Source organism: Bacillus sp. AFS041924 (assembly GCF_002577195.1).
Classification (GTDB): domain Bacteria; phylum Bacillota; class Bacilli; order Bacillales; family Bacillaceae_G; genus Gottfriedia.
Genome location: NZ_NULG01000119.1, coordinates 1 through 41,417 on the forward strand (window position 1 = coordinate 1; position 41,417 = coordinate 41,417).

The following is a 41,417-nucleotide window of genomic DNA, read 5'->3' on the forward strand; positions in this document are numbered from 1 at the left end:
CGCTTTCTATGGGGCGAGACCTGATCCTCCTCGTTCCTGCGGGGTCTCAGACTTCCCGAATTTCCCATAGGAGTCGAGCACCCTTTCGTTCCAATCAACTTCTACTATAAAAAAAGGATACAATAAAAACCTTTTTATTATCCTTTACTTTGAGTAAAAAATAAAAAGTACTAGCTATATTGAATAAAATTATTTTGTAAAGCCTTCGAGAATATTATCCATATCAGATGCTAACATTACAGATAATTTAATTCTTGCTTTTTTACTATCATAATCCTTACCTAAAATGACACCTTTATTAACTAAATCATAAGCACTTCCGTAATAATCATATGTCGGGTATACTTCGCCTTCTTCAGAACTAGTTGTGATTACTACTTTTATACCATCTTTGACTGCTTTTTCAATTTCTTCAGTCATATGTGGAGATACTTGGCCTCTTCCAACACCTTCTAGAATAATACCTTTAGCTCCATTTTCAACAGCTGCTTTTATTAAATATCCTTTTGCTTCTATATAACATTTAATAATATCAACTTGAGGTAATTCACTTGTAACTTTATATTTATCCTTTATTACTGGTTTTTGATAGATATGTACTTTATCGTTGTCAATAATACCTAAGTACCCGAAACCAAACACGTTAAAGCCTTGAATATTTGATGCATGTTCTTTTTTAACATATTTCGCAGTAAAAATACGTTCGTTAAAGACAACAACTGTGCCAACATTTCGTGCAGATTCGTCAGAAGCAGTATAAATGGCATGTCTTAAATTAATAAAAGCATCGGTACCTAATTCGCCTGGTGATCTTTGTGAGCCAGTAACAACAACTGGACGTTCATCATCAATTGTTAAATCTAAAAAATAGGCCGTTTCTTCTAAAGTATCAGTTCCATGGGTAACGACTACCCCATCGATTGTTTCATCTTGATAGTATTCTTCAATTTTATTTCTTAACATTATCCAGTGATTGAAGCCTATGTGCATACTTGGAACTTGGAAAAAAGAATCAACAATAATATTTATGTCTTTTGGTAAGTCAAGCATTTCGGCAATTTCTTGACCTGATAATGCCCCAGAATCTAACTTCCCTGATTCTGCATTTGGTTTACTTGCAATTGTTCCACCTGTTGTAATTAAAACGACTTTTTTCATATCAGCACCTCATTTCACATGAAATTATATCATTTTAAAATTATTTAAGTAAACTTAAAACGGTTGATGAAAAATCTTTATAGAAAAAAACGTAGCATAGCTACGTTTTTAGTGTGTATACAAAGTCCCATAAATTTGATTTTCAGACTGANNATTGCAAGCGCTTGTCTTTCGAGGCACTGGTGAGGAGCGGAGTTACCCTTTACGGTAATGAGCACCGCAGACAGACGAAGTAACGAAGAAAGCGAGCGTTTGACGGGCAGTCTGAAGTCAGGGAAGTAATCAATTTTGATAAAGTATATTGCCAGATTCATTCACACTACCTCGGACTCGTTATATCAGCTGGCAAGAAGTAAAGTTTTTGCTACAAAGCTATTATTTACAGATGTGAGAAGCGATTAAGTCGCCATGAAAACGACCATTTTCTATAAAAATTTCGTTTGCATTGTTTCCCGCAGCAATTACACCTGCTATATAAATGCCTTCTATATTTGTTTCCATCGTTTCTGGATTAAATAACGGTCTTCCAGTTTCATCGTCAACCTTTACGTCCATACTTTTAATTAATGAATGATCTGGATGGTAGCCTGTCATAGCATAAACAAAATCATTTTCAATCTCAATTATTTGCCCTTCTTTTTCATATACTACTGTTGATTCTTTTATTTCTAAAACATTTGAATTAAATTCCATTTTTATTGTCTCAGAGCGGACCAGCGCTTCAAATTCGGGTAAAACCCAAGGTTTTATACTTGGTGAATAAGAGTTGCCTCTATAAAGTACAGTTACATTTGCTCCACACTTTTCTAATTCTAGTGCCGCATCAACACTTGAGTTTTTACCACCAATAACAACTACTTTCTGATTAAAATGCTTATGCCCTTCAAAAAAGTAATGCGAAACTTTATTAAGTTGTTCGCCAGGTGTTAATAAATAGTTTGGTTGATCGTAATATCCTGTAGCTACTATAACAGCTTTTGCCTCATAACGTTTTTCTTCACCGTTTATTGTAACTGTTTCTATAATAAATTCACTTTTCTTTGTAACAGCTTTTACCTCTTCAAAAGCATTAATTTTTATGTTATTTCTTTTAACAACATCACGATAATAAGCTAGTGCTTGGTGTTTTTTTGGTTTTCTACCTTCAATAATAAATGGAATATTTCCTACTTCCAGTTTTTCACTCGTACTAAAAAATGTTTGATGTGTAGGGAAGCGACTGAGGGTATGAACTATATTTCCTTTTTCAATAATTAATGCAGATATCCCTTTATTTTTTAGAGCTAGATAAGCTGCAATACCACAAGGTCCTCCTCCAATAATCAGAACTTCAACTTTTTCCATTTGAAACATCTCCAATAAACTCAGTCTTAGTTATATTTACTATTTCTATTTTACGTAAAAAATTCATTTTGTCTAATAATAGGTAAACAAAAAAACAAGATGGAAAAACACCATCTTGTTTTTTACTTTGAATATAAACTTATACCCAGCCTCTGAATCGGCTAGCTTCAGCCATTTTACGCGCTCCTACCATATAAGCTGCAAGTCGCATATTTACTTTTCTATTTATACTTGTTTCATAAATATTATCAAATGAGCGTACCATAACTTTTTCTAATCTTGCTTCTACTTCTTCTTCAGTCCAGTAGTAACCTTGGTTATTTTGTACCCATTCAAAGTAAGAAACAGTAACACCACCAGCACTTGCTAATACGTCTGGAACTAATAAAATGCCGCGCTCAGTTAATATTTTTGTCGCTTCAAGTGTTGTTGGTCCATTAGCAGCTTCAACTACGATAGATGCTTTAATATTATGAGCATTATCTTTTGTAATTTGATTTTCAATCGCTGCTGGAACTAAAATATCACAATCTAATTCTAATAATTCTTTATTTGAAATTGTATTATTAAATAGTTTAGTAATTGTACCAAAGCTATCTCTACGATCTAATAAGTAATCTATATCTAAGCCATTTGGATCATGAAGTGCACCATAAGCATCGGAAATACCAATAACTTTCGCACCAGCATCATGCATAAATTTCGCTAAGAAGCTACCTGCATTACCAAATCCTTGGATAACAACGCGTGCACCTTCTAAGTTTATACCTTTACGCTTTGCTGCTTCACGAATTACAATCGTAACACCTTTAGCAGTAGCTGTTTCACGACCGTGAGATCCACCTAATACTAATGGCTTACCAGTAATAAAACCAGGCGAGTTAAATTCATCTATCCTAGAATATTCATCCATCATCCAAGCCATAATTTGAGAGTTTGTAAATACGTCTGGAGCTGGAATATCTTTAGTAGGTCCTACGATTTGGCTAATTGCACGAACATAACCGCGGCTAAGTCTTTCTAACTCACGGAATGACATATCACGTGGATCACAAATGATTCCACCTTTACCTCCACCATATGGTAAATCTACAATTCCACATTTTAAGCTCATCCAGATTGAAAGTGCTTTCACTTCATTTTCTGTTACATTTGGATGGAAACGGATACCACCTTTAGTTGGTCCAACTGCATCATTATGTTGAGCTCTGTAACCAGTGAAAATTTTCACTTGTCCATCATCCATGCGAACTGGAATTTTTACTGTCATCATACGAACTGGTTCTTTTAAAAGTTCATACATTTCATTTGAATATCCTAATTTTTCTAACGCTTCTTTAATTACTACTTGTGTAGGCGCTAGTACATCTAATTGTTCTTCAGTGTTGCTATTTTTCTCTGTAGATTTCTCGGCAACCATTGTAAACCCCCTAGAAATTTGAACTATGAAAAGTTTCATTCATTCTGAATTTAGTATACAACTTTCCATCCCATTTTTAAAGTTATAAACACATAGAAAACAAAATATAATATCTGTTTAATGTAAGCGTTTTCTAAGGTCATTATACTCCTATTTACAAAGTTTGAAAAGGAAAGAATATGAAGAAATACAAGATATTCATAAAAAATTTACAAAAGTAAAACCTCTCGTAATAAATTACTGAGAGGCTTTATTTTTAACGAAATAAAAATGCAGTTGTTCAATAGCATTTTCTGAGATAAGTTCTTTACCATACTCAATTATACGATAAATTGTTCTCGTGGAAGGATTTCCATATTCAGCTAAAATCGCATAAAATGTTTCACGGTCTAGTCTTCCTATTTCATTCTCCTCAAATTTTAAATAAAATGTATTTTCAAAGGAGAATAATCTTCCACCAATAGCATTACATGAAACTAACTTTTCAGAAAGTAGGATTAGATCATCTAAAGTAGAAAACTCGTACAATATATGTTCACTTTCATCAAGGATTACTTCCATCGATATAAAATCGTCTTGAAATTCATCTTCCTCTTCTTCAATTTCATCAGATTTGGTTACAATGACAACCATACCTTGAGCTTGAAGAGAGAAAACTTCAACGGATACTTTTCCATCTACTTCGAAACCTAGTTCTACGCTAGCTTCATGCATCATATCTTGAAAAAGCTGTTGAACTTTTGGTGCATTGTACCATAAGTCTTCTTTTGTCAGACCACGTTCAGATAAATCATCAGATGTAAGAAAAACTTTTATTTTATTGTAGTTCAACCGTTCCAACCTCATGAACTAGCCTCCTTGCTGCATTTACCATAGTACAGTTTATGTTTTTATGTAATTTTGGTGATTCTAAAGTCAAAATTCATTTATAATTAAAATTCTGCTTTAACCACTCATCCCAATTTGATTGCTGACTCCCTATATAGAATTTCTGTATCGAATCCATTATAGGACTATCACAAGTTGAAACTGCGTGTCCACCAATACCGATAACGATATCAGGCTTTATTTTCTTAATTGTTATAGCTAGATCAATTGTTTTCTTTAAATTTTCTTTTAAAGTACATGACATGATAAATCCAGCTGGGTTCACTTCATTAATTACTTGATCAACTTCATCAGAATCGATTGAAGCCCCTAAATAAATAACTTGAAAACCAATTCTACGTAAATAAATCGTAAATATTAATAAACCTAATTCGTGCCTTTCCTCAGGTCCACATACTGCGATTAACTTTGGCAAATGTTTATTGTTTGGTAAATTTTGATAAACCATCCCTAATCTTGTTCTTAAAAAAGAAGTTGCAAAATGTTCGTGTGCACTAGTAATTTCACCGTTACGACATTTATCACCAATTAAAATGAAAACCTTTGAAAGGATTTTAAACAATACTTTATCTACAGAAAATAGACTAAAAGCCTCATTCACATAATTGTGGGCTTCACTTTCTTCAAAAGATAATAATGAAGAAACAATTCGATTCACTAAAGCATCAGATTGAAGATTTTCTGTAAGTGACCTGTCATTTGATGTTTTATGCCCTTTTGCTTCATATAAATTAATTGCTTGTCCAATCGTAAATCCTTCATTAACTTTCTGAACAAGCCATTTTAAAATATATACATGCTCCTCTGTATAAAGTCGATGTCCCGCATCATTTCGGACAGGGCTAATGATGTTATATCTTCTTTCCCAAGCTCTTAATGTTCCTGGTAAAATCCCAACAATGTTAGAAATTGCTTTAATATTGTATTTTCCTATTTGGGCCAATTTTCTTTCCTCCTGCATGTAAACAAGAAACACTTATTTCATAACTTCAAAATTTAAGACAGTTACTGTATCTTGTTTACGAATTCCTTTATTGTTTTGTAGCTCCAAATATACCGTTTTCTGATTTCGATTTACATTTAATTGACTTCTTTCAAACAGATAAACTTGAATACTGTTAAAATGATTAAGATTACTATCCATAACTTCAGTATAGCTTGTTAAAATACTTAAATTGTCTTCATATAGCTCCTCAAGCGCAAAGTCTAGTTGATCTCTTTTTGTTTTCACATCATCTAAACCTATAATCGAAAATTTCGTTCCATTTTCAGTTTCAAATGAAGCACTTGTATTTTCTAAAATTGTTACTTTATAATCTAGTAATAATGCATTTAAATCTCGGTAATTGCCACTATAATCAAGATCGTTCCATAAAAAATAAACGGGAGCTAAAGAAGATAAGTACTGAATGTTTTCATCTTTATATTTTTTTATTTTCTTTTTCGAATATCCACTCAAAAGGATGATTGTATTTTGATGACAAATGTTTTTAATCTCACTCAGCTTATAATGAATATCTCCGATCGTTGGAATCCAAATAATTTGAATTGATTGTAACGAATCATCAAGATGATTCAATTTAATTTTTTTATTAATAATTTCTAACTTACTTTTCCGATTAAATAGTAGAATAATTACGATTACAACTACTATTAATCCGACTAATAATAATAATTTTATTTTAATTTCCCCCTTGTTTCATAACCCCAGACAATGTAAAAATCCGATTGTTTCGTAATCTCTACCTCTTTCTTACATACCCAACTTTATTTACTTCTTTTCGTTCTATTTATAGTACTTTTTTTTATTATACAAAAACTAGTAGAAATTGAAAAATTTTAAACAACAAAAAACTTATGTCCATTCGTAATGAATGTTCATAAGTTCAAGTAGTTAAATAATAATCTTATTAATTAGTATTCTTATTTTAAGAGAAATTACCTCTGAAAAAGACATAAGCAGTTACTCATCCGTTACAGAGACAATTCTAAGGCCAATTTCTTCAAATTTACTTAAAATTTTATCTCTATGTTTAGTTGCTTCAATCTTTAATACGATTCTTCGTAATAAATGATCTTTTGAATCGAACGTTACAAGCGAAATTATATTGATTTTAAAATGGTGAAGATAATCAAGTAATCTTGCTAATTGACCCTCCTGCTCCATACTTGTCATAGAAATCCTTATTCCTGGACAATCCTTTCCAAGTACTTCTTGAAAAATCTCAATTACGTCATATCTTATTACAAGTCCAACAAAATTTCTCTCGTCATCTACTACCGCAATAGATGGATATTTTTTTAATGAGTGCATTGTATCTTCAAATGGCTCATCCGATTTTACACAAATCGTTTGGTGTGTTGCAATTTCGCCTATTTTTATTTTCGTAACGTATTCTTCCTTTGGTAGTTCACTATAGAAGCATCTTCTAAAAATCTCGGCTTGTGAAATCATACCGACATACTTATTGCCTGATAGCACAGGTACACTATCAATTTGCTTTTCCAATAAAAGTTTAATTGCACTGTCTACAGCATCGTTAGATTGAATCGTAACGACTTGATGGTTTTGAAGCATTCGATGTTTGGCTAACATTCTACTACACTCCCTTCACTCTATTTATAACATAGAAAGGGAGCGCTCAATCTAAACGAATTTGTCTAGATTTCGAATTTCAAATTCGATATCTAATTTATTTAATCTTATTTATCCATATCGACATTTAATGGAATTTTTAAAACCTGGCCTGGTGTCACTTCTATTCCTGTTAAATGATTTGCATCTTGAATAATTTCTTCACCATCACGATTACCATAATATTTCATTGAAATCGTAAATAATGTTTCTCCTCTTTTCACTTCATGATGAACCTCTTTTACTCCAACGGTTTCATTCGCATTTGTTTGAGGTTTCACTTCATTTTTTATCTCTTTTTTTATTGGAGCTTTATTTGTTGTCTCTTTATTTTCTTTCTGTTTTTTCTTCTCAGTAGTAGCAATTTCAATCTTTTCAAATTTATTTGAAGGAATAATTAAACTTCCTTTTTCAGTAAAAATCTTATCATATTTACTATGTACAAATTTAACCACTCCAAATGGGAGTAAAATAAAAATAATAACTAAAACAGTAATTAACGGATATTTAATTTTCCACCACGGTCTTCGTTGATCTTCTTTTATTTTCATCGTTTCACTTCGAGGTGGAAGATTTAACAAATCAACTGCTTTATTTTGCTCTTTTATTTTTTTATTTTTTTTCTTTCGACTTAATTCAGTAATACTACTATTCTGAAACTCATTTTTCATTCTTTGTCTTCACTTTCCAAACTTAATTTCATATACATTCCTAAAACATAATCTAGTATAAAATGTGCGATAAATACAATAATGATATTATCTGTTTTCAAATATAAATAGCCAAGGAAAAAACTTTCAATTAAGACGATGGTAAGTAAGATCGGTTTTTTCACATAACGAAAATGAACAAAAGCGAAAACAACTGAAGCGATTATTAAGCCAAATTTAGCTTGAATAAATCCTCTAAATAATAATTCCTCTGAAAGTGCAATTAGAATACAAAGTAAAGTCATTTCAGGAACGGTAAGTGACGTAAAAAATCTTTTATTAAAGCCACCATCATCCAATAATCGTTCTGGTATCGCATAATTCAATAAAATATTAAATATTACAAGTGAAAAACCAGCTCCGAATCCATATAAATATGTTTTATAACTTTTAAATAAAAGTAAATCACTAAAAAATTTATCTGTACCAATAAAAAAAGCAATACATAAAATAGCTATTCCTAAAATAATTAGTTGCGTACCATATACACTTTTCTTTAAATAATTAACGGGAATTTCTTGACGGTTTAATTCGCTTTCCATATGAATTCCTCACAGACCCAATTTATTTCTTAACTCTTGTTCCCATGAAAGTACGACAGTATTTCCATGCTTTTCTTGATCTCTTGAACAATACTTATCAAATGATATACCACATATATTACAGCAATTTATTGGTCTTTGAACTAACATTTCATCAAAAAAAGAAAGGTATTTTTCTCTATAACAAGTTGTTGAAGATAGAAAATCTATCATCGTTTTTAACTTGAAATATTTTACTTTTTTTCGCTCGCAAATTAAATCTTTGATTGATTCATATAAGTCATAATTTAATTTATTTATATTCAAAAACTCATTTTCAATCACCTTAAATTTAACCATTTCAGAATGTAAGGTGTTCCACTGGATTTCACTTAGTTGAAAAACCGCTTTCCAATTTGACACTAATGTTTCAGTCAATTTGATCAGGTTTTCCTCTTGTCTTTTTAAATACGATATAAAGGACTCTACTTGATTGACAGACAGTATTTCGTCATCAATTAATCTTATTGGTAATTCATGATCATCTTCACTTACTAGTAAAATTGCGATACTTGGCTCACCATCACGACCTGCACGTCCAATTTCTTGAAGATAATTTTCAATGTTCGACGGGTACTGAAAATGAATGACAAACCTGACGTTTGGCTTATTTATCCCCATCCCAAATGCACTAGTACAAACAATAATATCAATTTGATTTTGAATAAATTGTTGTTGAATTAATATTCTTTGTTCATGTTCCATACCACCATGATAATATGCAACTCTGCAATTCAACTTCTCTCTTATGGTATGTGAAATTTTCTCGCACGTAGAACGTGTACCACAATATACGATACCAGGACCATTTAAATTTGAAAGATAATCTGTTAATCGATTGATCTTTTCAATTTCCAAATCTACTTTTTCAATTTGAACTGCAATATTTTCTCTATTTACTGAGTTTATATATTTATGAACATGTTTTAAATGTAAAGTATCGATTATTTCTTCACGAACATTTTGACTAGCGGTAGCCGTTAAAGCTAACACTGTCGGATTATTTAATTTCTGTTTTATATCTCCTAAGGTCTTATATTCTGGCCTAAAATCATGACCCCACTGCGATATACAATGTGCCTCATCAACAACAAATAACGAGATTTTCGTAGCAGATAACTTTTGAATTAATAATGGATTTTGTAGCATTTCAGGCGAAACAAAAATAAACTTATAACTGCTTATATTTTTTAATAAATATTTTTTTTGCTCAAAACTTCTAAAGCTATTTAGTGCAATAACTCGTTTATCTCCAAATGCCTTTATTTGCTCAACTTGATCCTCCATTAGTGAAAGTAATGGGGAAACGATTAACACAATCCCAGGTAATAGTAACCCTGTTAATTGATATAATAATGACTTTCCGCCACCAGTTGGAAGCATTGCTAAGACATCCTTTGAGTTTAATAAGTCATTAATGATTTCTTTTTGGTTACTTCTAAAAGATGAATAACCGAATTTTTCGTATAAGACTTTATTTAGGTCCATGTAAATCACCCATTCTTGCAAGAGTAATACGAATTTGAAAATATGTTACCTCATGTAATAAAGCTTCTTTAATAATTTTTAATTTCCTTGTATTTAATTCATTAATCTTATTTTTGATTAAAGTAAATTGTTGTGTTGTAATAAATTGTTCAATCGGAAAATGATGATTACTTAAAACATTTTCAACAATATGATCTTCAATTGTACTAACCTTTAGATGACGGATTGCAGCTATTTCTTGTATTGTTTTACCATCATTAAATAATCTCTTAGTTTCAACTGAAGTAGTTGTAATATTTGTACTGTTCTCACCTTTAATAAATTTACTTAAAAAAGGGTAATCATTTTTATGTTCATTTAAGATAGTGATTATATGATGCAAAATATCAATCGATTTAAGATAAATTTTTTCAACACTTTCTTTATTTTCAGTAGCAATCTGCTCTAAAGTCATTCCATAAGAATTCGCTCCAGACAATCGATTAACAAATAATAATGCATCTTCATCACTTAAATTTTTTAAGATTCCATGTAATTCTTCGTAAAAATGCTTAATTATTTCATTTTTATTCCCTCTAAAATTTAAGATCTCTTTTTTTACCCACTCTTGTATATCATGTTCTTGAATAACTGCTCTAAAATATTTTAAATTCATATTCAAATGGGAAACTGTTTGAAAGAACAATGAAAATCTTTTCCAAAATATTTTTTGGATACTAGAAAACCTTAGCCCATTTAAATATTTAAATTCTTTAAATTGTAATTTTTGATTTTCTAAATAAGATTGTCCATTTTTATTTACTAAATAGATATTTTTTGTTTCAGACTGAGTAATGTACCCTTTAAACACTAACCCATTTATAATTTCTTGCATATTCTGATGTGTAAGGAAATGAAAAAGCCCGAAAAATGATGTGACATGATAAAAATGGGAATCTTGAATGATTTGTGCACTTTGTTTTCCTTTTAATAAATACATTATACCTTGGATTGTTCGTTCTCCCTTATATCGATGTATTAAAAATAAAATAATTTCTTCTAAAATTGATAATTTATACATTGTGAACCTCTCAAATAAAATTATTCCATTAATATATTTAAATATTTTTTCTAATAATAATTAGGAGTACCAAAAATATTTGTGCATTTTTTCTAAATAGTTTTTATTTCTTTTAGCTTATCATATGTATCAATAACCAAACCATTTTAAACATATTAAAATCAATATTTATTTTATTTGAGAATTCATCATTTATCGTTTTTTTCAAAACCTTGTACAATTATATTGAAAAGTTTTGGAAACCGTTTTAAAATGTTTACAGGTACATTACAAAAATAGTATCTGTAACATAAACAGGGAATAATTTGGGAGGTCAATACAATGGCAAAATATACAATCGTTGATAAAGACACTTGTATCGCATGTGGCGCTTGTGGCGCAGCTGCACCTGATATCTATGACTATGATGATGAAGGGATTGCATACGTTACTCTAGATGATAACCAAGGAATCGTTGAAATTCCAGACGTATTACTTGATGACATGATGGATGCATTTGAAGGATGCCCAACAGATTCAATCAAAGTTGCTGACGAATCATTCGATGGCGACGCTTTAAAATTCGAATAGTAAAAACTGCGACGAAATGATTTCGTCGCTTTTTTTTATTTTAACTAAATAAACTCATTAAATCCTTTTGTATATTCTATCTAACATTTCAACTTTTGTAATTTGGGAGAAAATTGAATAGTTCAAATTTTTTACCTCGCTATTCTTATAACATGAAATCTACATTCTTCTTTTACTGATTTTAGATTATATTCGTAAAAAACAAACAAAAAAGTGCCTACTAAAATTTAGCAGACACTTGAATTTATTTATACGTTATGAACATTCATTCTTTGAGTTAACCAAACCTTTAATTTAGGGTATATTACTAAGAATAAGATCATGATTAAAAGACCCTTAATTGCATTAAACGGCATAATTGATGTCACAATTACTTCATTTGGCAGTTTGAAATTCATGAAATGTGCATATGCAGGTAATAACACATAATAATTTAATAGGCTTAATAATCCAGTCATCACTACTGTACCAACGATTAATCCTAGAGTTAAACCTTTTACTGAACGATATTTCCTGAAGAAATACGACGCAGGTAAAATGTATAATACTCCAGCACTAAAATTAGCAAATTCACCTATTGGTACTCCAGTCATACTACCATTAATTACATAGTGAAGAATGTTTTTAATTAACTCTACACCAATTCCCGCTACAGGACCAAACACAATTGCCCCTATTAATGCAGGAACCTCACTAAAGTCAATTTGAAGCCATACTGGAAATGCAGGAAGTGGAAAATCCAGCATCATCAGTAGATAAGAAATACTACTTAGCATTGCTACTACTACCATTTTATTTACTTTGTTGCGTTGTTGCATGTTACCTCTCTCCTTTTTCCCGATCTTATCAAGAAAAATGAAAGGTTCGCTTACATAGCGTTATTATTTGCAAAAACTAATATAAGTTCAAATCATATAAAAATAAGAATTTAACATTATGCAAATAAAATAAAATCCCCTATTTTATAGAATAGGGGAGAATTTTCAGCACGCCAAATAAGCGTTCAAAAAGATAAATTTTTTGAACTTGCGAACCTCCATCTTCTCCCATCCAGACTATACTGTCGGCTCTAGAATCGCACTAGATCCTGCCCAAAAAACAGGCTCGCGGGCTTATAAGCAGTGCTTAATTACCGCCGGTGGGGAATTTCGCCCCGCCCCGAAGATAGATCGTATATTAAATTACAATTTAATGTTACTAAATTAAATACAGTTTGTAAATAAAAAACTACTACCAACCAGTTAGAGCATTTTTTAAGTTATCTTGACAAAAACTTACTAACGAAAAATCATTTTGATCTTTTGCAAATAACATAAGTACAATTGTCGTATAAATTGCCTTAAATTGAGCAAGTCTTTTTGAAGCGTCTGAAACTTGACCATAATGTTGATAAAATGACTCTCTCTGATCGATCGGTATTAAACTATAAATAATCGATAAATCTAATTCAAAATTCCCAATATGAGCATCACCCCAATCAATAATTCCTTCAAGTTGATTTTGCTCATTAACAATCATATTTTTAAAATGCAAATCACCATGTACTAGGACTAGAGGTGACTCGCTTTTAATTTCCACTAAGTTTTCAGTATAGTGATTAATTTTCTGTACATCGACAATCAACTTCTTCTGTATAGCTTGTTGAACATATTTTTCAAGCTGAGGCTTACGGAAATTTATATCTAACCTCCTCAGCTTATCATGCGGTAAATCAAGATCTTTCAATTCATCTAACTTGATTGAATGTAATTTTTTTAGAAATTTCGCGATTGGTTCGATCATTAATATTCTTTCATTTCTAGTCAATCGAATTGGTGGCTTTCCCGAAATAAAATTATATCCTAAAAATGGCCAAGGAAATAATTCAGATGGTTTTCCTATTATTTTAGGAACTGTTGTTGTCATTTCAAATTGATTATAGATCCTTGGAAGTAGTTTTCGTTCTACATTTAAAATTGAAACTGCAATTTCTCTTCGTGGAAATCTTAGTAAAATTTCATTGTTTAACCGAAAGACCGTATTATCAAATCCTTCTCCAATTTTTTTAATTTCTTTTATCGTAATTTCAGGGAATTGCTCTTTTAAAATTTCTTTAACCAATTCCTCTTTCATTACAATTGCTGGATCCCATATATTAGCCATTTCTTTCTCCTTACAAACAAAAATAGAACTTCACATATAAATGTACTTTACCAAAATTAATAGCAAATTACATTTATTTGGAAGTCCTAGAGCAATCATATACTTTTAATCTTAATAAATATACACTAGCGATTAGAAACCATTTTTAATTCATGAAAATTTTTATCTAAAACTACACTCTTTAATTTTTCTCGATTGCCTCCAATAAATAATAGACCAATCGTTAATACAAACATAACGATTAAAAAACATCTTCTAAGTAAATCAACCATCTTTTCCCTCCTCTGAGCAAAATGTGAACGTTGATCAGTCCTTATAATCTTCATAGCCATTGTTTGCTGACCTAATGGACTGATACACTATAAGACATTCAAATCTAGGCGCAAATCGATTCAAAATCCTTTAACTCTTTCATATGTAAAAGACAAAGAAGCCTAAAGTACCAGACCATACGAAATTGAAAACGCCATGATTTACTTTTAAGAAAGTTACACTCAAACATTCTATGATTGAAATTATATTTTTATACAAAAAAAATAGCGATTGATTAGAAAAAATTGAAACTAATCAGTCGCTATTTTCTTTTTTATTTTTTATCTGTACGAAATACGATTGAACCGCGTTCGTATTCAACATCCTTAATGTTTAATCGTGTGTTGATTACCCTAGCAAGTGCAAAGAAATAATCAGATAATCGATTCAAATATAAAAATACTGGAAGATGGATATTTTCTTGTTTCATTAATGACACGACAGTTCTTTCTGCACGTCTTGTCACCGCTCTTGCTTGATGAATGATTGCGGCAGGTTTTGATCCACCAGGTAAAATAAATCGTTGTAATGGTGGAGTCGCTTCCATATATTCATCGATTAAAGTTTCAAGATCTTGTACCATTTTCTCAGTAGTTTTAAAAGGGATGCCATCCTTTACAACAGCCAAATCTCCACCACAGTCAAATAATTCATGTTGTATTTTTTGAAGTGTATTGTAAAGATCTCTCGTATCTTCATGATCTAAATAGGTCATTGCGTACCCAACGATCGTATTTACTTCGTCTATTGTTCCGTATGACTCAACTCTTAAATCATCTTTATCAACTCGTTTACCTACTAAGCTAGTTTGACCTTTATCCCCAGTTTTTGTATAAATTTTCATGAAAAATCTCTCCTTTTTTCAATTTAAATTTAAGTTACACTACACTACTTTTATAAATAATGACCTTTTTATTTGTTTCTGGATTATCTAAAATTTGAAAAGATGTATCGTATAAGCCTCTTAATATCTCTTCATTTAAAACTTTGTCTGTTTTTCCTTGAATATAAATTTTACCTTCTTTTAAGCCTAATAATCTGTCACAATAAAGACTTGCCAAGTTTAAGTCATGAAAAACAGTAACAATCGTTTTATTCTCTTTTGTTTGTAATTCCTTTAACACGTCTAAAATTTTAATTGTATGCATTAAATCTAAATGATTACTAGGTTCATCTAAGAAAATATATGGTGTCTCCTGAGCGAAACATTGGGCAAGGAAAACTCTTTGCCTTTCACCACCGCTAATTTCATTTATGAAGCTTTTTTCCATCTTCTTAGTACCAGTCATCAACATTGCATTAGTAACTGCAGTCTCATCAGTTTTTGACCAACTAGGAAAGAAGGAAGATGTGTGAGCAAGTCGCCCAAGCTTAACTGTTTCTTTTACCTCATAAGAATATGTATAGGAATTTTGTTGAGACAATACAGCAATTTTCTTAGCTATTTGTTTATTAGACATACTAGAAATAAATTCTCCATCTAACATGACATTTCCTTTAGAAGGCTTAAAAAGTCCACAAAGAATATTTAAAAATGTTGACTTTCCACTCCCATTTGGACCGATAATTCCAAGCCATTCTCCTTGATTAATCGTATATGACAGTTCATCCAAATCAAGATGTATACCATCATATGAATATGAGATATCTTGACATTTGATCATATTTTTCCTCTATTTCTTTTCAAAGATAGTAATATAATTGCAAATATTGGAGCACCAATTAATGAAGTAATGACCCCAATTGGTAATTCTCTAGGGGCTAATACAACTCTCGATAAAATGTCAGAACCAATCAAAAATATAGCTCCATTAATCATTGATAATGGTAGTAATTTTTTATGTAATGGCCCTACAATTGTTCTAGTAAAATGTGGAACAACTAATCCTACAAATCCAATAGTTCCAGATACAGCTACTGCTGCACCAGATAAAATACTACCTGTTAACAATATTAAATATGTGGATTTCTTTACATCGATACCAATATGTTTTGCATTCGTGCTACCAAATGTCATTGCATCTAGTTGTCTATTTTGACTAAATAAAATTAAAAATGAAACAATTAAAAAAGGTAGTAAGCTCAGAGAGTACTGAATTCCTCTTCCTCCAATATTCCCCATTAACCATCCTATAACTGCTCGTAATTCATTATTCGAAAAGGTAATAAATAGTGACAACAGAGCAGAACAAAATGAACTTATAATAATTCCACCTAATATAATTGTTTCTACATTTAAAGATCGATCTAGTTTTCTAACAAATAGTAATAATAGTATGAGTGTACCAAAACCGAATAAAATACTAACAACTGGCAAAGTAAAATAAGTCACAAAAGGTAAGCTTAGTTGAAAAAACAACACAACCACAGCTCCAACAGAAGCACCTGAAGATACTCCTAATGTAAAAGGATCAGCTAATGGATTTTTTAGTATTCCCTGGAACGCTACTCCTGCTAGTGAAAGGCAAGCACCGACTAAGGCAGCCAACAATACCCTTGGAACTCGTATATTCATAACAATTGTTTGTATATCCTCTGGAACATAATCAGTTTTAAAAAAAGCATCTGAAAAGCTAGAAACAATAGAAGAAAAGGGAATCGATGTAGAACCTATCGAAACCCCTAAAATAAATAAAAAGATTAATAAAATAATTGGCATTAAAAAGATTAAATATGTATTATTTAAAAAGCTCTGGGTATACCGCCTTTGCAATTGCTTCGACTCCCTCTGCAAGTCTTGGACCTGGTCTAGATGTTGTATCTGCATTTATATCATATACACGTTGATTTTTAATTGCGTTTACAGTTTGCCAGTTTTTTCTATCCATTACAGTTTTTTCTAAATTTGGAACAAAATCTCCGTAAGTTGTTAAAATTATATCAGGATTCGCTTTAATTGCTGATTCCTCACTGTACTGCACCCAACCTTTTTGAGTTTCAGCTACGTTTTTAGCATGAATGATTGAAATCATTTCATCTAGGAACGTACCTTTACCTGCTGTGTATATTTCTGGTGGACCTGAAATTTCTAGCCAAACCTTTTGATTTGTAGATGCTTTAGCTGTTTTTTTGCTAATTTCATCTAACTTTGTTTTCATACCACTTACAACTTTTTTCGATTGCTCAGTTTTACCAGTTATTTCTCCAACTTGTAAAATTGTATCATATACATCATTAATAGTTGCTGCATTTTTAACAACAAAAACATTAATACCTGCTTGTTTTAATTGTTCTAATCCGTCAGCAGAAATCCCTAAACTTGATTCATGTGCTAATACTAAATCAGGTTTTAATGAAATAATTTTTTCAACATTATATGTCATATCGGCATTATTTCCGCCAATTTTATCAATTGATTTCACTTCTTTTGGATAGTTATCAAAATCAGTTACACCAACTACATCCTTGCCCTCACCAATAGAAAACAAGATTTCAGTATTACTAGGAATTAATGATACGATTCTTTTTGGCGCTTCTTTAATGCTAATTTCCTTTTTCGTTGCATCTTTAACTGTCATTGGAAAAGTTGCTTGTTCATTTTTACTTACATTCGAATTTTTTTGAGTCGTATCATTATTACATCCAAATAAACCTAAACATAATAACATAATGATAAAACTAGATAAAAACTTCTTCATTTGAATCCTCCTAAATTTTTGGAAAGCATAAAAAAACCCCATTCATTTTGAACGGGGCTGAAACAACAAAGATATACAAGAAGTCTTGCAACTGCTGCTTCAAATTCTTACTCCCCGAAGAATTGAACAAGGATGACTTTAGCAGGTCTACTGACTTTGCTTCAACCTACTCCGTCCTTCCCATTCTTTCGAACAGTGGATATCCGTTTCGTCCACATTACAGTTGCGGGGACAGTTCTGGCTTTTACCAGATTCCCTTTTAAGCAATACTTGCACTAAAATCATCAATATTTCATTAATTCAATCGTAAAATAAATTGGGTAAGAATTCAATAATTTTATTTAAATGTTTATAACGATCATGAATTTATTTATTTTTTCTATATAATTTAGATGCATCTGTACTAATTTAAGAGAAATATGTTTTATATGAAACAAGATTACTCTACATCTTTTTCGTTCATTCGTAAATTATGTGGTAATTTAACTTTAAATGTCGTTCCTTGTCCAACTTCACTAAAGACCTGTATTGATCCTCCATGTGCGTTTACAATATTTTTAGCGATTGATAAACCTAAACCCGTCCCACTTCTACCTCTTGTACGAGCTTTATCAGCCTTATAAAATCGTTCAAACACAAATGGTAAATCTTCATTTGAAATCCCTGCACCTGAATCGATAAATTTAAATGTAGTTGATGTTTCATCTTGAAATACTGTAACAATTATTCTTCCATTTTCATTTGTATGCCTAATAGCGTTGTCAATTAAATTAGTAAAAACCTGTTCCATTCGATCTTCATCCATATAGATATTTAAATGTGATACATTGTCAATCTCACCAAATAACTTTATATTTTTTTCTTTTGATAAGCCTTTAAATTTACGTAAAATTCTATCTACAAATTGGATAATAGGTACAAATTCTCTATTTAATTTAGTAAAGCCATTTTCCATTCTTGCTAAATCTAACAAGTCATTAACTAATCTACCCATTCTTAGTGACTCATCATAAATAATCTGCGACAATTCTTGCATTTCTTCTTTAGACTCTGCTACCCCATCAACAATTGCTTCACTATAACCTTGCAATAAAGAAATTGGTGTACGTAGTTCATGAGATACATGGGCTATAAAATCTTTTCTCATCTTCTCTAAACGCCTTTGCTCTGTAACATCACGAATAACAGCTACAACACCTCTAATATTCGTCTGATTGTAGAGAGGTGACATTAAAACTTGCCAATTGCCTTGTTCTAAATTTAATTCAATAAATTGCTTTTTCTCACTTTCGACAACTAATACAAATAAATCTAATAATTCTTTCGTTAAAACAAGGGATGAAGTTTCTTCCAACTGATCATCATTAAGCATTTCCAAAAATCGTTCGGCCGGTGGATTTGTTGTAACAATTTTACCTTCCTTATCAATCGAAATAACACCATCTACCATGCTTGTAATAATATTTGAGACCTTTTCTTTCTCTTGTTTTAAAGCATTCATATTAAAATTTAATTGTTTACTCATCTTGTTAAATGAGTAAGCAAGCTCTCCGATTTCATCACTTGAATGTATTGGTACTTTCACATTGAAGTTCCCAGAAGTCATACTGCTTACTACTTCCTTCATCTTTCTTAGAGGTGCTGTAATTTTAGATGAAAGGAAAAATGAGAAAAACGTTGTTAAGACGATCCCAATCGAAGCAGCGAGTAAGACAAAATTAGTCGTTTGGTGAATCATCACATTAACAGGTTGAAGTGTTTGGTAAATATAAACGGCGCCTTTTTTTGAGGCTCCATTCACTGGCACACCAACAATCAATTTTTCTCTTTCACTGTTTTCACCATATAATAATCTTTTACTGATTTCTTTATTTTTCGTTAAGGTTTCATTTAATATTTCGTCATTTTTTATTTCTTTAAAAGGTAGTTCCTGTATACCATATGTATTATTTGAATACCACGGGTCTTGCCCATCAATCGATATAATAACACGTGAATATCTACTAACTATATTATTTGATAAATACTCAACATTTGAGATTGATTGACCAGTTTCTATGACTTGTGCAATTTTCGTAGCATCATCTTTCATATTTTGAACTTGAAGATCAATATAAAATTTTTCAAAAAATCCTATTAAAACAAATGTCAGGAATGATAACACAAGTGAGACTAGTAAGATAATTGTCAGCCAAAGCTTTCCAACTAAACTTCTTAAAATCATTACTCCTGACCTACTTCGAATTTATAACCAACACCCCAAACGGTGACAATCATTTTCGCAGCATCCTCTGAGCTTTTACTTAATTTTTCTCGCAATCGTTTTACATGTGTGTCTACAGTACGTAAATCTCCGAAGAAATCATATTGCCAAACTGATTTTAACAAAGTTTCACGATCAAATACTTTATCAGGAGCCTTAGCTAAAAATAATAGTAGTTCGTATTCCTTTGGTGTTAAACTGATATCTTCACCTTCAACGATTACTTTATGAGCGTCATTATCAATCGTTAAATGCGGAAACACAACAATATCCTTTGCTGAAGTATTGTCTGAAGTAAACACAGGAACTGGGGATGAGCGTCTTAATAAAGCTTTTACCCGAAGTACTACTTCACGCGGACTAAATGGTTTAACGATATAGTCATCTGTTCCTACTTCAAAACCTTGAACTCGATTTGTTTCTTCACCTTTTGCGGTTAACATGATGACGGGAGTTGTTTTTGTTTTTCGTAATTCTCTACAAACCTCGATTCCATCAATTTTAGGCATCATCAAATCTAATACAATAAGAGAATATTCATTTTTTAATGCTAAATTTAAAGCATCTTCACCATTATCCGCTTCATCAATACTGTATCCATCACGTTCCAAATACATTTTTAATAATCGTCTAATACGATCTTCATCATCTGCTATTAATATTTTTATATTTTGATCCATTATTACGACCCCCTCTTCATAATTTTACAAAATAAAAATCGTATATTCTAGTATAATTTGTGAACATTTTTACATAATTCTTAGAATTTATTATTTCCATAAAATAGTGAAAAAAAACAAGAGTGTAGTGATTGGATGCAGGATTTAAATAGAAAGAGTAAAACATTAAAGCAGGAATCTTACATAACCATATAAAAAGAACAAGTAAAATTCAAATTTACTAGAATAGAAAAAAGCTCCGTATTGGAAAATTTTTCCTTTACGAAGCTTTTCATTAAGCTAATTAATTAAGCATAAGAGTGTAAACCTGCAATGATTAAGTTAACAGCAATTAAGTTAAACATAATAATTGCAAATCCAATAACAGCTAACCAAGCTGAATTTTCACCTTGCCAATTTCGTTTGAAACGAAGGTGTAGAAATACTGCATAGAATAACCATGTAATTAATGCCCAGTCTTCCTTTGGATCCCAGCTCCAGAATTTTGTCCAAGCAATTTGAGCCCAAATCATGGCAAATATTAATCCACCAAGCGTAAATACCGGAAAACCAATTGCAACAGCACGGTATCCAATTTCGTCTAATAACTCACTATCAACTTTTTGTACAAAAGGTTGTAAAAATGCGCCAATTCGTTTTCTTAAAATTAAACGAATAATTGCATATAATGCCGCGCCTGCAAAAATTGACCAAATGACTGTATTCAATTTTTTAGCGTTTACTATAGCTGGCATTTCTGCAAGTGCTTCAAATTTATCTTTTGTCGTTAATTCACCTTTATGTGGACCAACAATTGAAGGTAGATTATAGACCATTTCTTCTTGTATTTTATCTTTATTAATCCAATTATATTTTGCTTCGTAACCAGATGCAGCAAATCCAGTTGAAATAAGGATGAAACCAACAACAGTTACTAAGAAGTATAAAACTGCTTCTAGCCAAAATGTTTTCTTCGTTGATACTTTTTGATCAACATTTTTAATTAAATAAATTAGTCCCGTAATAAAACTAATCGCTAAAATAGCTTCACCTAAAGCTGCTGTAGTTACATGGATATGTAACCAATAACTTTTTAAAGATGGAACTAACGGTTTGATTTCGTGTGGAAATACTGTTGCATAAGCAATGATGATAATTGACAATGGTAATGCGAATAGACCTATTATATTTAAGCGATAAATAAAATAAATCATGATAAACGCTAAAATTAACATCATGCCAAAGAATGTAATGAACTCAAATAAATTACTTACTGGTGCGTGTCCCGCAGCAATCCATCTTGTTATAAAATAAGTAAGTTGTGATAAGAATCCAATTAATGTAACAGTAATACCAAGTGTGCCCCATCTATTAGGACCATTATCATTTGTTTTCATTGAGCCGCCAAAAAAGAAAGTAGCTATGATATAACAAATAAACGCGGTAAATAAAAAATTACTACTTAGCTCGTACATATTTTCCCCCTAATTAAACACTTTTCTCAGCTTGTTGATCAATCGGCATTTCTATTTTTGTGTCTCCAAACACTTTCTTCAATTCAAGCTTTAAACCATAATAGTTCTTATTTGTAAATGCCGCAACCCAAACTTCCCCATCTTGATTTTGAATCCAAATACGACGATGATACCAATACATACCTTGAATTACACCGATCATAAAGATTGCTCCTCCAATTCCAAGTAACCAAAGAGTTAAATCTTTACGTACAGTTAAACCAGTAGAATCTTTTGTTTCAATACCTGCAAATGACATCTTATATTTATTTTCTCCATTTGGTTCAATATTTTGCTTAATTGCGACAAATGCAACCTCACCTTTTGGTGTTTTTGGAGTAGTCATTTTAAATACAAAGGCTGGATTGTTTGGTTTTCTTGTTTTTGTATCAGGTTGACCATCAGAATTAAAATAAAAATCTGGAAAATAATTTTTAAGTTCTACTTTAAATCCATTTTTTAAGTCATATACTTCTTGAGGATTTTGTAAATCTACTTTTATTGGCCCTAGTTTTTCACCAGTTTGTTTATTTTGTAATGTAAATAAAAATGCACTAAATTCGCCAATTCGATAATCTACTTGATATAGAGCAAAATTTTGAAACTTCAAAGGTTCATTAACTTTAATACTATAATCCTTTACTTTTTTAAGTTTCGGATCTTCCCCTGGTATTAAATTCCCTTCACGCTTATATAAAGTAACATCTGCTTGATAGTTTTTTGGAATTTTGTCATTTCCAAAACGCTCAATCGCTTTTTTATAGACCTTACCTTCTTTATTTTTATCGTATGTTTCCATATGGAAATCATTTAATTTAATATAGTAGTTTTGGTTCGTACCAACAACAGGTTTTAATTCGCCTTCTTGAACCCAAAGAGCCTTATCCATATACATTCCAGGTACATAACGCATCATAACCCCAATTAGGAAGATAATTAAACCTATATGGTTTACGTACGGACCCCAACGAGAGAAACGGCCTTTTTCTCCTAAAATATTACCGTTTTCTTCACGAATCTTGTATCCTCTTTTTCGTAAATTAACTTTCGCTTTTTCTATTTCTTCTGGAAGATTCTCAACTCTACTAATCCCAAACATTTTTTGTCTTTTTAAAAAGTTTGGATGTCTTGTAACTGTTTGTTTGTTTAGAGCTTTATAAAGTGGTAAGATTCGATCTAAACTACAAATGACTAACGATATTCCTATAGATGCTACAAGTAGCATGAACCACCAAGAGTTAAATGTATTATCTAAACCAATTGCATCGTAAACCTTACCAAAGATTCCATATTCATCTTGATAATACGTTGCAGGATTCGCAGTTGGCGGTAGTAAATCTCTTTGTGGAAAAATAGTACCTAATGCTGCGGCTACTAGAGTAATAAGGATAATAACTACAGCAACTTTTACAGATGAAAAAAACGTCCATATTTTATCTATATAAGTTTGATTATTAACGATTGATCTTCTAGCAGTACCTTCATATCGCATATCTAGTAATTCTGTTTCTTTCTCATCTTGAGGTTTACCACACGATTCACATATTACAGTACCTACATGATTAAGGTGACCACATTCACATTTAAAAGTCTCCATTTTCTTTCCCCTAACTAATGTACACTCATCATTTTGGTAATATTTCTTTAATATAACTTTCAAAAGAGCTTGGTGTCATTTGGCCTGTTACAATTCTTTTTATTGTCCCATCAGGACTTACAAAAAAAGTAGTTGGTAAAGGATTAACACCATATATATTTAATATCTCTTGATCTTTATCAATTCCAACTGGAAAACTAAGTTTATAATCGCTTACAAATCTTTGTACTGAAAATTTCGATTCATCAGCGTTCAATGCAAGTAACTCTATTCCTTGCCCTTTATATTTTGAATAAATTTCATTCATAAATGGCATTTCTCTTTTACATGGTTCACACCAAGTACCCCAAAAATTAACAATTACACCTTTCCCTTTTTCACTAGAAAGAGTATATTTTTTGCCAGTATTAAGCTCCGTCATAGCAAAGTTTGGTGCATTACTTCCTTTAGTAATAATTTCATCTTCTTTAAAGAAATTTATGTAAAAAGTATAACCAATTGCACAAACCAAAACTAAAAGGATCATAGTTCGAATTAATGTTCTATTTTTCTTCATATATACAGTTCCTCCCATATGATAGAATATCATTATTTCCTATTCTTGAATAGAAATTTGACACGTTTCAAAAAAGACTAAATTTTCAATCATTTATCCTAGAATTAAAATGTTTAAGGAATAGAAAAAACTCGGTATTTACCGAGTCAGTGTGAAGACAATGGTCCTCAAATTATGATATCAAACTTAATATAAACACATTTCCTAAAATAGGTTAACCAGAAAAAGAGAATCTTTCGAAACTAGGCAAGTCATCCAAGAAAAATTGCGTTTCTATACAGTCAGATTCACCATTAGCGTGGCTTAGCTGAAGCCATTGCTCTTAATTTTTTCACTTCATGAGGTGATAATTCTCTTGCATCACCTGGAGTTAATCCAGTTAAATCTAAAAACGCATATCGCTCACGTTTTAATTTCATAACTGGTGTACCAATCGCCTCAAGCATTCTCTTAACTTGACGGTTTCTACCTTCATGAATAATTAGTCTAATAATTGCAGTATTTTTACCTTTATCAAGAGAAATCATCTTTACTTGAGCAGGAGCCGTTTTCCCATCTTCAAGCACAATTCCTCTTTCTAACTTACGTAGTTGCTCTTTAGTAGGGATCCCTTTTACTTTTGCAATATATTCTTTATCGATTTCATATTTTGGATGCTGAAGTAGATTTGAAAACTCACCATCATTTGTTAATAAAATGATACCTGATGTATCAAAATCCAATCTACCAATTGGGTAGATACGTTGTTTAATCATTGGAAAAAAGTCTGTTACAACTTTTCTACCTTTATCATCTGACACACTTGAAATTACGCCTGATGGTTTATATAAAAGGAAGTAAACTGGTTCTTCTTTATCAATCGGAATCTCTTCCACTTCAACACGATCATTACCAGATACCTTTACACCTAACTCAGTAATAACCTGACCATTTACTTTTACTTTTCCTTCTTTAATTAACTCTTCTGCTTTTCGACGAGAAGCAATACCCGCTCTAGCAATAACTTTCTGTAATCTTTCCATTCGATCATTTCACCTCTTCAACCATCATACAGATTTATACCCGTGAATACAAGTAAAGGTATAAGGTTTTTTAGGTATTGTAGTTGAAGTAAAGCAAATCTAAACTAAAAACCAATTTTTCAAATCTATGTACCATGTTTTCCTACCCATAACATATTTTCAAAAAACTATCATATAATTTACTAGATTTGCAGAAATGAGGTAAAAGAAATGAATTTAACATTAAAACACTCCTCAGCATTTGATCGTTCCAAAATTATATCACCAGGTAGTGTGCTTATTACTAAAAAAAATGAAACAATCTATATGCTTGTTTTTGAAGAGAATGAAGAGGAATTCCCATATGTACTTGTGTCATTAACTGACGCAAAGCTTGTTCAAAATTATGATATCACGCCTACTTTAGGTGATATTGAAGATTGGATTGGTGAAGTTACAATGGTGACTCAAAAAAATAAATTATCGATAACAATACAGGCAAATTACTAGTTTGCTGTTTAATCTATTAACATACCGTCAATAATATAATAAGTAAAATGAAAAAGGAGCTTACTAGTATGAATTATTCTTTTAATCCAGCAGTAAAATATAATTCAGTTGGTTCGTTTAAATTAGGCGATGTATTTTTCACTTCCGATAAACCTGCAAAAGCATACAAATTAATCTATGATTCTACAGAAACTAATTTTCCTTATATTTTATTATGCTTAGATGATGCAATTTCAATTCAAAGCTTTGATGATATTCCAACTATTGAAGATATAGAAGATAATATTGGAGAAATTAAATTTACGGTACCTAAGGAAAAATTACTTCTTGTCATTAATTAACTAACAATATCTATTAAATTTCCATAGTTTAGCAAATAAGTAACGTCATCAATTAAGGTGACGTTTTTCGTGTTGATGAAGAATAATCATGTCAGTTAATAACCAAATTTTCGTAAAGGGAGCTCAGTGATAATTTCCTGTAATAATTGACAAGTTCTTTTTTCAACAGCATGAAAAAACGTCATCAATTATAGATGACGTTTTTTGATATTAAGCAAATACGCTTTCTAACGTTTCGTCAGATTGCTCGGTCCAATATTTTAACCATTTTTTTGCGCCTTCAAGGTCGTGAAGTTTCGCTTGGCCGCATTGAAGTTCGTTTGCAGCTGGTACTTCTTCAACTTGAATTCCTAGTTCAGCTGTTTTACGTAATAATGCGATTACTTCTGAAATTGAAGGTGTGCCAGCGATAATTAAGTAAAATCCAGTTTGGCATCCCATTGGAGATAAATCAATAATTTTAAATGGGTCACCAGCAGGTACTGCTTCACGTACGTTTAATGCTAATAAGTGCTCTAAAGTGTGAATTGTAGCTGGTTGTAGTGCTTGCTTATTTGGTTGGCAAAAACGGATATCATATTTTGTAACGACTCCGTCTGTTCCAACTGCATGTGTTCCACAATGTCTTACATAAGGAGCAACAACTTTTGTGTGATCTAGTTCAAAGCTTTCAACTGATGGCATATCTATTTCCTCCTAAAGTTCTTCTCTCTATTTTTTTGTAGCCTCAACGATCCATACAAAATCATTATATTGTTCGAATTTCACATCAAACCCATTTTTTTCAAAATGAGAACGAACAACTGGAATAAAGGGATAATATTCTCTTTTTAAATCATCTCTTAAATTGATAAAATTTGCCTTTTCTGCTTTTGTAATTTCATTATTATATTCGTTTTCAGTTAAAAACATTGTATCTGCAAAAACAATTTTTCCGCCTGAATTCAATAATAAGCTATATATTTTAATAGCTTCATATTTTTCAAGATCAGTTAAATGATGAAAAACATATGAGCTAACAATTGTATCAATCGCGGACTGTGGTTTTGGAAAATCAATTAAATCTCCATCGTGAATTGTAATTGTCTCTCCTAATTTTTTTGAAGCAATCATTCTCATCTCAGGAGATGGTTCGATAGGAAATACAGTTTTCCCTGCATCCATCAGTAACTTTGTTAAATTCCCTGTACCGATTCCAAATTCAAGGACGCTTTTTCCACTTCTTTTAACGATTTCTCCAAGTATTTCATCATAACGTCGAAATGCTTCTTTATATTCTGGGTCATGGCCTTGAACAAATGAATCGTAACTTTCTGCCCATCCTGTAAAAACATCTAAAAACTCTCTACCCATTTATCTCACCTTTGATGTTTGAAATATTAATGCTTGTTCTAGGTCTTCAATTAAATCTTCAATATCTTCTAGTCCGATTGATAAACGAATTAATTCATCAGAGATTCCTGAAGCAATTCGTTTTTCTCTTGGAATCGAAGCATGCGTCATTTTTGAAGGAATACCTACAAGACTTTCAACTGCTCCTAAACTTTCAGCTAAAGTGAACCACTTTAACTTACCTACAAATTCTTCTGGATCTAGACCTTCTTTTAATTCAAAAGATAACATGCCACCAAATCCACTGCTTTGTTGTTTTGCTAGTTCATGATTTGGGTGAGTCGATAATCCAGGATAGAATACTTTATTTACATTTGGATGATTCGTTAAGAAATTGACAATTGCTTCAGTATTTCTTTCATGCTCTTCCATTCTAATTCCAAGTGTTTTAATACCACGTTGTAGGATCCAACTATCGTTTGGACCTAAAACTCCGCCAATCGAGTTTTGGTAAAATGCTAATTCTTCTGCAAGGTCATCTCTATTCGTAACAGCAAGACCTGCTACTACATCACTGTGTCCTCCAAGGTATTTAGTACCACTATGAACAACGATATCTGCACCTAATGTAAGTGGTTGTTGCCAGTATGGAGTAGCAAATGTATTATCAACAATCGTGATTAAGTCATACTCATTAGCAAGTTTAGCAATTGCTTTTATATCAGTAATTTTTAATAATGGATTACTAGGTGACTCAATAAAAATCGCTTTTGTATTTGGTGAAATAACATTTTCAACTAAAGTAATATTACTCGTATCAACAAATGTAGCCGTTACACCTAAATTTGATAATACTCTAGTCAGTAAACGGTAAGTACCTCCATATACATCATCGCCCACTACGATATGGTCACCAGTTTTGAATAAACTAAAAACAGTATGAATAGCTGCCATTCCAGATGCAAATGCAAATCCTGCCACACCGTGCTCAATGTCTTTCATTAACTCTTCAAGAGCATGTCGTGTCGGATTGCCTGTTCTGGAATATTCAAATCCTCTATGTTTACCAACAGCATCTTGCTTATACGTACTAGTTTGATAAATTGGAACACTAACCGCACCAGTTGTTTCATCTCTACTAATTCCCCCGTGTATTAACGCTGTCTTTTTCTTCATCTTTTATCCCTCACTATATATGTTTTTACTTAAGTATCTTTCACTACTATCTGGGAAAATCGTTACGATTGTACTCCCTGGTTTTGCTTTTTGGGCTTCCTTTAAACTTGCATATAACGCAGCTCCTGAGGAACTTCCAACTAAAAGTCCTTCTTTCATTGCTAGTTCTTTTACTAATCGAAATGCATCTGCATCAAGTACTGTATAAATATCATCAAATAAGTTTGTATTTACAAAAGGAGGAATGAACTCCATTCCAATTCCTTCAGTGTCATGTGATCCTGGCTCTCCACCGTTTAAAATCGATCCTTCTGGTTCAACAATAACTGTTTTTACACTTTGTAAATGATCTTTTAAATACTGAGCTGTTCCAGTAAATGTTCCTCCACTTCCAGCTCCAGCAACAAATACATCTATTTTTCCATTCAGCTGGTCAAAAAGCTCTGGTCCTAATGTTTTGTAATAGGTTCTTGGATTCGCTTCATTACTAAATTGTGAAGGTACAAATGAATTCGGTATTTCTTGTGAGAGTTCATTTGCTCTTTTAATTGCACCTGTCATTCCATCTTCAGTAGGTGTATTCACAATTTTTGCGCCTAGTGCTTTCATCAATGTTTGTTTTTCAATACTAAATTTTTGAGGAACGACAAATAGGACGTTAACACCATATTTTATCGCAGCAAGCGCTAACCCAATCCCTGTATTTCCAGCGGTTGGTTCAATTACTGTGCCGCCTTTTTCTAATTTACCTTCGTTCATTGCACTTTCTAATAATTCCATTCCAAGTCGATCTTTTACACTACCACCTGGGTTACAGAATTCTAACTTAGCAAATAGTCTTGTTCCTTTTGGTAAAGGGAATGTTGTAATTTCAAGCAATGGTGTTGATCCGATCAGCTCGTGTACTGACTTTACAACTTTCATAGTTTCAAACTCCTTTATGTCACAAAAAGGTTAGTTTCTTCCAATCCATTATATGCAACATGGGTAAAATTGAATGTTGTCTTAATACCAACTATTCTTATTGGTATTATAAGATATTAATTTTAAATGCGCAATAAAAAAGTACTTTTATCCTAAAATAAAAGTACTTTTCAATGGATTCAAATCGACTAGGTTTTAGTTAAGAAAAGAACATCGTCACAAAAATAATTGAAAAAATAATACTGATTGCATCTGCAATTAATCCTACTTTTAATGCATCACCCATTTTTCGAATGCCAACCGCTCCAAAATAGACGGTTAGAACATATAGTGTCGTATCAGTACTACCTTGCATAGTTGAAGCTAATCTTCCAATAAATGAATCGGGTCCATATGTTTTAATTAAATCTGAAGTGATCCCTAGTGCAGCCGAACCCGAAATCGGACGAATAATTGCAAGAGGAAAAACTTCAGCTGGAAAACCTAATGAACTTAATAATGGACGTAGAAGTTCTACACAAAATTCTAGTGCACCTGACGCCCTAAAGATTGAAATGGATACAAGCATCCCAACCAAGAATGGAATCAATTGTACTGCAATTGTAACGCCTTCTTTTCCACCCTCTACAAAAGATTCGTATGTCGGTACCTTCTTCCATGTTCCATGTATTAAAATCGCAGCGATAATAAATGGAATGATATAAAGAGAAATGGTATTCATATATCCCATTTATTTTCTCCCCTTTCGATTTCGCCTACTTGCAAAAAAACTATTTACAGCAAGTCCCCCAATAAATGAAACAACCTGTGCAAGTATTGTAACACCTACTATTTCAGTCGGGTTTGAAGAATGATATGACATTCTAACCCCTATGACTGTTGTAGGAATTAATGTGATCGCACTTGTATTTAAAGTTAAAAATGTAATCATGTCATCACTTGCTTCATTGCTATTTCTATTTAATACCTTTAATTGCTCCATTGCTTTTATTCCGAGTGGAGTAGCAGCATTCCCTAGACCGAATAAATTGGCCACCATATTTGACATAATATATCCAAGTGCTGGATGATTTTTAGGAATTCTCGGAAATAGGAATGATAGAAATGGTTGAAATATTTTTGAAAGTATTTTTAACAATCCAGATTCTTCTGCTATTCGCATTAGCCCTAACCAAAAAACAAGTACACTTACTAGTCCAATAATAATTGTGATTGCTTGTTTTCCCCCGTCAAAAACTGCCTTATTTACTTCGTCCATGGTGCCGTTAATCATTGCAAAAATAAAACCAATTATCGTAAGAGCAACCCAAATAATATTAACCATCTGAGTGCTCTCCCATTAAATTCAATAAAACCTGCTTACTATTTTGGATGATCTCTTTTGTAAATACTTTCACCTTACTACTACTATAAAAAATATTTCTAAATCCAATTTGTTCACCTTCTAGCTCGATAATCGCTTTACCAACAATTGCATCGTTAGCTATTTTTTTATTAGAAGGCTTTTGCATTTCAATCGTAATTCTTACTTGATCTTTCTCTTTCTTTTCTAGCGGATATGAGAAATCATTTTTCAAATAAACATGACCTTTATATTTTTGATTTGTTACTTCCTTAATTCCACCTTTGCTTAATACCTTTGTTAAAGGATAGTTACTAAAACCATATTCAAATAGTGACATATGATCTTGCCAATCTTGACCATCATTTAATGTTACAACAATTAAGTCCATTCCGTTTTTGGAAGCAGTCGATACAAGTGTTCTTCTTGCTTTTTTCGTAAATCCAGTTTTACCCCCTGTACTGTACTTGTACATAAACGTAAGTAACTTGTTTTTATTCTTCCAAACATAATCCCAGGATTCTGCCGTATTTGGTGCACGGTGTACTTTTGTTCCTGCAATTTTTGCATATTTAGGATTTTCCATAGCGTATCTAGTTAATAACGCCATATCGTAAGCAGACGAGTAATGCTCTTTTCCTTGCTGGTCTAGCCCTGAAGGATTGCTAAAATATGTATGACTCATTCCGATTTCTTTTGCTTTTTCATTCATCATATAAACAAAGCCTTCAATGCTACCTCCAACAGTCTCTGCAATTGCATTAGCTGCATCATTCCCAGACCTAAGCATTAAACCATAAACTAAATCCTCTAGTTTAATTTTTTGTCCAGGTTTTAAATAGATGGATGATCCTTCTGTTTGTACTGCTCTTGAACTAATCGTTACAGTGTTTTGCATTTTGCCTGACTCTACAGCAAGGAGAGCAGTCATAATTTTCGTAATACTAGCAATTCTTTCAGAGTCATGCATCGCTTTGCCATACAAGATACGTCCAGTTTTTTGATCCATCAAAACTGCATTTCTAGCACTAACTCCTCCAAATGCTTTAACATTATTCGTCGGAATAATAATCCCGATTAAAAATAAGCCAATGATTCCGATTACTAGCCATTTTTTCATCTTTCGCATCAACTCCACAGTTAGTCCTAATTAGTACAAGTTTACGAATTATATTATAAAAAAATGACATTTTTTATGAAAAAAGTGCTGAATTTGTTCAGCTATCCAACCTGAGCAAATCCAGCACTTCCTATTTTTTAGTCAATTAGTAAAATGGTTGCCATTTTAATTGACTAGCATAATCATATCGATATTTCACATCTGGCCAATTAACGATGTTCCAAAAATTCATAATGTATGCATCTTTATCGTACTTATATTGCAAATAATAGGCATGTTCCCAAACGTCCAAAACTAATAATGGAATTGTATCCCATTGAGTAAAGAATTGGTGTTTCTCTGTTTGAAGAATCTCCAATCGATTCGCTCTCGGAACCCAAACTAAAATCGCCCAACCGACACCTTCTACTTTTTTAGCAGCTTGTGTAAAATGCTCTTTAAAGTCTTCGTAACTTCCGAAGTCATCCTCAATTTGCTTTAAAAGAACCCCATGAGGTTGCCCTCCACCTGATTTACTTAAATTATTCCAAAATATCGTATGCAAATAATGACCTGAACCGTGAAACGCAAGCTCTCTTTCCCAATGCTTAATTAAATCATATTCCTTATTTTTTCTAGCCTTTTCTAATTCAAGCTCAGCTTTATTTAAACCATCTACATAGCTTTTGTGGTGCTTATCATGATGTAGCATCATAATTTCTTTTGTAATATAAGGCTCTAAGGCATTATAAGGGTATGGTAATGGTGGTAGCTCATGTTTACCAATCTCTACTTTCTCTTCAACCTCTATTACCCGATACGCATAGCTATCATCATATTCCTCTTCATTTAATATTGAAATTAACCGTTCCTGGATATCATCAACATCCATACTAATTTCATCTAAAAATGAATTTGGATCTACATAATGATTTGATGTCCCCATTCTGTTTAACAATAATTTAATTTTATATTCTAATAGTTCTTTTTCTTGAATATGGTCAAATCTTTCAGCTAGCAACTGTAAAACATTCGCACACCAGATTTCTACCTCCTGAAAGTAAGTGACGAGTTCAGATTGATTTAACATCATACACCTCCATCAGAGAATATAAATTTCTCTTCTACTTTCCATTGTATGACATTAAATTTATTGCTATTCCAGTATTCATTTACCGGTATTCATTTGTTTAACGCAATGAATCACTATTTTAAAATGTTAGTTTAAACTTTCTAAAACAATTTGATTTTCTGAATAAAACTCCAATTTTAATGAAATCACTTTTTCCAATTCATAAACGATCATCATTAAACTAGCTCTTGTTTCAAACTCATCTCTTGATTTTGGCAATGGCATTTTCCTAAAATCGTTCATCATATGATTAAATTCACCTAATAATTCAATACCGGTAGACTTTTCTTTTAAGTAAACTCCTGTGTCTTCAAAAAATTCTGCGACGATTTTTGAATGAGGATAATTTAACTCAACCTTCTTTAATAATGGGATGATTTGATTAGCTATGATTTCAAATTGACGTTCTCTCATTTCAAAATAATTAATATAGTACAAGTTTGTTTTTATAAAACTATTTTCAACTTGTCGATATGCTAATTTTTTTGCCGTTTGTAACAGTATTTTTGTTTCCTTAATTAAATCTGATTGTAAATCTTCATCCTTACCCTTCATTTTTAAAGCGATTCCTAGAAGCAACATTTTAAAATTTTGTTCAATTTTCTTTTGGGATTCGATCATCTTTTTCTCGATACTTGGCATATATGTATTCATTATTAAAGCAATTAAGATCCCTACGGCCAATATTTCCACTTGATTTAATAAGAAAGAAATTGATTTATCATTGCTTACATAGATTTGTAAAACAATAACGGAGCTCGGAATAATTCCTTCCTGTAACTTCAACGTGACTAATAAAGGAATTGTTAACAGAAAATAAATGACAACTGTTAGTGGAGTATAACTTAAAAATTCAAACATCATCCATCCAATTAACATCGCAATAACTGATGCTACAAATCTTTGAATTGCAACAATAAAAGATCTGCGTTTAGTATTTTGAATACTTAATAGCGTAACGACAGCAGCCGTGCTGTAATTTTGTAGATGTAGCGCTTCGGCAATTAAGAGAGAGATCCCACTTCCTATCGCTGTCTTAATTGTCCTTTGTCCAATTGAATACATTTGTTTCATTTCTAATCCTCTTCTCTTACAAAGAAATTTCAATTGTATTGTAACGTATACTTACTAATAATTTCTAGAAATATCCATTTTTTTAATTTTTTGCACAAAATGAAAAGACTAGAAATTTTCTAGTCTTTTATCTACTTTTACTATTTACATTTAATTATTTTCTAATTACTGTTTGTATTGCTGCATTAATTTTGTTGAATAATCTGTTTCATAATACTCAAGTTCTTCACGCATTTGTTGAAAAACTTTTTCTAATGATGAAAATAAGTCCTGAATTGTACCTGGCACAGCTTTATAAAAAGTAATTGCTTGATTACCTGTGTATGCTGCACGACTATTTTCGTACCAAGCATCATTTTTAGGAGAGAAGAATTCTGCGATACATCTGTGATAAATTTTATGTAATGTGTCTTCAGCTGTCGCTTTATGGAACTGCCCACTTAATATTTTCTCACAAACTTCTTTTGCATCCTCACAATAGACTGTAATTCTACGCAATGAAGAAAGTATTTTCTCTAAGTAGTTAGGATCCACTGCTGAATTTTCATGTTGAAATGACGGTAAAGAATTCTTATTTAAAAACAAATTACACTCTAGACCAACAATCCCTAATTGATTTCCAACAATTTTTAATTGATGCTCTACCATCTTATTCGACATTTTATTCCCTCCGTTAAGTTAGATCGATAGTTCAATTTTATTTGAATTTTGTTTAATACTCCTCACATATCCTACCACTTTATCAAAATCGACACCTTGCAACTCTTTTACAAATTGATCTAATTCATTAATATATATTCTTTTTCTTCCTCTATAGTCAGGATTTTTAATGATTAGAGCTAGTGCCACTACATCACGAAAATCTACTAATTCTTCACTATTAAAACTAGTTAAATTTAATTCACTTACTTCAGAAAGTTTTTCTTCAAAGAAACGTACATATAAAACAGAAGTTACAATTTTTTGACCATTATATTCATATTCAACTTCAGAACGATTAAAAAAATCTTCTGAAGTATTTGGTTGAGCCTTTACTAATTCATACCCATGACTATTATAAATTAACAATACTTTCACCCTCCAAAATATCCATAGTATTAGTTTAACATAGTACGCGGGAAGAATTGCAGAATTTTTTAACTAATCTTGTTTTTCTAATTTGCTAAAAAATAAATCTGCCTCTTCTTCAACCTCTTCCATTTTTAAATCTTGTGGAAGAGGTGGTAGTTCCTTAATGTTTTTAAGACCAAAATAATCTAAAAACTCAGATGTAGTACCATATAGAATTGCACGTCCTGTACCTTCAGCTCGTCCAACTTCTTTAATTAAATATTTTGAGACTAGAGTTTGAATTGGTTTTTCTGTTTTAACTCCACGAATGTCTTCAATTTCTGTCCTCGTAATTGGTTGTTGATAAGCAACGATCGCTAACGTTTCTAATGCTGCTTGTGATAACGAAGAATTTGAAGGACTTTCAACTAATTTTTTGAAATACTCTCCATGTTCTCTTTTTGATGTAAGTTTATATCGATTAGCTAAAATTCTAATTTGTAAGCCTCGATTAGGATTTTCGTATTCTTTTTTTAGACTTTCAATTAGTTCTAATACATCTTCTTTATTTAATTCTAAAGTCTCAGAAAGCTCAACAATTGATATTCCTTCATCGCCAGCTACAAATAAAAGGCCTTCTAGAATCCCTTTTAAATTATTTTCTTGTTCCATTACAAGTACACCTCAGCTTGCTTATCTTCAAAAACTTCACGTGATATTAGAAAAATTTCTGAAAAATTTTGTTCCTGTTCTACTACAATTTCTTTTGTTTTCATTAACTCCAAAATCGCTAAAAAAGTAACGACAATACTTTCTTTATCATTATATGGAAATAAATTTATGAAATTAGTTCTCTTTTTAATACTTTTTAAATAACTAATAATTTCATCCATTCTTTTCTCAATCGATATTTCTTCACGAACGATTTTAGTTTGAAGTGGTTCTTGAAGCTTTTTACGTTTAAATAGCTTTTGCAGTGCACCAAACATATCATAAATCGTAACATCAGATGGCATGACTATATCTTCAGGTCTAGGACCATATTCAGATAAATCAGCTGGATTTCGGGTAAAAATCATTGCACGTTCTGATTCTTTTTCCTGAAATACAATCGCAGCTTCTTTAAATTGCTTATATATAATTAATCGATTCATTAATTCTTCTCTAGGGTCTTCTTCTAGTATTGCATCCCAATCAGCTTGTTCTTCATGATTAGGTAAAATACTTTTACTTTTCATCGCAAGTAATTCAGCAGCCATCACTAAATATTCACTTGCAATATCCAATTCTAATTCTTTCATTGTATGAATATATGAAACATATTGATCTGTTATTTCAGATACAGGTATATCATAAATATCAATTTCAAATCGTTGAATTAAATGAAGTAGTAAATCTAATGGCCCTTCAAATGCATCAATTTTAACTTCATATTGCCTCACAAACTACTCACCAACTTACATTTAAAATAAAAATATACTCTATAACAGTATAAAGTATTATTTCATAAAACTATATAACAGAAAAGGATTTTTCATCGATCAAGTCACTTTGTTCCTATTTTTTTGTTTTTTCGCCTATACCATTTTCTAAAATTTTTCATAAGATATCAGTGCAAGAAGAATTATTTTTTTGGTAAGGAGGTTATTTCATGAGTAAAGGTGCTGTTTCTCCAGAGTTCGGCGGTTTCGGCCACGGCAGAGGCTTTGCTTTAATCGTAGTATTATTTATTTTATTAATCATCGTTGGATGTGCTTTCGTCTGTTAATTTAACCCCGTGAATAAACAAAACGTGAAAGTCTAGACATTAGCTCTAGGCTTTCTTCTTTTTAAATAATTCCATTTCTGTTAATATTTTAGTAATAAAGAGGTGAAAAACTTGGTCCATTACAATAAAAATGAACGATACATAAAATACTTATGTCATTTCCATTTTGATCAAGACTTTTTTGAATGTCATGAAATTCTAGAAGAACAATGGAAACTTGAACTAAACGATGATTATAAAAAAGTATGGTTAGGTTTAATTAGATTATCGGTAGTGTTATATCATTATAGAAGGAAAAACTTTACCGGTGCTAAAAAATTAATGCGACACGTCATTTCGTTTTCAAATGATTCGAGTTTATTGGAAATGGCTGGGATTGATCCAATTCGTTTTAAACAAATCATATCAGATTTACAATTGAATATTCAAAACGAAACAGATTTTCACCATTTTGAGCTCCCAATAAATGACCAAGAATTAGTTAAAGGATATCAAAATCAAAAAGAACACTATGCATCTTTTACGGAAGATTTAATGAATAAACATTCTACACGTGATCGATCAGATGTTATTTCGGAAAGATTAAAACAGTTAGAATTAAGAAAAAAAAAAATAGAAAGTAAACAAAAATAACTCAACGATATTTTTCAATTTTAAAGGAGGCTGTATGATGTTGATTTCCACTGCAGGTTGCTCGCTTTCCATGGGGCGAGACCTGAGCCTCCTCGGCACGCCTGCGGGGTCTCAGCCTTCCCGCATTTCCCATAGGAGTCGATCAACCTTTCGTTCCAATCAACTTATTCTACAAAAAAAGCCTACAACTATAGAACTTTATTAATACCATTTACTTAGAGAAATATATCATTTAATTACTCAGTATTTTTGCCAATAAATATCCTTCTAACATTAAACAGCTTGAATATTTTTAAAATATAAAAACATACCTTATTAAAAGCAAATTATCATTTAAAATAATTTCTATAACAACATCAAAAAATTATTACTTTATTCTCAAATGTTTCGTTTTATAACCGTTTTAACTATTAAACAACGTAAAAAAGGTGCTCATAAATTAAGCACCTTTTTTCTATAATACTTTTAAACTAACATGACAATGTTCAATAAATGAAGCTATTTCTTGCGTTGTTACGATTGTATAGTCTGTATACTGAGATCTTATAGCTTCGTAAAGTGAAGTTGCAATACCTTGGTTTCGGAATGAAGGGTTCACACTTAAATGTTTAATCAAAATAACTTTATCTGGCAGTAGTTGTATTCCAATAATCCCTACAATATCGTCTAATTTCCAAAGGAATAAATGATTATCATCTTTCGTTTCATATTCTTTAATCGTATTTACTAAATTCTTCACATTCTTTTCATTCGGCATAAACGAAAGCAGGCCCATTGCAATTTTCTCATATGTTTTCTTATACCTAATTAACATGTTAACCCCTCTTAAAAATTATTAAAACTCTAATTTCCCCTATAAATCAATACATAATATATGATTGATTTCCCCTCTATAGTACGGCAAATACATAAAATCGTTCCAAATATATCAATATTTCAAATATATAATTCTCACATTTTTCTGTCAAGTCTGAAAAAAATAAAAGAACACGATCGAGGATGGAGGGAAAGAATTAGAAAAATTGAAAATCCTATAAAAAACTTTTCAAATTGTTGAAAAAGAAACGCGTTAATAAAATACCAAATATATGTAAAAGAAGCCCTGTAAGATTGATTTCTTCTACAGGATATTCCCTTTCCTTCTATCTCTTTTCGTTTAGGCTTTTGTCACCAATTAATCTATATTTGAATAAAGTAAATTTTAATTAGATTTTACTAAAAGGATGATCATTATGAGGTTGGATTTAGATTATACATCGCCAAGTATTCAATTTACTTTTGATTTGAATAAGAATCATGCGTTTATAAAGGATAATCAAAACTTAATTAATCAACTTAGTGTTAATGACTTGAATACTTTGGATAATTTATCATTATTAGATATTTATTTAAGTGTTAGTAATGTAGTAGAGCCACATTACCATCAAAACTCGTCAGAATTAGTTTATTGTATTGCTGGATCCGCGGTTGTATCGATTTTGAATCCTTATACAAAGCAGCTTTTAAATTTCCCAATTACGCCTGGGCAAGTTGCAAATGTTCCCCAAGGCTGGTGGCATTATGAAATCGCAACTGTTGACAATACTCATCTATTAGCGATTTTCAATGCACCTAGTCCTGACGTAATTTTATTTTCTGATTTAATGAAGTTCACACCTTCAAATATCGTTTCACATACTTACTGTCTAGATGAAAATCAATGGAAAACTGCAACAGCATCTTTACAACCTTCTGTATTTATTGGACCACCAAAAAACTGTAATCAACAAGTTCAAAGCAGGCAAGGGTATGGAGAACACAATAATCAGACTTACTATCATAATAATAACCAGTATTATTATCAACAACGTTAAACATATTGGAAATATAGAAAAAAAAACCACGAGGAATTTTCTTTCCTTGTGGTTTTCGTTTTCCTATTTTGAAGTCCTTTAAAAAAGACTTTAATTTAATTAGAGACTATTCTTCGTCCCAAACCTTAACTTCTTTCATAACGTCTCCGTTACGCATTCTTAAAACTGTATCCATTCCTTCGATTACTTGACCAAAAACCGTATGTACTCCATCTAAATGTGGTTGTGGCTCGTGAACGATAAAGAATTGGCTACCACCAGTATCTTTTCCAGCATGTGCCATTGATAAAGCTCCAGCTTTATGTTTTAATGGATTACCAACTGTTTCACATTTAATATTGTATCCTGGGCCACCTGTTCCGTTACCGTTTGGATCTCCACCTTGAGATACGAAACCAGGAATTACACGGTGGAAAGTTAATCCATCGTAAAAACCTTGGCGAATTAATTTTTCAAAGTTTTCAACTGTACCAGGTGCATGCTCTGGGAATAATTCGATTAAAATTTGTTCACCATTTTCAAACGTAATACTTGCTTTTTTCATAATAAAATCCTCCTTATGTATGTACAACAATTTCATAAGACTTAATTGTCCTATAATTATCATTACTGAATAAACTAGTAACGCTGATATTATCATACAAAAAACAAAAAGTAATGACAAGTTTTCGAAAAGTACTATAATAATATTGTAAGATGAAAAATTTGGATTAGTGTAAAGGGAGTGTCTCTTTGTTAAAACGAAAGTTAATAGCGTTCACCTTATCAATGGGATTAATAGCTATGCCTTTATCGGTATTTGCTGATTCTGTTCCTGGTGAAACAATTGTTACTCTTGGACAAAATTTAACTGAAACGCAAAAGAAAGCATTATTAGCAGAAATGAATGCACCAGCTGATGCTAGAATTGTTACCGTTTCGAACCAAGAGGAGCATAAATATTTAGATGGTACTGTACCTAGTGCTCAAATTGGTACACGAGCTCTTTCATCTGCTATGATTACAATTGGTGAAAAAAATACAGGCATCGTCGTTCAATCAAATAATATTTCATGGGTTACTAACTCAATGTATACAAATGCCTTAATTACTGCTGGATTAAAGGATGCAAATATTGTTATAACAGCACCATTTGAAGTATCTGGTACTGCAGCTTTAACTGGGATTATGAAGGCTTATGAGCTAAGTTCAGGAGAAGTTATTCCTGATGATGTTAAAAAAGTAGCAAATGAAGAAATGGTTAAAACTGCAGAGCTTGGTGATTCAGTTGGTAATGAAAAAGCCGTACAACTTGTTACGAAAGTGAAAGAAGAGCTTGCAAAAAATCCTAACATGTCGACTGATGAATTAAAATCATTAATCGATCGCTTAGCAAATGATCTTGGCATTACATTAACGGCTGATCAAAAAGCTAGTTTAATGGCTTTATTTGAAAAAATGAAAGATTTAAATATTAATTGGGATCAAGTAGGTAACCAATTAACTAAAGCTAAAAATAAAATCTCAGAATACTTAAATTCTGAAGAAGGTCAATCTTTTATTCAAAAACTAAAGGATTTCTTCTCAGCATTATTTGATGCGATTCTTTCATTCTTTAAATAATAATGAAAAAACCCGGTTACTTAAACTAGTCTGAACCCCATTTTT

Annotated in this window: 46 protein-coding genes and 2 riboswitches; of the genes, 7 read left to right on the top strand and 39 right to left on the bottom strand. The window is 31.5% G+C overall.

The genetic code is table 11. The features are described from left to right. Positions 1-189: 189 nt before the first annotated feature. The 11 genes from COC46_RS19350 to COC46_RS19400 all read right to left on the bottom strand — a co-directional run bounded on the left by COC46_RS19350 (position 190) and on the right by COC46_RS19400 (position 11,284). Positions 190-1,158, bottom strand: a complete 969-nt coding sequence (locus COC46_RS19350; RefSeq protein WP_098811543.1) for an asparaginase — start codon at positions 1,156-1,158, stop codon at positions 190-192. Between the two features lie 375 nt (positions 1,159-1,533). Continuing rightward, on the bottom strand, positions 1,534-2,502 hold the full coding sequence (locus tag COC46_RS19355) for a YpdA family putative bacillithiol disulfide reductase (RefSeq protein WP_098811544.1): 969 nt from the start codon (positions 2,500-2,502) through the stop codon (positions 1,534-1,536). Positions 2,503-2,641: 139 nt separating this feature from the next. After that, the gene (locus COC46_RS19360; RefSeq protein ID WP_098811545.1) at positions 2,642-3,922 is read right to left on the bottom strand and encodes a Glu/Leu/Phe/Val family dehydrogenase; all 1,281 of its coding nucleotides are present in this window, start codon (positions 3,920-3,922) and stop codon (positions 2,642-2,644) included. Positions 3,923-4,159: 237 nt separating this feature from the next. Beyond that, positions 4,160-4,768, bottom strand: a complete 609-nt coding sequence (locus tag COC46_RS19365; RefSeq protein ID WP_098811546.1) for a genetic competence negative regulator — start codon at positions 4,766-4,768, stop codon at positions 4,160-4,162. A gap of 76 nt (positions 4,769-4,844) precedes the next feature. Then, entirely contained in the window at positions 4,845-5,753 is a 909-nt protein-coding gene (locus tag COC46_RS19370; protein WP_255294977.1) for a MerR family transcriptional regulator, read from the bottom strand. A gap of 33 nt (positions 5,754-5,786) precedes the next feature. Then, complete coding sequence (locus tag COC46_RS19375) at positions 5,787-6,389, bottom strand: hypothetical protein (protein ID WP_098811548.1); 603 nt, start codon at positions 6,387-6,389, stop codon at positions 5,787-5,789. 384 nt (positions 6,390-6,773) lie between these two features. Next, positions 6,774-7,406 carry a CBS domain-containing protein gene (locus COC46_RS19380; protein WP_098811549.1) on the bottom strand — a complete coding sequence of 211 codons (633 nt, stop codon included), beginning with the start codon at positions 7,404-7,406 and terminating at the stop codon, positions 6,774-6,776. A gap of 107 nt (positions 7,407-7,513) precedes the next feature. Beyond that, positions 7,514-8,116, bottom strand: coding sequence for a LysM peptidoglycan-binding domain-containing protein (locus COC46_RS19385; RefSeq protein WP_098811550.1), 603 nt, complete (start codon positions 8,114-8,116; stop codon positions 7,514-7,516). Beyond that, positions 8,113-8,697 (bottom strand): CPBP family intramembrane glutamic endopeptidase, encoded by a 585-nt coding sequence (locus COC46_RS19390; RefSeq protein WP_098811551.1) that lies wholly within the window; start codon positions 8,695-8,697, stop codon positions 8,113-8,115. Before COC46_RS19390 ends, COC46_RS19385 begins: the two co-directional genes overlap by 4 nt. Before the next feature lie 9 nt (positions 8,698-8,706). Then, complete coding sequence (locus tag COC46_RS19395; RefSeq protein WP_098811552.1) at positions 8,707-10,224, bottom strand: RecQ family ATP-dependent DNA helicase; 1,518 nt, start codon at positions 10,222-10,224, stop codon at positions 8,707-8,709. Continuing rightward, positions 10,211-11,284, bottom strand: coding sequence for a YpbB family protein (locus COC46_RS19400; protein ID WP_098811553.1), 1,074 nt, complete (start codon positions 11,282-11,284; stop codon positions 10,211-10,213). The genes COC46_RS19395 and COC46_RS19400 overlap by 14 nt, the downstream gene beginning before the upstream one ends. Before the next feature lie 321 nt (positions 11,285-11,605). On the opposite strand from COC46_RS19400, the gene COC46_RS19405 reads away from it, so the two are divergent. After that, on the top strand, positions 11,606-11,854 hold the full coding sequence (locus tag COC46_RS19405) for a ferredoxin (protein WP_087999383.1): 249 nt from the start codon (positions 11,606-11,608) through the stop codon (positions 11,852-11,854). Positions 11,855-12,102: 248 nt separating this feature from the next. Here the strand turns inward: COC46_RS19405 and COC46_RS19410 are convergent, their stop codons facing one another. The 13 genes from COC46_RS19410 to rluB form a co-directional block, all read right to left on the bottom strand. Then, positions 12,103-12,672, bottom strand: a complete 570-nt coding sequence (locus COC46_RS19410) for an ECF transporter S component (protein ID WP_098811554.1) — start codon at positions 12,670-12,672, stop codon at positions 12,103-12,105. A 216-nt stretch (positions 12,673-12,888) separates the two neighbouring features. Then, a riboswitch (FMN riboswitch) is annotated at positions 12,889-13,024 on the bottom strand. A 60-nt stretch (positions 13,025-13,084) separates the two neighbouring features. Then, entirely contained in the window at positions 13,085-13,996 is a 912-nt protein-coding gene (locus COC46_RS19415) for a phosphotransferase (RefSeq protein WP_098811555.1), read from the bottom strand. Between the two features lie 125 nt (positions 13,997-14,121). Then, positions 14,122-14,268 carry a hypothetical protein gene (locus COC46_RS22415; protein ID WP_176545233.1) on the bottom strand — a complete coding sequence of 49 codons (147 nt, stop codon included), beginning with the start codon at positions 14,266-14,268 and terminating at the stop codon, positions 14,122-14,124. 314 nt (positions 14,269-14,582) lie between these two features. Continuing rightward, complete coding sequence (locus COC46_RS19420; protein WP_098811556.1) at positions 14,583-15,152, bottom strand: cob(I)yrinic acid a,c-diamide adenosyltransferase; 570 nt, start codon at positions 15,150-15,152, stop codon at positions 14,583-14,585. A 34-nt stretch (positions 15,153-15,186) separates the two neighbouring features. Continuing rightward, positions 15,187-15,972 (bottom strand): ABC transporter ATP-binding protein, encoded by a 786-nt coding sequence (locus COC46_RS19425; RefSeq protein WP_098811557.1) that lies wholly within the window; start codon positions 15,970-15,972, stop codon positions 15,187-15,189. Beyond that, positions 15,969-17,021, bottom strand: coding sequence for a FecCD family ABC transporter permease (locus COC46_RS19430; protein WP_098811558.1), 1,053 nt, complete (start codon positions 17,019-17,021; stop codon positions 15,969-15,971). Before COC46_RS19430 ends, COC46_RS19425 begins: the two co-directional genes overlap by 4 nt. After that, complete coding sequence (locus COC46_RS19435) at positions 16,987-17,946, bottom strand: ABC transporter substrate-binding protein (protein ID WP_098811559.1); 960 nt, start codon at positions 17,944-17,946, stop codon at positions 16,987-16,989. Before COC46_RS19435 ends, COC46_RS19430 begins: the two co-directional genes overlap by 35 nt. A 123-nt stretch (positions 17,947-18,069) precedes the next feature. Next, positions 18,070-18,241: riboswitch (cobalamin riboswitch) on the bottom strand. 144 nt (positions 18,242-18,385) lie between these two features. Beyond that, entirely contained in the window at positions 18,386-20,170 is a 1,785-nt protein-coding gene (locus tag COC46_RS19440; protein WP_098811560.1) for an ATP-binding protein, read from the bottom strand. Beyond that, entirely contained in the window at positions 20,170-20,889 is a 720-nt protein-coding gene (locus COC46_RS19445) for a response regulator transcription factor (RefSeq protein WP_098811561.1), read from the bottom strand. Before COC46_RS19445 ends, COC46_RS19440 begins: the two co-directional genes overlap by 1 nt. Before the next feature lie 287 nt (positions 20,890-21,176). Next, the gene (gene ccsB, locus COC46_RS19450) at positions 21,177-22,343 is read right to left on the bottom strand and encodes a c-type cytochrome biogenesis protein CcsB (RefSeq protein WP_098811562.1); all 1,167 of its coding nucleotides are present in this window, start codon (positions 22,341-22,343) and stop codon (positions 21,177-21,179) included. A 13-nt stretch (positions 22,344-22,356) separates the two neighbouring features. Continuing rightward, entirely contained in the window at positions 22,357-23,979 is a 1,623-nt protein-coding gene (gene resB / locus COC46_RS19455; protein ID WP_098811563.1) for a cytochrome c biogenesis protein ResB, read from the bottom strand. A 28-nt stretch (positions 23,980-24,007) separates the two neighbouring features. After that, on the bottom strand, positions 24,008-24,535 hold the full coding sequence (resA, locus tag COC46_RS19460; protein ID WP_098811564.1) for a thiol-disulfide oxidoreductase ResA: 528 nt from the start codon (positions 24,533-24,535) through the stop codon (positions 24,008-24,010). Positions 24,536-24,828: 293 nt separating this feature from the next. Continuing rightward, a complete protein-coding gene (gene rluB, locus COC46_RS19465; RefSeq protein WP_098811565.1) occupies positions 24,829-25,557 on the bottom strand; it encodes a 23S rRNA pseudouridine(2605) synthase RluB in 729 nt (242 codons plus the stop codon). A gap of 210 nt (positions 25,558-25,767) precedes the next feature. On the opposite strand from rluB, the gene COC46_RS19470 reads away from it, so the two are divergent. Together COC46_RS19470 and COC46_RS19475 are read left to right on the top strand one after the other, a co-directional pair. Next, complete coding sequence (locus tag COC46_RS19470; RefSeq protein WP_098811566.1) at positions 25,768-26,046, top strand: hypothetical protein; 279 nt, start codon at positions 25,768-25,770, stop codon at positions 26,044-26,046. A 68-nt stretch (positions 26,047-26,114) separates the two neighbouring features. Continuing rightward, positions 26,115-26,387 (top strand): hypothetical protein, encoded by a 273-nt coding sequence (locus tag COC46_RS19475; RefSeq protein WP_098811567.1) that lies wholly within the window; start codon positions 26,115-26,117, stop codon positions 26,385-26,387. A gap of 210 nt (positions 26,388-26,597) precedes the next feature. On the opposite strand, the gene COC46_RS19480 is transcribed toward COC46_RS19475, so the two are convergent. From COC46_RS19480 to COC46_RS19540, 13 genes are all read right to left on the bottom strand, one after another. Then, positions 26,598-27,071 carry an S-ribosylhomocysteine lyase gene (locus COC46_RS19480; RefSeq protein ID WP_098811568.1) on the bottom strand — a complete coding sequence of 158 codons (474 nt, stop codon included), beginning with the start codon at positions 27,069-27,071 and terminating at the stop codon, positions 26,598-26,600. A gap of 27 nt (positions 27,072-27,098) precedes the next feature. Then, complete coding sequence (locus tag COC46_RS19485) at positions 27,099-27,740, bottom strand: class I SAM-dependent DNA methyltransferase (protein ID WP_098811569.1); 642 nt, start codon at positions 27,738-27,740, stop codon at positions 27,099-27,101. Next, positions 27,741-28,895 carry a bifunctional cystathionine gamma-lyase/homocysteine desulfhydrase gene (locus COC46_RS19490; protein ID WP_098811570.1) on the bottom strand — a complete coding sequence of 385 codons (1,155 nt, stop codon included), beginning with the start codon at positions 28,893-28,895 and terminating at the stop codon, positions 27,741-27,743. Positions 28,896-28,898: 3 nt separating this feature from the next. Beyond that, positions 28,899-29,819 carry a PLP-dependent cysteine synthase family protein gene (locus COC46_RS19495; protein ID WP_098811571.1) on the bottom strand — a complete coding sequence of 307 codons (921 nt, stop codon included), beginning with the start codon at positions 29,817-29,819 and terminating at the stop codon, positions 28,899-28,901. Positions 29,820-30,018: 199 nt separating this feature from the next. Continuing rightward, positions 30,019-30,549: a spore maturation protein gene (locus COC46_RS19500; RefSeq protein ID WP_098811572.1), complete on the bottom strand. Its 531-nt coding sequence runs from the start codon at positions 30,547-30,549 to the stop codon at positions 30,019-30,021. After that, positions 30,550-31,143 carry a nucleoside recognition domain-containing protein gene (locus tag COC46_RS19505; RefSeq protein WP_098811573.1) on the bottom strand — a complete coding sequence of 198 codons (594 nt, stop codon included), beginning with the start codon at positions 31,141-31,143 and terminating at the stop codon, positions 30,550-30,552. It lies immediately after the preceding gene. Further along, on the bottom strand, positions 31,136-32,281 hold the full coding sequence (locus COC46_RS19510; protein WP_483295516.1) for a D-alanyl-D-alanine carboxypeptidase family protein: 1,146 nt from the start codon (positions 32,279-32,281) through the stop codon (positions 31,136-31,138). The genes COC46_RS19505 and COC46_RS19510 overlap by 8 nt, the downstream gene beginning before the upstream one ends. 145 nt (positions 32,282-32,426) lie before the next feature. Further along, complete coding sequence (locus tag COC46_RS19515) at positions 32,427-33,350, bottom strand: superoxide dismutase (RefSeq protein ID WP_098811575.1); 924 nt, start codon at positions 33,348-33,350, stop codon at positions 32,427-32,429. 129 nt (positions 33,351-33,479) lie between these two features. Beyond that, on the bottom strand, positions 33,480-34,466 hold the full coding sequence (locus tag COC46_RS19520; RefSeq protein ID WP_098811576.1) for an aromatic acid exporter family protein: 987 nt from the start codon (positions 34,464-34,466) through the stop codon (positions 33,480-33,482). Between the two features lie 165 nt (positions 34,467-34,631). Next, positions 34,632-35,126 (bottom strand): DUF3907 family protein, encoded by a 495-nt coding sequence (locus COC46_RS19525; protein ID WP_098811577.1) that lies wholly within the window; start codon positions 35,124-35,126, stop codon positions 34,632-34,634. 18 nt (positions 35,127-35,144) lie between these two features. Further along, a complete protein-coding gene (locus tag COC46_RS19530) occupies positions 35,145-35,534 on the bottom strand; it encodes a hypothetical protein (protein WP_098811578.1) in 390 nt (129 codons plus the stop codon). Positions 35,535-35,606: 72 nt separating this feature from the next. Beyond that, entirely contained in the window at positions 35,607-36,188 is a 582-nt protein-coding gene (gene scpB, locus COC46_RS19535) for an SMC-Scp complex subunit ScpB (RefSeq protein WP_098811579.1), read from the bottom strand. Next, positions 36,188-36,958, bottom strand: coding sequence for a segregation/condensation protein A (locus COC46_RS19540; RefSeq protein ID WP_098811580.1), 771 nt, complete (start codon positions 36,956-36,958; stop codon positions 36,188-36,190). The genes scpB and COC46_RS19540 overlap by 1 nt, the downstream gene beginning before the upstream one ends. A 209-nt stretch (positions 36,959-37,167) precedes the next feature. On the opposite strand from COC46_RS19540, the gene COC46_RS19545 reads away from it, so the two are divergent. Together COC46_RS19545 and COC46_RS19550 are read left to right on the top strand one after the other, a co-directional pair. Then, positions 37,168-37,284, top strand: coding sequence for a YjcZ family sporulation protein (locus COC46_RS19545; RefSeq protein ID WP_084006686.1), 117 nt, complete (start codon positions 37,168-37,170; stop codon positions 37,282-37,284). Between the two features lie 111 nt (positions 37,285-37,395). Then, entirely contained in the window at positions 37,396-37,917 is a 522-nt protein-coding gene (locus tag COC46_RS19550) for a DUF309 domain-containing protein (protein ID WP_176545234.1), read from the top strand. Positions 37,918-38,371: 454 nt separating this feature from the next. Here the strand turns inward: COC46_RS19550 and COC46_RS19555 are convergent, their stop codons facing one another. After that, complete coding sequence (locus COC46_RS19555) at positions 38,372-38,731, bottom strand: GNAT family N-acetyltransferase (RefSeq protein WP_098811582.1); 360 nt, start codon at positions 38,729-38,731, stop codon at positions 38,372-38,374. A 418-nt stretch (positions 38,732-39,149) separates the two neighbouring features. On the opposite strand from COC46_RS19555, the gene COC46_RS19560 reads away from it, so the two are divergent. Beyond that, a complete protein-coding gene (locus tag COC46_RS19560) occupies positions 39,150-39,770 on the top strand; it encodes a cupin domain-containing protein (protein WP_098811583.1) in 621 nt (206 codons plus the stop codon). Between the two features lie 106 nt (positions 39,771-39,876). Here the strand turns inward: COC46_RS19560 and COC46_RS19565 are convergent, their stop codons facing one another. Continuing rightward, complete coding sequence (locus COC46_RS19565; RefSeq protein ID WP_098811584.1) at positions 39,877-40,314, bottom strand: peptidylprolyl isomerase; 438 nt, start codon at positions 40,312-40,314, stop codon at positions 39,877-39,879. A gap of 224 nt (positions 40,315-40,538) precedes the next feature. On the opposite strand from COC46_RS19565, the gene COC46_RS19570 reads away from it, so the two are divergent. Beyond that, positions 40,539-41,372, top strand: a complete 834-nt coding sequence (locus COC46_RS19570; RefSeq protein ID WP_255294978.1) for a DUF1002 domain-containing protein — start codon at positions 40,539-40,541, stop codon at positions 41,370-41,372. Positions 41,373-41,417: the final 45 nt, after the last annotated feature.

What these genes read in the sequence shown, in the direction of transcription:
- COC46_RS19350 (WP_098811543.1), bottom strand. Translation starts at nt 1,158, where the DNA reads ATGAAAAAAGTCGTTTTAATTACAACAGGTGGAACAATTGCAAGTAAA.
- COC46_RS19355 (WP_098811544.1), bottom strand. Translation starts at nt 2,502, where the DNA reads ATGGAAAAAGTTGAAGTTCTGATTATTGGAGGAGGACCTTGTGGTATT.
- COC46_RS19360 (WP_098811545.1), bottom strand. Translation starts at nt 3,922, where the DNA reads ATGGTTGCCGAGAAATCTACAGAGAAAAATAGCAACACTGAAGAACAA.
- COC46_RS19365 (WP_098811546.1), bottom strand. Translation starts at nt 4,768, where the DNA reads ATGAGGTTGGAACGGTTGAACTACAATAAAATAAAAGTTTTTCTTACA.
- COC46_RS19380 (WP_098811549.1), bottom strand. Translation starts at nt 7,406, where the DNA reads ATGTTAGCCAAACATCGAATGCTTCAAAACCATCAAGTCGTTACGATT.
- COC46_RS19385 (WP_098811550.1), bottom strand. Translation starts at nt 8,116, where the DNA reads ATGAAAAATGAGTTTCAGAATAGTAGTATTACTGAATTAAGTCGAAAG.
- COC46_RS19390 (WP_098811551.1), bottom strand. Translation starts at nt 8,697, where the DNA reads ATGGAAAGCGAATTAAACCGTCAAGAAATTCCCGTTAATTATTTAAAG.
- COC46_RS19395 (WP_098811552.1), bottom strand. Translation starts at nt 10,224, where the DNA reads ATGGACCTAAATAAAGTCTTATACGAAAAATTCGGTTATTCATCTTTT.
- COC46_RS19400 (WP_098811553.1), bottom strand. Translation starts at nt 11,284, where the DNA reads ATGTATAAATTATCAATTTTAGAAGAAATTATTTTATTTTTAATACAT.
- COC46_RS19405 (WP_087999383.1), top strand. Translation starts at nt 11,606, where the DNA reads ATGGCAAAATATACAATCGTTGATAAAGACACTTGTATCGCATGTGGC.
- COC46_RS19410 (WP_098811554.1), bottom strand. Translation starts at nt 12,672, where the DNA reads ATGCAACAACGCAACAAAGTAAATAAAATGGTAGTAGTAGCAATGCTA.
- COC46_RS19415 (WP_098811555.1), bottom strand. Translation starts at nt 13,996, where the DNA reads ATGGCTAATATATGGGATCCAGCAATTGTAATGAAAGAGGAATTGGTT.
- COC46_RS22415 (WP_176545233.1), bottom strand. Translation starts at nt 14,268, where the DNA reads ATGGTTGATTTACTTAGAAGATGTTTTTTAATCGTTATGTTTGTATTA.
- COC46_RS19420 (WP_098811556.1), bottom strand. Translation starts at nt 15,152, where the DNA reads ATGAAAATTTATACAAAAACTGGGGATAAAGGTCAAACTAGCTTAGTA.
- COC46_RS19425 (WP_098811557.1), bottom strand. Translation starts at nt 15,972, where the DNA reads ATGATCAAATGTCAAGATATCTCATATTCATATGATGGTATACATCTT.
- COC46_RS19435 (WP_098811559.1), bottom strand. Translation starts at nt 17,946, where the DNA reads ATGAAGAAGTTTTTATCTAGTTTTATCATTATGTTATTATGTTTAGGT.
- COC46_RS19440 (WP_098811560.1), bottom strand. Translation starts at nt 20,170, where the DNA reads ATGATTTTAAGAAGTTTAGTTGGAAAGCTTTGGCTGACAATTATCTTA.
- COC46_RS19445 (WP_098811561.1), bottom strand. Translation starts at nt 20,889, where the DNA reads ATGGATCAAAATATAAAAATATTAATAGCAGATGATGAAGATCGTATT.
- ccsB (WP_098811562.1), bottom strand. Translation starts at nt 22,343, where the DNA reads ATGTACGAGCTAAGTAGTAATTTTTTATTTACCGCGTTTATTTGTTAT.
- resB (WP_098811563.1), bottom strand. Translation starts at nt 23,979, where the DNA reads ATGGAGACTTTTAAATGTGAATGTGGTCACCTTAATCATGTAGGTACT.
- resA (WP_098811564.1), bottom strand. Translation starts at nt 24,535, where the DNA reads ATGAAGAAAAATAGAACATTAATTCGAACTATGATCCTTTTAGTTTTG.
- rluB (WP_098811565.1), bottom strand. Translation starts at nt 25,557, where the DNA reads ATGGAAAGATTACAGAAAGTTATTGCTAGAGCGGGTATTGCTTCTCGT.
- COC46_RS19470 (WP_098811566.1), top strand. Translation starts at nt 25,768, where the DNA reads ATGAATTTAACATTAAAACACTCCTCAGCATTTGATCGTTCCAAAATT.
- COC46_RS19475 (WP_098811567.1), top strand. Translation starts at nt 26,115, where the DNA reads ATGAATTATTCTTTTAATCCAGCAGTAAAATATAATTCAGTTGGTTCG.
- COC46_RS19480 (WP_098811568.1), bottom strand. Translation starts at nt 27,071, where the DNA reads ATGCCATCAGTTGAAAGCTTTGAACTAGATCACACAAAAGTTGTTGCT.
- COC46_RS19485 (WP_098811569.1), bottom strand. Translation starts at nt 27,740, where the DNA reads ATGGGTAGAGAGTTTTTAGATGTTTTTACAGGATGGGCAGAAAGTTAC.
- COC46_RS19490 (WP_098811570.1), bottom strand. Translation starts at nt 28,895, where the DNA reads ATGAAGAAAAAGACAGCGTTAATACACGGGGGAATTAGTAGAGATGAA.
- COC46_RS19495 (WP_098811571.1), bottom strand. Translation starts at nt 29,819, where the DNA reads ATGAAAGTTGTAAAGTCAGTACACGAGCTGATCGGATCAACACCATTG.
- COC46_RS19500 (WP_098811572.1), bottom strand. Translation starts at nt 30,549, where the DNA reads ATGGGATATATGAATACCATTTCTCTTTATATCATTCCATTTATTATC.
- COC46_RS19505 (WP_098811573.1), bottom strand. Translation starts at nt 31,143, where the DNA reads ATGGTTAATATTATTTGGGTTGCTCTTACGATAATTGGTTTTATTTTT.
- COC46_RS19510 (WP_483295516.1), bottom strand. Translation starts at nt 32,281, where the DNA reads ATGAAAAAATGGCTAGTAATCGGAATCATTGGCTTATTTTTAATCGGG.
- COC46_RS19515 (WP_098811575.1), bottom strand. Translation starts at nt 33,350, where the DNA reads ATGTTAAATCAATCTGAACTCGTCACTTACTTTCAGGAGGTAGAAATC.
- COC46_RS19520 (WP_098811576.1), bottom strand. Translation starts at nt 34,466, where the DNA reads ATGAAACAAATGTATTCAATTGGACAAAGGACAATTAAGACAGCGATA.
- COC46_RS19525 (WP_098811577.1), bottom strand. Translation starts at nt 35,126, where the DNA reads ATGTCGAATAAGATGGTAGAGCATCAATTAAAAATTGTTGGAAATCAA.
- scpB (WP_098811579.1), bottom strand. Translation starts at nt 36,188, where the DNA reads ATGGAACAAGAAAATAATTTAAAAGGGATTCTAGAAGGCCTTTTATTT.
- COC46_RS19545 (WP_084006686.1), top strand. Translation starts at nt 37,168, where the DNA reads ATGAGTAAAGGTGCTGTTTCTCCAGAGTTCGGCGGTTTCGGCCACGGC.
- COC46_RS19555 (WP_098811582.1), bottom strand. Translation starts at nt 38,731, where the DNA reads ATGTTAATTAGGTATAAGAAAACATATGAGAAAATTGCAATGGGCCTG.
- COC46_RS19560 (WP_098811583.1), top strand. Translation starts at nt 39,150, where the DNA reads ATGAGGTTGGATTTAGATTATACATCGCCAAGTATTCAATTTACTTTT.
- COC46_RS19565 (WP_098811584.1), bottom strand. Translation starts at nt 40,314, where the DNA reads ATGAAAAAAGCAAGTATTACGTTTGAAAATGGTGAACAAATTTTAATC.
- COC46_RS19570 (WP_255294978.1), top strand. Translation starts at nt 40,539, where the DNA reads ATGGGATTAATAGCTATGCCTTTATCGGTATTTGCTGATTCTGTTCCT.